The sequence below is a fragment of the Pseudarthrobacter sp. NIBRBAC000502771 genome, assembly GCF_006517215.1.
GTDB classification, from domain to species: domain Bacteria; phylum Actinomycetota; class Actinomycetes; order Actinomycetales; family Micrococcaceae; genus Arthrobacter; species Arthrobacter niigatensis.
Genome location: NZ_CP041187.1, coordinates 1,180,517 through 1,235,497, shown reverse-complemented (window position 1 = coordinate 1,235,497; position 54,981 = coordinate 1,180,517). Strand labels below are relative to the sequence as shown.

General features: G+C 67.5%; 58 protein-coding genes (1 of these 58 running past the window's edge). 22 read left to right on the top strand and 36 right to left on the bottom strand.

Translation table 11 applies throughout. The features are described 5' to 3' along the window. Positions 1 to 233, top strand: partial view of a TetR/AcrR family transcriptional regulator gene (locus NIBR502771_RS05880; protein WP_141158914.1) — the final stretch only. It extends 307 nt beyond the left edge of the window; 233 of the gene's 540 nt are visible here — the last part of the coding sequence; the start codon falls outside the window, past its left edge; its stop codon occupies positions 231 to 233. Between the two features lie 40 nt (positions 234 to 273). Here NIBR502771_RS05880 and NIBR502771_RS05875 read toward each other — a convergent pair whose 3' ends face one another. The 3 genes from NIBR502771_RS05875 to NIBR502771_RS05865 all read right to left on the bottom strand — a co-directional run bounded on the left by NIBR502771_RS05875 (position 274) and on the right by NIBR502771_RS05865 (position 3,482). Continuing rightward, positions 274 to 1,461 carry a 4-hydroxybenzoate 3-monooxygenase gene (locus tag NIBR502771_RS05875; RefSeq protein ID WP_141158913.1) on the bottom strand — a complete coding sequence of 396 codons (1,188 nt, stop codon included), beginning with the start codon at positions 1,459 to 1,461 and terminating at the stop codon, positions 274 to 276. 130 nt (positions 1,462 to 1,591) lie between these two features. Further along, entirely contained in the window at positions 1,592 to 2,335 is a 744-nt protein-coding gene (locus tag NIBR502771_RS05870) for an IclR family transcriptional regulator (RefSeq protein WP_141158912.1), read from the bottom strand. Between the two features lie 70 nt (positions 2,336 to 2,405). Next, positions 2,406 to 3,482 (bottom strand): FUSC family protein, encoded by a 1,077-nt coding sequence (locus NIBR502771_RS05865; RefSeq protein ID WP_141161430.1) that lies wholly within the window; start codon positions 3,480 to 3,482, stop codon positions 2,406 to 2,408. A 158-nt stretch (positions 3,483 to 3,640) separates the two neighbouring features. Here NIBR502771_RS05865 and NIBR502771_RS05860 point away from each other — a divergent pair, with 158 nt between their 5' ends. Continuing rightward, positions 3,641 to 4,480, top strand: coding sequence for an ACT domain-containing protein (locus NIBR502771_RS05860; RefSeq protein ID WP_141158911.1), 840 nt, complete (start codon positions 3,641 to 3,643; stop codon positions 4,478 to 4,480). 20 nt (positions 4,481 to 4,500) lie between these two features. Here the strand turns inward: NIBR502771_RS05860 and NIBR502771_RS05855 are convergent, their stop codons facing one another. From NIBR502771_RS05855 to NIBR502771_RS05835, 5 genes are all read right to left on the bottom strand, one after another. Then, entirely contained in the window at positions 4,501 to 5,421 is a 921-nt protein-coding gene (locus NIBR502771_RS05855; RefSeq protein WP_141158910.1) for a diacylglycerol kinase family protein, read from the bottom strand. A 72-nt stretch (positions 5,422 to 5,493) separates the two neighbouring features. Beyond that, a complete protein-coding gene (locus NIBR502771_RS05850) occupies positions 5,494 to 6,867 on the bottom strand; it encodes an NAD(P)(+) transhydrogenase (Re/Si-specific) subunit beta (RefSeq protein WP_141158909.1) in 1,374 nt (457 codons plus the stop codon). Then, positions 6,864 to 7,184 carry an NAD(P) transhydrogenase subunit alpha gene (locus tag NIBR502771_RS05845; protein WP_141158908.1) on the bottom strand — a complete coding sequence of 107 codons (321 nt, stop codon included), beginning with the start codon at positions 7,182 to 7,184 and terminating at the stop codon, positions 6,864 to 6,866. The genes NIBR502771_RS05850 and NIBR502771_RS05845 overlap by 4 nt, the downstream gene beginning before the upstream one ends. Then, positions 7,184 to 8,362 carry a Re/Si-specific NAD(P)(+) transhydrogenase subunit alpha gene (locus NIBR502771_RS05840; protein ID WP_141158907.1) on the bottom strand — a complete coding sequence of 393 codons (1,179 nt, stop codon included), beginning with the start codon at positions 8,360 to 8,362 and terminating at the stop codon, positions 7,184 to 7,186. The genes NIBR502771_RS05845 and NIBR502771_RS05840 overlap by 1 nt, the downstream gene beginning before the upstream one ends. Before the next feature lie 175 nt (positions 8,363 to 8,537). After that, entirely contained in the window at positions 8,538 to 9,194 is a 657-nt protein-coding gene (locus NIBR502771_RS05835) for a GntR family transcriptional regulator (RefSeq protein ID WP_141158906.1), read from the bottom strand. Positions 9,195 to 9,385: 191 nt separating this feature from the next. On the opposite strand from NIBR502771_RS05835, the gene NIBR502771_RS05830 reads away from it, so the two are divergent. Together NIBR502771_RS05830 and ligK are read left to right on the top strand one after the other, a co-directional pair. Next, the gene (locus NIBR502771_RS05830; protein ID WP_141158905.1) at positions 9,386 to 10,411 is read left to right on the top strand and encodes an amidohydrolase family protein; all 1,026 of its coding nucleotides are present in this window, start codon (positions 9,386 to 9,388) and stop codon (positions 10,409 to 10,411) included. A 22-nt stretch (positions 10,412 to 10,433) separates the two neighbouring features. After that, the gene (gene ligK / locus NIBR502771_RS05825) at positions 10,434 to 11,117 is read left to right on the top strand and encodes a 4-carboxy-4-hydroxy-2-oxoadipate aldolase/oxaloacetate decarboxylase (protein WP_141158904.1); all 684 of its coding nucleotides are present in this window, start codon (positions 10,434 to 10,436) and stop codon (positions 11,115 to 11,117) included. A 14-nt stretch (positions 11,118 to 11,131) separates the two neighbouring features. Here ligK and NIBR502771_RS05820 read toward each other — a convergent pair whose 3' ends face one another. The 12 genes from NIBR502771_RS05820 to NIBR502771_RS05765 all read right to left on the bottom strand — a co-directional run bounded on the left by NIBR502771_RS05820 (position 11,132) and on the right by NIBR502771_RS05765 (position 22,525). Further along, positions 11,132 to 11,944: an IclR family transcriptional regulator C-terminal domain-containing protein gene (locus NIBR502771_RS05820; protein WP_141158903.1), complete on the bottom strand. Its 813-nt coding sequence runs from the start codon at positions 11,942 to 11,944 to the stop codon at positions 11,132 to 11,134. Between the two features lie 11 nt (positions 11,945 to 11,955). Further along, positions 11,956 to 12,660: a 3-oxoacid CoA-transferase subunit B gene (locus NIBR502771_RS05815; protein ID WP_141158902.1), complete on the bottom strand. Its 705-nt coding sequence runs from the start codon at positions 12,658 to 12,660 to the stop codon at positions 11,956 to 11,958. A gap of 1 nt (position 12,661) precedes the next feature. Beyond that, positions 12,662 to 13,351: a 3-oxoacid CoA-transferase subunit A gene (locus NIBR502771_RS05810; RefSeq protein WP_141158901.1), complete on the bottom strand. Its 690-nt coding sequence runs from the start codon at positions 13,349 to 13,351 to the stop codon at positions 12,662 to 12,664. Then, positions 13,351 to 14,550 (bottom strand): thiolase family protein, encoded by a 1,200-nt coding sequence (locus NIBR502771_RS05805; protein WP_141158900.1) that lies wholly within the window; start codon positions 14,548 to 14,550, stop codon positions 13,351 to 13,353. Before NIBR502771_RS05805 ends, NIBR502771_RS05810 begins: the two co-directional genes overlap by 1 nt. Further along, positions 14,547 to 14,987, bottom strand: a complete 441-nt coding sequence (gene pcaC, locus NIBR502771_RS05800; RefSeq protein ID WP_141158899.1) for a 4-carboxymuconolactone decarboxylase — start codon at positions 14,985 to 14,987, stop codon at positions 14,547 to 14,549. Before pcaC ends, NIBR502771_RS05805 begins: the two co-directional genes overlap by 4 nt. Beyond that, positions 14,984 to 15,802 carry an alpha/beta fold hydrolase gene (locus NIBR502771_RS05795; RefSeq protein WP_141158898.1) on the bottom strand — a complete coding sequence of 273 codons (819 nt, stop codon included), beginning with the start codon at positions 15,800 to 15,802 and terminating at the stop codon, positions 14,984 to 14,986. Before NIBR502771_RS05795 ends, pcaC begins: the two co-directional genes overlap by 4 nt. Beyond that, positions 15,795 to 17,273, bottom strand: coding sequence for a lyase family protein (locus NIBR502771_RS05790; RefSeq protein WP_141158897.1), 1,479 nt, complete (start codon positions 17,271 to 17,273; stop codon positions 15,795 to 15,797). Before NIBR502771_RS05790 ends, NIBR502771_RS05795 begins: the two co-directional genes overlap by 8 nt. Further along, a complete protein-coding gene (pcaG, locus tag NIBR502771_RS05785; RefSeq protein ID WP_141158896.1) occupies positions 17,270 to 17,824 on the bottom strand; it encodes a protocatechuate 3,4-dioxygenase subunit alpha in 555 nt (184 codons plus the stop codon). Before pcaG ends, NIBR502771_RS05790 begins: the two co-directional genes overlap by 4 nt. Before the next feature lie 5 nt (positions 17,825 to 17,829). Further along, positions 17,830 to 18,702 (bottom strand): protocatechuate 3,4-dioxygenase subunit beta, encoded by an 873-nt coding sequence (pcaH, locus tag NIBR502771_RS05780; RefSeq protein ID WP_141158895.1) that lies wholly within the window; start codon positions 18,700 to 18,702, stop codon positions 17,830 to 17,832. Positions 18,703 to 18,760: 58 nt separating this feature from the next. Continuing rightward, the gene (locus NIBR502771_RS05775; RefSeq protein WP_141158894.1) at positions 18,761 to 20,632 is read right to left on the bottom strand and encodes a bifunctional sugar phosphate isomerase/epimerase/4-hydroxyphenylpyruvate dioxygenase family protein; all 1,872 of its coding nucleotides are present in this window, start codon (positions 20,630 to 20,632) and stop codon (positions 18,761 to 18,763) included. Further along, positions 20,632 to 21,513: a shikimate dehydrogenase gene (locus tag NIBR502771_RS05770; protein ID WP_141158893.1), complete on the bottom strand. Its 882-nt coding sequence runs from the start codon at positions 21,511 to 21,513 to the stop codon at positions 20,632 to 20,634. The genes NIBR502771_RS05775 and NIBR502771_RS05770 overlap by 1 nt, the downstream gene beginning before the upstream one ends. Before the next feature lie 154 nt (positions 21,514 to 21,667). Then, a complete protein-coding gene (locus NIBR502771_RS05765; protein WP_141158892.1) occupies positions 21,668 to 22,525 on the bottom strand; it encodes an IclR family transcriptional regulator in 858 nt (285 codons plus the stop codon). 230 nt (positions 22,526 to 22,755) lie between these two features. Between NIBR502771_RS05765 and NIBR502771_RS05760 the strand changes: the two genes are divergently transcribed. Then, positions 22,756 to 24,075, top strand: a complete 1,320-nt coding sequence (locus tag NIBR502771_RS05760; protein WP_141158891.1) for an MFS transporter — start codon at positions 22,756 to 22,758, stop codon at positions 24,073 to 24,075. Positions 24,076 to 24,175: 100 nt separating this feature from the next. Here NIBR502771_RS05760 and NIBR502771_RS05755 read toward each other — a convergent pair whose 3' ends face one another. Beyond that, entirely contained in the window at positions 24,176 to 25,261 is a 1,086-nt protein-coding gene (locus tag NIBR502771_RS05755) for an ATP-dependent DNA ligase (RefSeq protein WP_141158890.1), read from the bottom strand. A gap of 52 nt (positions 25,262 to 25,313) precedes the next feature. Continuing rightward, on the bottom strand, positions 25,314 to 26,237 hold the full coding sequence (locus NIBR502771_RS05750; RefSeq protein ID WP_141158889.1) for an AEC family transporter: 924 nt from the start codon (positions 26,235 to 26,237) through the stop codon (positions 25,314 to 25,316). A 153-nt stretch (positions 26,238 to 26,390) separates the two neighbouring features. Between NIBR502771_RS05750 and NIBR502771_RS05745 the strand changes: the two genes are divergently transcribed. Both NIBR502771_RS05745 and NIBR502771_RS05740 read left to right on the top strand, forming a co-directional pair. After that, on the top strand, positions 26,391 to 27,617 hold the full coding sequence (locus NIBR502771_RS05745; protein ID WP_141158888.1) for a pyridoxal phosphate-dependent aminotransferase: 1,227 nt from the start codon (positions 26,391 to 26,393) through the stop codon (positions 27,615 to 27,617). Between the two features lie 123 nt (positions 27,618 to 27,740). Further along, complete coding sequence (locus tag NIBR502771_RS05740) at positions 27,741 to 27,977, top strand: hypothetical protein (RefSeq protein WP_141158887.1); 237 nt, start codon at positions 27,741 to 27,743, stop codon at positions 27,975 to 27,977. A 29-nt stretch (positions 27,978 to 28,006) separates the two neighbouring features. Here NIBR502771_RS05740 and NIBR502771_RS05735 read toward each other — a convergent pair whose 3' ends face one another. From NIBR502771_RS05735 to NIBR502771_RS05725, 3 genes are read right to left on the bottom strand one after another with little or no spacing between them, the layout of a single operon-like run. Continuing rightward, positions 28,007 to 28,816, bottom strand: coding sequence for an NAD(P)-binding domain-containing protein (locus NIBR502771_RS05735; protein WP_141158886.1), 810 nt, complete (start codon positions 28,814 to 28,816; stop codon positions 28,007 to 28,009). 4 nt (positions 28,817 to 28,820) lie between these two features. After that, entirely contained in the window at positions 28,821 to 30,233 is a 1,413-nt protein-coding gene (locus NIBR502771_RS05730; protein ID WP_141158885.1) for an aminomethyl transferase family protein, read from the bottom strand. A gap of 18 nt (positions 30,234 to 30,251) precedes the next feature. Continuing rightward, positions 30,252 to 31,601, bottom strand: a complete 1,350-nt coding sequence (locus NIBR502771_RS05725) for an aminomethyltransferase family protein (RefSeq protein WP_141158884.1) — start codon at positions 31,599 to 31,601, stop codon at positions 30,252 to 30,254. 206 nt (positions 31,602 to 31,807) lie between these two features. Between NIBR502771_RS05725 and NIBR502771_RS05720 the strand changes: the two genes are divergently transcribed. The 7 genes from NIBR502771_RS05720 to NIBR502771_RS05690 all read left to right on the top strand — a co-directional run bounded on the left by NIBR502771_RS05720 (position 31,808) and on the right by NIBR502771_RS05690 (position 39,481). Next, positions 31,808 to 32,899 carry a 4-oxalomesaconate tautomerase gene (locus NIBR502771_RS05720; protein ID WP_141158883.1) on the top strand — a complete coding sequence of 364 codons (1,092 nt, stop codon included), beginning with the start codon at positions 31,808 to 31,810 and terminating at the stop codon, positions 32,897 to 32,899. Between the two features lie 37 nt (positions 32,900 to 32,936). Then, a complete protein-coding gene (locus NIBR502771_RS05715; RefSeq protein ID WP_141158882.1) occupies positions 32,937 to 33,902 on the top strand; it encodes a VOC family protein in 966 nt (321 codons plus the stop codon). Positions 33,903 to 33,948: 46 nt separating this feature from the next. After that, complete coding sequence (locus tag NIBR502771_RS05710; protein ID WP_141158881.1) at positions 33,949 to 35,439, top strand: aldehyde dehydrogenase family protein; 1,491 nt, start codon at positions 33,949 to 33,951, stop codon at positions 35,437 to 35,439. Between the two features lie 123 nt (positions 35,440 to 35,562). After that, positions 35,563 to 36,456 (top strand): methylenetetrahydrofolate reductase, encoded by an 894-nt coding sequence (locus tag NIBR502771_RS05705; RefSeq protein WP_246839824.1) that lies wholly within the window; start codon positions 35,563 to 35,565, stop codon positions 36,454 to 36,456. A gap of 11 nt (positions 36,457 to 36,467) precedes the next feature. Continuing rightward, entirely contained in the window at positions 36,468 to 37,340 is an 873-nt protein-coding gene (gene purU, locus NIBR502771_RS05700) for a formyltetrahydrofolate deformylase (protein WP_141158880.1), read from the top strand. Between the two features lie 38 nt (positions 37,341 to 37,378). Beyond that, a complete protein-coding gene (locus NIBR502771_RS05695) occupies positions 37,379 to 38,791 on the top strand; it encodes an aminomethyltransferase family protein (protein ID WP_141158879.1) in 1,413 nt (470 codons plus the stop codon). Positions 38,792 to 38,860: 69 nt separating this feature from the next. Beyond that, positions 38,861 to 39,481 (top strand): PadR family transcriptional regulator, encoded by a 621-nt coding sequence (locus tag NIBR502771_RS05690; protein WP_141158878.1) that lies wholly within the window; start codon positions 38,861 to 38,863, stop codon positions 39,479 to 39,481. Positions 39,482 to 39,496: 15 nt separating this feature from the next. On the opposite strand, the gene NIBR502771_RS05685 is transcribed toward NIBR502771_RS05690, so the two are convergent. The 8 genes from NIBR502771_RS05685 to NIBR502771_RS05650 form a co-directional block, all read right to left on the bottom strand. Continuing rightward, positions 39,497 to 40,756 carry an ABC transporter substrate-binding protein gene (locus NIBR502771_RS05685; RefSeq protein WP_246839823.1) on the bottom strand — a complete coding sequence of 420 codons (1,260 nt, stop codon included), beginning with the start codon at positions 40,754 to 40,756 and terminating at the stop codon, positions 39,497 to 39,499. After that, positions 40,753 to 41,853 (bottom strand): branched-chain amino acid ABC transporter permease, encoded by a 1,101-nt coding sequence (locus NIBR502771_RS05680; RefSeq protein ID WP_141158876.1) that lies wholly within the window; start codon positions 41,851 to 41,853, stop codon positions 40,753 to 40,755. Before NIBR502771_RS05680 ends, NIBR502771_RS05685 begins: the two co-directional genes overlap by 4 nt. Continuing rightward, positions 41,853 to 42,734, bottom strand: coding sequence for a branched-chain amino acid ABC transporter permease (locus NIBR502771_RS05675; RefSeq protein WP_141158875.1), 882 nt, complete (start codon positions 42,732 to 42,734; stop codon positions 41,853 to 41,855). The genes NIBR502771_RS05680 and NIBR502771_RS05675 overlap by 1 nt, the downstream gene beginning before the upstream one ends. Before the next feature lie 4 nt (positions 42,735 to 42,738). Continuing rightward, positions 42,739 to 43,449: an ABC transporter ATP-binding protein gene (locus NIBR502771_RS05670; protein WP_141158874.1), complete on the bottom strand. Its 711-nt coding sequence runs from the start codon at positions 43,447 to 43,449 to the stop codon at positions 42,739 to 42,741. Next, positions 43,436 to 44,218 carry an ABC transporter ATP-binding protein gene (locus tag NIBR502771_RS05665; protein WP_141158873.1) on the bottom strand — a complete coding sequence of 261 codons (783 nt, stop codon included), beginning with the start codon at positions 44,216 to 44,218 and terminating at the stop codon, positions 43,436 to 43,438. Before NIBR502771_RS05665 ends, NIBR502771_RS05670 begins: the two co-directional genes overlap by 14 nt. A 134-nt stretch (positions 44,219 to 44,352) precedes the next feature. Continuing rightward, positions 44,353 to 44,640, bottom strand: coding sequence for a MoaD/ThiS family protein (locus NIBR502771_RS05660; RefSeq protein WP_141158872.1), 288 nt, complete (start codon positions 44,638 to 44,640; stop codon positions 44,353 to 44,355). Next, positions 44,633 to 45,742, bottom strand: a complete 1,110-nt coding sequence (locus NIBR502771_RS05655; RefSeq protein ID WP_141158871.1) for an exo-alpha-sialidase — start codon at positions 45,740 to 45,742, stop codon at positions 44,633 to 44,635. Before NIBR502771_RS05655 ends, NIBR502771_RS05660 begins: the two co-directional genes overlap by 8 nt. Before the next feature lie 71 nt (positions 45,743 to 45,813). Continuing rightward, positions 45,814 to 46,014, bottom strand: a complete 201-nt coding sequence (locus NIBR502771_RS05650; RefSeq protein WP_141158870.1) for a hypothetical protein — start codon at positions 46,012 to 46,014, stop codon at positions 45,814 to 45,816. 280 nt (positions 46,015 to 46,294) lie between these two features. Here NIBR502771_RS05650 and NIBR502771_RS20680 point away from each other — a divergent pair, with 280 nt between their 5' ends. The 6 genes from NIBR502771_RS20680 (at position 46,295) to NIBR502771_RS05620 (ending at position 52,042) form a co-directional block, all read left to right on the top strand. Next, entirely contained in the window at positions 46,295 to 47,326 is a 1,032-nt protein-coding gene (locus NIBR502771_RS20680) for a hypothetical protein (protein ID WP_168225721.1), read from the top strand. Between the two features lie 104 nt (positions 47,327 to 47,430). Next, positions 47,431 to 48,204 carry a class F sortase gene (locus NIBR502771_RS05640; protein ID WP_141158869.1) on the top strand — a complete coding sequence of 258 codons (774 nt, stop codon included), beginning with the start codon at positions 47,431 to 47,433 and terminating at the stop codon, positions 48,202 to 48,204. 81 nt (positions 48,205 to 48,285) lie between these two features. After that, positions 48,286 to 48,798 carry a universal stress protein gene (locus NIBR502771_RS05635; RefSeq protein WP_141158868.1) on the top strand — a complete coding sequence of 171 codons (513 nt, stop codon included), beginning with the start codon at positions 48,286 to 48,288 and terminating at the stop codon, positions 48,796 to 48,798. A gap of 332 nt (positions 48,799 to 49,130) precedes the next feature. After that, positions 49,131 to 49,445, top strand: a complete 315-nt coding sequence (locus NIBR502771_RS05630; RefSeq protein WP_141183485.1) for a metal-sensitive transcriptional regulator — start codon at positions 49,131 to 49,133, stop codon at positions 49,443 to 49,445. A gap of 53 nt (positions 49,446 to 49,498) precedes the next feature. Then, complete coding sequence (locus tag NIBR502771_RS05625; RefSeq protein ID WP_141158866.1) at positions 49,499 to 49,738, top strand: heavy-metal-associated domain-containing protein; 240 nt, start codon at positions 49,499 to 49,501, stop codon at positions 49,736 to 49,738. A 27-nt stretch (positions 49,739 to 49,765) separates the two neighbouring features. Then, on the top strand, positions 49,766 to 52,042 hold the full coding sequence (locus tag NIBR502771_RS05620; protein ID WP_141158865.1) for a cation-translocating P-type ATPase: 2,277 nt from the start codon (positions 49,766 to 49,768) through the stop codon (positions 52,040 to 52,042). A 22-nt stretch (positions 52,043 to 52,064) separates the two neighbouring features. Here NIBR502771_RS05620 and NIBR502771_RS05615 read toward each other — a convergent pair whose 3' ends face one another. Next, positions 52,065 to 52,337, bottom strand: a complete 273-nt coding sequence (locus tag NIBR502771_RS05615) for a DUF2277 domain-containing protein (RefSeq protein WP_141158864.1) — start codon at positions 52,335 to 52,337, stop codon at positions 52,065 to 52,067. 212 nt (positions 52,338 to 52,549) lie between these two features. Between NIBR502771_RS05615 and NIBR502771_RS05610 the strand changes: the two genes are divergently transcribed. After that, positions 52,550 to 52,813, top strand: coding sequence for a WXG100 family type VII secretion target (locus tag NIBR502771_RS05610; protein WP_110545130.1), 264 nt, complete (start codon positions 52,550 to 52,552; stop codon positions 52,811 to 52,813). 85 nt (positions 52,814 to 52,898) lie between these two features. Here NIBR502771_RS05610 and NIBR502771_RS05605 read toward each other — a convergent pair whose 3' ends face one another. Then, a complete protein-coding gene (locus tag NIBR502771_RS05605) occupies positions 52,899 to 53,927 on the bottom strand; it encodes a DMT family transporter (RefSeq protein WP_141158863.1) in 1,029 nt (342 codons plus the stop codon). Positions 53,928 to 53,998: 71 nt separating this feature from the next. On the opposite strand from NIBR502771_RS05605, the gene NIBR502771_RS05600 reads away from it, so the two are divergent. Continuing rightward, on the top strand, positions 53,999 to 54,544 hold the full coding sequence (locus tag NIBR502771_RS05600) for a CGNR zinc finger domain-containing protein (RefSeq protein ID WP_141158862.1): 546 nt from the start codon (positions 53,999 to 54,001) through the stop codon (positions 54,542 to 54,544). 39 nt (positions 54,545 to 54,583) lie between these two features. Here NIBR502771_RS05600 and NIBR502771_RS05595 read toward each other — a convergent pair whose 3' ends face one another. Continuing rightward, entirely contained in the window at positions 54,584 to 54,940 is a 357-nt protein-coding gene (locus tag NIBR502771_RS05595; protein WP_141158861.1) for a hypothetical protein, read from the bottom strand. Positions 54,941 to 54,981: the final 41 nt, after the last annotated feature.

Below are 54,981 nucleotides of genomic sequence, written 5' to 3'. Positions count from 1 at the left end.
GGCTGGCACTTTCCCTGGACAAACCGGAGTCCGTAACGGCCGGCCACTTCCAGCTGGTGGGCGGCCTGGAACAGGCCCTTGCCGCGCTGGGTGTCCCGGATGCGCAGGCCCGGGCCCGGGACGTGGCCGACTACGGCGACGGGGTGCTGCTTCACCTGCTCACCGTCAGGCGCGACGAGCAGCCCGACGCTGCCGCCATCGCGGCCGCCGTCCGGCGGCTGGTGGGCAATTGAGCGCTGCCCGGCCGGCCGCCGTCGTACGTTCCCGGCATCTTTAGGCCGAAGCTGGCCAGCCCGTGTACGCCTCAGCCAGGTAGGCCTTGCCATGGCGGGAGGAGACCACGGAGTTCAGTTCGCCGAGCTGGCGGGCGCGGGAGAAGTCGTCCGCATCGGCCGGGGTGTGCAGCATGGTGGTCATCCAGTAGGAGAACTGCTGGGCCTTCCACACCCGGTCCAGGGCGCGGTCGCTGTAGGTCTCCAGGAGCCGGTCCGAACCGGAGTTGTAGTGGCTGTCCAGCCCCTCGAAAAGGAACTTGACGTCATTGATGGCCAGGTTCAGGCCCTTGGCACCGGTGGGCGGCACGGTGTGCGCAGCATCCCCGGCCAGGAAGAGGTTGCCGTGGCGCATGGGAGTGTGGACGAAGCTGCGGAAGGGCAGCACCATTTTTTCCAGGACAGGGCCTTCCTTGAGCTCGAAGCCGTTGCCGTTGACACGGCTCCGGAATTCGGCCCAGATCCTCTCGTCGTCCCAGTCGGCCACGTTCTCCTTGGGGTCGCATTGGAAATACATCCGCTGGACTGTCTCCGTACGCTGGCTGATCAGGGCGAAGCCGTTGGCCGAGTTGGCGTAGATCAGTTCGTCGGAGCTGCGCGGCGCCTCGGCCAGGATGCCGAACCACGCGAAGGGGTATTCGTGGAAGTACCACTTGCGGTTGGCCTCCGGGATCTGGAACCGGCAGTGGCTGCGCGAGCCGTCCGCGCCCACCAGGAAGTCGGCCTGGATCTCGAACTCGACGCCGTCGGCGTCGGTGAACCAGACCTTCGGCTTGCCCTCCAGGTCGTGGACGGTGGTGTCGGTGACGCTGTAGCGCACGTCGCCGCCGTCTTCCTGCCTGCGTGCGGCCAGGTCCAGGAAGACGTCGGTCTGCGGGTACAGCCACACGGACTCGCCTACGAGGTCCTTGAAGTCGATGCGGTGGCTCTCGTTGTTGAAGCGCAACTCTATGCCGTCGTGCCGGTCGCCGTCGCGCAGCACCCGGTCGGAGACACCGCTGTCCACCAGCAGGTTGACGGTTCCGTGCTCCAGGATGCCGGCACGGACAGTGTGGGAGATTTCCTCGTGGCTGCGGATCTCGACCACCGTGGACTCGATGCCGGCCTTGGCCAGCAAATGGGAGAGCATCAGGCCCGCCGGGCCGCCTCCCATGATGGCTACCTGGGTGGTAATGACTTTTCGTGCCATGGCTGCGTCTCGCTTCGTTGCGGGCCCGGGAGGGGCGGATGGATGCCTGGCTTTCAGTGTGCAGCAGGGCGGGTGACCGGCGTTACAGGAATTCCGTTCAACGGATTCTAGGCAGCTCCGGGGCCGTTGGTCAGGCCTCGGCCAGGCCCCTCGCGATCCCGCGGGCAGCCGTCTGCAGCGCAGGAACCAGCGCCTGCAGCCGCATTTCCCGCAGGGGAACCACGACGCCGAGGGATGCCACCGCGCGCTGGCGGCGGTTCAGGACGGGCACGGCGATGCCCCACGTGTCCGGATCAACCACGCCTTTGAGTTGGGCGAAGCCCTGCCGCGAGGTATCTGCGAGCAGCGTACGGACGTCGTCGGCAACCAGCTTGACGTAGGGATCCTGGAACTGGGCGAGGTATTCATGCTGGAGGGTCCTGTCCTGGTGGGCCATGAGCGCCAGTCCGGCGGACGATATGTGGATGGGCATCCTGCCGGCCACCTGGGCCCGGTTGGCCACCGACCCGCGGCGGGAGAGGCGTTCCACGAACAGCGCCTCCCAGCCGTCCAGTACAGCCAGGTTCACGTTCTGGTTCAGGACCTGCTGGATGTCCTCCATGAACGGCATGGCCGCCTGGCGCAGCGCCAGGGCAGGCGAGGCGCGGTTCACCAGTTCCCACAGCCGGAGGCCCGGGCGGACGATACCGCCGGGGGCGGTCTCCAGCAGCCCGTGGCCGGCCAGTTGGCCCACCAGCCGGTGCGCCGTCGTCAGTGGGAGGCCTGCACGCTCGGCGAGCTCCGACAACCGGAGATCGGCAACGTCCTGCGGGAAGGCGGAGATCAGACGCACAATCCGGTCCACTACCGAATCGCCCGAAGTTGAGTTCGCCACTGCCGCCGCCTTCCGTTGAACGGGAAGTCCAGCGTACCGCGGCCGGGCGGCGGACCGCAGCGGGAGCCGGTTAGGCCGGCGTCCCGGCCCTTTCCGCACCGGCCCGCAGCCGGCGCCACGCCCCGGGGGCCAGCACCACCACGATGCCGACGGCGGCGCCAATGACGGTCTCGACGATGCGGTCGCGCAACAGGATGGAGGCCGAGGCGGGGACCACCAGGAGCGTGGACACCAGCGCCAGGGGCGTGACGAACACCTGGGCCAAAAGGTACTGGCGGATAATGAACAGCTCGGCGCCGAACTGGCAGAGCGCCATGACCAGCACCGTCTGCCAGGGCTGCAGGCCCACCAGCAGGACGGCAGCCAGGACCAGCAGGCCCAGCACGGTCCCGATGATCCTTTGGATGCCGCGGCGCACCCGGTGCCTGGTGCTGTGGCCCACGAGGGGAACCACGGCGGCCACCATGGCCCAGTAGTTGTGGCCGAAGCCGAGCCGGCTTCCTGCCCACGTGGCCAACGACCCTGCCAGGCCGGCCGCCACCAGGTAGCCGAAGCCTTCAAGCCACGCCGTCCGCTTCTCAGCGGGGGTGCGACGGATGCGGGGAGGCCTGGTCCACGGGGTGCGGTGGCTGGGAAGGATCCTTGACGAGAAGCCGACGAGCAACGCGAACATGGTGGTGAGGACCGCAACCAGCATGCCTTCCCACAGCGGCGGCTGGTTGGGAATGGAGGCGATGGCGGCGAACGCGAAAATGTGGAAGAGGGAGCCTGCCGGGCGCAGCCGGAGCCAGGAAATCGCCACGGAGCAGGCGCCCGCCACCACGGTGGTGGCCAGGACCAGCAGCCATGTGTGCGCGGAGGTATCCAGGCCCAGGGCAGGACCCATCCGGGCCGCGAGGGCGGCCAGGAAGATGACCAGCAGCATCAGCAGCCCGGCCCGCAGCTGCAGCATGAAGCGGACGGCGTGCGGCTCGCCGCGGCCGTAGATTCCAGTGAAAGCTCCGAACGACGCGAAGATCGCCAGGTCCAGCCTGCCCAGCAGCACCAGGGTGATCAGGGGGACAAAGACGCCGACGGCGCACCTGATGGCCGGGTGGTGGTCCTTGTTGCCGGGGGCAATGCTGAACATCTCAGCAAGCATCTTCACGGGGGCAGCGCCTTCCTTGGGGGTGGATTCCGGGGTGGCGGCCGCGCTGACGTTCCTGGTAAATCCTACGCCGGAGGCCTCAGAAACCGGCCAACACGTTCCCATGAATGGAATCAGGAGGCAATGCGGCGGAAACAGCGCCCGCTGATGCTTGAGTCATGAACCGCCCTCCGCGCAATGCGCCTGCCGCTGAATTGACCTGCGAAGTCTGCGGCCGGATGCCGGAACCGCACAAGGCCCGGCTGACCTTGGCCAATGTCGCCGCGATGCTGCCCATCGAGCTTCTGGTCCACGCCCTCGTGGTGGAAGCCCACCTCCCTTACGTGGCCAAGGTGCTGGTGCTGACCCTCACCGCCACGGTCCTGGTGATCTGGGTGGCCGAGCCGTCCGCCGCCCGGGTCCTTCGCAGCTGGCTGCACGCCCCGGCACTGCGTCACCGCCGGCGGCTGGCAGCGGCACCGTCGCTGTGGCGGGCGCGGACGCTGCTCCGGGACCAGCCCGGGTCGCTGCAGCAGATCACGCGGGCTTTGGCCAGGCTGGATGCGAACATCCTTGGCATCCACGTCCACCCGGCACCGGGCGGGGTCCTGGATGAGTTCGTGCTCTCGGCCCCGGGCACCGTGGGTGAGCGTGAATTGCTTGCAGCGCTGTCCGACGGCGGCGGGAGCCACTCGCACGTCTGGCCCACCACCGCACTGGCCATGGCAGACGGACAGACCAGGGCGCTGAGCCTGGCGGCAAGGATCGCTGCCGCTCCGGACGAACTGCCCCTGGCGGTGGCCGAGCTGCTGCACGCGGGCATCGTGCCGCCGTCGGACGCCGGCACCAAAGGGTCCGACGACGGGACCCGGCTTAAGATCCCCACGGCATGGCACGGTCCCATCACCTTCACCCGGCCCGGCGAGCCGTTCACCCCGGCCGAATCGGCCCGGGCGCACCGCCTGGCGGAGCTTGCCGAGATCCTCTCGCACCGGCGCACGGAGGGACCTCGCGCATAACGGGCCTCGGACCGCAGTCCCTACATCCGCAGGGTCAGGGCTCCGGGCTCCATGGTCATCAGGACGTGCTTGCCCTCGCCTTCGTGGTCGCCGTCCAGCTGGTAGTCGTCGTTGTGCTCGAGGGTGATCTCCACGGTCTTGCCCTGGAAGTACTCCACGGCGGTGTCCCTGTTCTTGCCCCGGCCGATGATGCCGGCCAGCACGGACAGCCAGCCCAGCTTGCCGTGGTGGGGTGCCAGCACGGCAATGTCCAGCAGTCCGTCGTCCATCTTGGCATCGGGGAAGATTTCCAGGCCGCCCTGGACCTTGCCGCAGTTGCCCACCATCACGCTGCGGACCCCGCGGTGCACCACGTCCTTGCCGTCGATCACCACGGTCGCCTTGACCGGCTTGCCGGGCAGGTTACGGATGCCGGCGTCAACGTAGGCCAGCCAGCCCACCTTGTCCTTCAGGTCCTCATTGGTGTCCGCCATGATGGTGGCGTCATATCCCACGCCGGCCATGACCAGGAACACCTGCTCCTTGTCCGGGTCGCTGCGCCGGGCACGGACAACGTCGATCTTCCGTTCGGTACCAATCAGGGCCCCGGCCATGGCGGCGTCGTAATCGGTCACGTCCAGGCCGAGGTTCCGGGCCAACAGGTTGCCGGTGCCCAGCGGCAGCAGGCCCATGGGGGTGTCCCCGCCGGCCAGGACCTCAGCGACGCAGCGCACGGTACCGTCACCGCCGGCAGCGATAACGATGTCCGCACCCTGGGCCAGCGCTTCCTTCGCCTGCCCGAACCCGGGATCCTCCTTGGTGGTTTCCAGCCAAATGGCCTCGCCCCAGCCGTTTTCCACGCAGTGCTTGGCCACCAGCCCGCGCACGTCGATGTCCACCGGCTTGGCTGGATTGACGATGATGGCGGCACGTTTGGGCGAAGTGGAGCTGATGTCAGTCATGGCGTCCTCTGATGGCGGATGGAAAGCAAGCTTCTGAGAGAAGAGTAACCCGCCGCGGGGGCCGTTCCCCGCCTACAGTGCCTTGACCGCGCCCAGCACCTGGGCCAGGGAGTCCTTGGCGTCGCCGAACAGCAGGGATGTCTGTGGCTCGTACAGCAGGTCGTTTTCGATGCCGGCGAAGCCCGGGCGCATGGAGCGCTTAAGGAAGACCACCTGCCGCGCGTCGGCCACTTCCAGGATGGGCATGCCGTAAATCGGGGACCCGGAGGACGTCTTGGCGGCCGGGTTCACCACGTCGTTGGCACCCACCACCAAGGCCACATCGGTGGTCTTGAACTGCGGGTTGATCTCGCCCATTTCCTTGAGCGACTCGTACGGAACGTTGGCTTCGGCCAGGAGCACATTCATGTGTCCGGGCATCCGGCCGGCCACAGGATGGATGGCAAAGTCCACTTCGATCCCTCGGGCCTCCAGGGCCAGCGCCAACTCGGCGGCAGTATGCTGGCCCTGCGCCACCGCCAGCCCGTAGCCGGGGACGATGATCACGCGCTGGGCATACCCCAGCAGCACCGCCACGTCTTCAGCCGAGGACGACCGGACCGGACGTTCGCTCACGGCCGTGGACCCCGCCGTCGAACCTCCACGGAAAGCGCCGAACAGGATGCCCGCCACGCTCCGGCCCATGGCGGCCGCCATGGCCCGGGTGAGGATGGTGCCCGAGGCGCCCACCAGCGTGCCGGCCACCACCAGCAGGACGTTGCCGAGCACCACGCCGGACGCCGCGACGGCCAGGCCGGTGAAGGCGTTGAGCAGCGAGATGACGATGGGCACGTCCGCGCCGCCCACGGGCAGCACCAGCAGGACGCCCGCGGCAAGGCCCAGGACCAGCAGCAGGACCGCAAGGGGCAGCGACCCGGAAACGACGACGGCGACGCTGGAGCCCACTGCCGCCAGCAGCACCACCGACATCACCACGGGCAGCCCGGGGAACACCACGGGCCGGGTGGTCATCAGCTCCTGCAGCTTGGCGAACGTGATCCCGGAACCGGCGAAGGACACCGCACCCACCAAGAGCGTGAAAACGATGGCCACGCGGACCCACGGTTCCCCCGCATGGCCCAGCTCGAGGAGGGCCACCAGGGCGGCAGCGCCGCCGCCCACCCCGTTGAACAGGGCCACGAGCTGCGGCATCTGCGTCATTTTCACCCGCCGCGCCACGGGTGCCGCCACCGCGGAACCCACGGCGATGGCGGCCAGGATCCAGGGGACGTTCTCCAGCCGGGCGGACAGGAAGACGGTGATGACGGCGATCAGCGCCCCAAGTGCCCCCACCAGGTTTCCGCGGCGTGCCGTACGGGGGGAACTGAGTCCGCGCAGGGCCAGGATGAAGCAGACCGCGGCGGCGAGGTAGAGCAGTGAGGTCCAGACGGGGTCGAGGAGGCTCATTTACTGCCTGCCTGGGGCTGGGCGCCTGCCTTGACCGGATCCTTCTTGGCATGGAACATGTGCAGCATCCGGTCCGTCACCACGAACCCGCCCACCAAGTTGGCGGTGGCGAGGACGACGGCGACGAGCGCCACCGCGAGAACCCACGGGTCGGCCGCCTGGCCGGCGACGATGATGGCCCCTACCAGGATGATCCCGTGGATGGCGTTGGCGCCGGACATCAACGGCGTGTGCAGGGTGCTGGAGACCTTGGAGACCACCTCGAAGCCAACGAACACCGCCAGCACGGTGATGGTCAGCAGGGCGATTCCATCCATCAGCGTGTTCCTTCCTGCCCGGCCGCTGCCGTGGCCGTCCGGGCCGCGAGCAGGTCCGCGGTGGGCCGGTGCCGCACTTCCCCGGCGTGGGTGAGGCACGCACCGGCCACCACTTCGTCCCCGAAATCCAGCGTGAGGTGCCCGTCGTGGACCAGGAGTGCCAGCAGGTTGGCCACGTTCTTGGCGTACAGGCGGGAGGCGTCCGACGCCATCGCGGAGGCCGGATCCTTCAAGCCGACCAGGGTGATGTGCCCGGTTCCGTCGGCGGTGGGTATGGGGATGTCCCGGCCGGGCACGGAGCCTTCCACGTTGCCGCCGGACTCGGCGGCGAGGTCGACGACGACCGATCCCGGGCGCATGCCCTGCACCATCTCGCGGGTCACCAGGAGGGGCGCCGGGCGCCCGGGAACCGCCGCCGTCGTAATCAGGACGTCCGACTCCGCCACGTGGGGTGCCAGCAGCTGCCGCTGCCGGGTGCCGGCATCGGAACTCAGTTGCCGTGCGTAGCCGCCGGCCGCTTCAGCAGTCTCCAGGTCCAGCCGGATGAAGGTGCCGCCCATGGACGCGACCTCGTCGGCGGAGGCAGGGCGGATGTCGTTCGCGAAGACGCGCGCACCCAGCCGTTTGGCGGTGCCTATCGCCTGCAGCCCTGCCACGCCGGCGCCAAGCACCAGGACGCGGGCGGGCGGGATGGTCCCTGCCGCGGTCATGTAGAGCGGGAAGAACCGGGGCAGCCTGATGGCGGCCTCCAGGACGCACCGGTAGCCGGCCACCAGGGCCTGGGAGGTCAGGGCGTCCATGGACTGGGCGCGGGAGATGCGGGGCACCAGTTCCAGGGCGAACGAGGTCACCGCGTTATCAGCGAGCGCCTGGACCGCGGGCAGGTCGGACGACGGCGACGCGAGCCCCACCGTGACGGCTCCCTTGTGCAGGGACGCGGCGGTGTTCGGGTCAAGGGGCCGGACATGGGCCAGGACATCCAGGGCCGTTGTGTCCAGTACGGGGACGATGGTGGCACCGGCCTGCTGATAGCCCGCATCGGCATGCCCGGCGCCGTCCCCCGCCCCGGTTTCCACCAGGACGTCCAGTCCCATCGCCACCAGCTGCCTGACGGTATCAGGAGTTGCGGCGACGCGCCGCTCGCCCTCCCTGCGTTCCCGCGGAATCCCCAGTTTCACCCGCCGACTCCTCTTCCTGACGAGCTGTGCAGCGGCTCTGCTGCACGCAGTTGGCTTGAGTCTAGAGCGCGGCGGCCCGCGGCGGGAGTAGCCGGCGGGGAGGTTGTGGGTAACGATTCGCCTGTCAGGCCGCGCCTTCCATGCTGCGGCGGCCCCTGGCCAGACCGGCTGCGGGTTACTTGTTGCTGGCGCGGATGGCGTCCGCCACGCTTTCCAGGTGGACCCGCATGGCCTCGGCGGCGGCATCGGCATCATGCGCGCAGACGGCATCAATGACGGCAAGGTGCTGCGGGAGCGAGACGGCCGGGCGCCCCGGCTGGCGCGCCAGGCGGAACTGGAAGCGGACCGCCTGTCCGCGCAGGCGCTGGATGGTGGCCGCGGCGGTCTTCTGAGCACTCATGGCAATGATCTTTTCGTGCATCGCCTGGTTGCCTTCCGAGTAGGACTCACGGTCTCCGCGGTCCACGGCGCCCTGCATCCGGGCGGCCAGCTCCTGCAGCTCCGCAATGTCACTCTCGGTGGCCCGTTCCGCGGCTTTGCGGGCACACAACGCCTCCAGCGCAGCCCGCACCTCGGTGATTTCAACGGCCTCGTCCACTGAGACGGCCCGCACCCTGGCGCCGCGGTTCTGGACGCGTTCCACCAGGCCTTCCACGCTCAACTCGGAGAGGGCCACCCTGATGTTCCCCCGGCTTGCTCCGTACTCGGCAGCGAGGTCACCTTCCACCAGGCGCTGGTTGGGAACCAGCTCACCGCTGACGATGGCGGTGCGCAGCAGCTCCGCGAGCTCGGCAGCCGTGAGGGCCCGGCCCGTTCCATCCACGGTTTCCACTGCCCACCATCTCCCTGCTCGGCCGGTTGCCACATTTGCTGACGATTTTCCGGATTCAGCGTACTCCAGACTTGTCCGCCCGGGCCCCGGAAACCATTGATTGTTAGCTATATTGCTGACAACATTTGCATGTGCGGTTATCGAGTTAGAACGGCGCCGTTTGGCAGGCGCCCCTGCCAGGAGCATGCGCGATGATTATTGACATCCACGGCCACTACACCACGGCCCCGGCCGCCCTCGGGTTGTGGCGTGACCGGCAGGTGGCGGCCCTGGAGGATCCTTCACTGGCGCCGTCCCGCACCGACCTGTCCATTTCCGACGACGACCTGCGCGAAAGCATCGAGGCGAACCAGATGCGGCTCATGGACGAACGCGGCATCGACCTCACCGTCTTCTCACCGCGCGCGTCCTTCATGGCGCACCATGTCGGTTCCTTCGCAACCTCGGCGGAGTGGGCTGCCATCTGCAACGAACTCTGCCACCGGGTCAGCCGGCTCTACCCCGGGAGGTTTGTCCCGGCCGCCATGCTCCCCCAGTCCCCCGGCGTGGACCCCGCAACCTGCCTCCCCGAGCTCACCCGCTGCGTGGAGGAATACGGGGCGGTGGCGCTGAACCTGAACCCCGACCCGTCCGGCGGCCACTGGACTGCCCCGCCCCTGACCGACCGGTACTGGTATCCCGTCTACGAGAAGATGGTGGAGTACGGCGTCCCTGCCATGGTCCACGTCAGCACCAGCATCAACCCCGCCTTCCACACCACCGGCGCGCACTACCTCAATGCGGACACCACCGCTTTCATGCAGCTCATCCAGGGGGACCTGTTCAAGGACTTCCCCACCCTGAAGCTCATCATTCCCCATGGCGGCGGCGCAGTGCCCTACCACTGGGGGCGCTTCCGTGGGCTTGCCATGGCCCTGGGGAAGCCCACGCTGGAAGAGCACCTGCTGGGAAATGTCTTCTTCGACACCTGCGTGTACCACCAGCCCGGAATCGACCTCCTGCTGGAAGTCATCCCCACGCAGAACATCCTCTTTGCCTCCGAAATGATCGGCGCGGTCCGGGACATCGATCCGTGGACGGGCCACCATTTCGACGACACGGCACGCTACATCGACGCCGCCGGCCTCGACGAGGCCGAACTCGGCGCCATCCACGAACACAACGCACGTACCGTCTATCCGCGCCTTGACGCCCTGCTCAAGCGGCAGGGCCGGTGAGACGCCGTCGAAGGGAGCCACGATGCAGGAACTTGGGGTAGTCCATACCAACATCACCCGCGCACCGGAGGACGCCGTCAAGGCCCTCTCCGCCTTCGGCGTCAGCACGGTCCATGAAGCCATGGGCAGGCTGGGCCTCATGCGCCCCTACATCCGCCCCGCCTACCCCGCTGCCACCCTGTGCGGCACCGCCGTGACCGTCCTGCTCCAGCCCGGCGACAACTGGATGCTGCATGTTGCGGCCGAACAGGTCCGGCCCGGTGACGTGGTGGTTGCCGGCTGCACCACCGAGTGCGAGGACGGCTTCTTTGGCGAACTGCTGGCAACATCGCTCCGGGCCCGGGGCGCAGCCGGCCTGGTCATCGATGGCGGCTGCCGCGATGTGGCAGCCCTCCAGGCCATGGACTTTCCCGTGTTCAGCCGGGCCATCAACTCAAAGGGCACCGTCAAGGCCACCCTCGGCTCAGTGAACATCCCGGTGGTCTGCGCCAACGCACTGGTAAACCCCGGGGACGTGGTGATTGCCGACGTCGACGGCGTGGCAGTGGTCCCCGCCTCCCGCGCCGCCGACGTTGCGGAAGCCGCGCGGAAACGCGAAGACAACGAGAAAGCCAAGCGTGGGCGTTTTGCCAGCGGGGAACTGGGGCTCGACATCTACAGCATGCGCGGACCGCTGGCGGAAGCCGGACTGCGGTACGTGGACTGAAGCCCGGGCTCCCGTTATCCCCGGGCGGTAAGGTCGGCGGAAATCAGCTTGGCGGTGGCAACGATCTCCTGCGCCACCGATGCCAGGTACGCCTGCGGGTCCGGTTTGGCCTCCACGGACTGGGCCTGCAGCGACACGTTCACGGCCGCCACCACCTTGGCTCCGTCATACACCGGCGCGGCCACGGACATCAGGCCCAGCTCCAGTTCCTGGTTCAGCAGGCACCAGCCCTGGGCCCGGACTCTGTCCAGCACCGCCACCAACTGGTCCACGGAGCCCAGGGCGCGCGGAGTGAGCGGCCTGACCTCGGCGGACGCGAGGTAGGCCTTCAGGTCCGCGGGCGGAAGGTAGGCCAGCAGCACCCGCCCCATCGAGGTGGCATAGGCGGGGAACCTGGTACCCACGGTGATGCCAACCGTCATGATCCGGCGGCTGGTCACCCGCGCAATGTAGGCGATGTCCGTTCCGTCCAGCACCGCCGCGGAGGTGGATTCGCCCAGCTTGAGGGACAGTTCCTCCAGGTGCGGCTGTGCCAGCTGCGGCAGCGACAGCCCCGAAAGGTACGCGTACCCCAGCTGGAGGACCTTGGCGGTCAGCGCAAAGGTCTTGCCGTCGGTCCGCACGTAGCCGAGCTCCACCAGCGTGTGCAGGAAGCGGCGCGCCGTGGCCCGTGTCAGGCCGGTGCGGGAGGCGACCTCGGTGAGCGTCATGACCGGACGGTCGGCGTCGAAGGCACGGATTACCGCCAGCCCCCGGGCCAGGGACTGGACATACTGGTCGCCGGCCTGCGGGGCGGGCCTGGTGTCGGTACCTGCGGCGTCGGTCATGGTTACCAATCCTAGGATGCGCGCGGGTCCTGGCGTTCGGCGGGTGCGGCCTTGAGCGGGACCGGAACAAGTTCCTGGAGTTCCTCGAGGGTGCAGCCGAAGGTTTCCCGGACGCTGACGCCGTCCGGGCCGGTGAGGAACACTCCCTTGTCCGTGTAGACCCGGGTAACGCAGCCGACGCCGGTGACCGGGTAGGTGCAGGCGTCCACGATCTTTGAGGCGCCGTCGCGGGTCAGGAGGGTCATCATCACGAAGACGTCCTTGGCGCCGGTTGCCAGGTCCATGGCACCGCCGACGGCGGGAATCGCCCCGGGTGCCCCGGTGTGCCAGTTCGCCAGGTCCCCGGTGGCGGAGACCTGGAAAGCACCCAGGACGCAGATGTCCAGGTGGCCGCCGCGCATGATCGCGAACGAGTCCGCGTGGTGGAAGTAGGATGCGCCGGGCAGTTCGGTGACGGGGATCTTGCCGGCGTTGATCAGGTCCTCGTCGATCTCCCCGCCCTTGGCTTCCGGGCCCATGCCGAGCATCCCGTTTTCCGTGTGAAGGGTGATGTTCTGTTCCTCGGTGAGGTAGTTGGACACCAGGGTGGGCTGGCCGATGCCCAGGTTTACGAAGGACCCGGGCGCGATGTCCGTGGCCACCAGGCGGGCCAGGTCATCGCGGCCCAGGGGTGTGGCGGAGGTCTGGAGGGACTTTTCGTTGGACTGCACGCTCATGTCAGGCCGCCTTTTCTGCTGCGCTGCCGCTGCCGGCAACTTTGACGATGCTGTTGACGTAGATCCCCGGGGTGACCACGTTTTCCGGGTCCAGCCCGCCGGTGGGGACGATCTCGGACACCTGGACGATGGTGTGCTTCGCCGCAGCGGCCATGATGGGGCCGAAGTTCCGGGCCGTCTTGCGGTACACCAGGTTGCCCTTCCCGTCCGCCTTCAGGGCCTTGATGAGGGCCACATCGGCGTGGATGGGGGTTTCGAAGACCTGCCCGCGGCCGTCAATGATGCGGGTTTCCTTGCCCTCGGCCAGCATGGTGCCGTACCCGGTGGGGGTGAAGAACCCGCCGATGCCGGCGCCGGCGGCGCGGATGCGTTCGGCGAGGTTGCCCTGCGGGACGAGTTCGAGTTCGATTTCGCCGGCCTTGTACTTGGCGTCGAAGTGCCAGGAGTCGGACTGCCGCGGGAAGGAGCAGATCATCTTCTTCACCCGGCCCTCCTTGATCAGCAGGGCCAGGCCCTGGTCACCCTGGCCCGCGTTGTTGTTCACCACGGTCAGGTCCGTGGCGCCGCAGTCCAGCAGCGCGTCGATCAGTTCGAACGGCTGGCCGGCGTTGCCGAACCCGCCGATCATCACGGTGGAGCCGTCCTTGATGCCGGCCACGGCGTCCTGGACCGAATCTACGAAGTTCAGCATTACTGGTCCTTTCCAGCGGTGACGTTTTCGAGCACGACGGCCAGGCCCTGGCCGACGCCGATGCAGATGGCCGCGACGCCCCAGCGTTCGCCGGAGGCCTGCAGGGACCGGGCCAAGGTGCCCAGGATCCGGGTCCCGGAAGCACCCAGCGGGTGCCCCATGGCGATCGCGCCGCCGTGCCGGTTCACGATCGAGTGGTCAATCCCCCAGGCGTTGATGCACGCCAGGGACTGCGCGGCGAAGGCTTCGTTAAGTTCGACGGCGCCCACCTGCTCCCAGCCGATGCCCGCCTTCTCGAGGGCCTTGTTCGCAGCCTCGACGGGGGCGTAGCCGAAGTACTGCGGATCATTCGCGTGCGCCCCGCGCCCCGCGATGCGGGACAGCGGATCCAGCCCCAGCAGCCCGGCGGCCGCCTCGGACCCGATCCACGCCGCGGAGGCGCCGTCGGACAACGGCGACGCGTTGCCCGCGGTGACCGTGCCGTCCCCGGTCCGGAACACGGTTTTGAGCCCGGCGAGTTTCTCGGCGGACGAACCCGCCCGGATGCCCTCATCCCGCACCAGGTCCGTCCCGGGCACCGGGGCGACCAGGTTGTCGTAAAACCCTTCATCCCAGGCAGCGGCAGACAAGTTGTGCGAGGCAGCGGCGAACTCGTCCTGCGCCTCCCGGGTCACGCCGTACTTCTCGCGCAGCCGCTCGGTGGCCTCCCCCAGGGAGATGGTCCACTCCTTCGGCATCGCCTTGTTCACCAGCCGCCAGCCCAGCGTCGTGGAGGCCAGGGTCATGTCCCCGGCCGGGTACGGCTTCTCCGTCTTGGGCAGTACCCACGGGGCACGGGACATCGACTCGGCCCCGCCCACCAGCACCAGGTCGGCGTCGCCAGCGTTGACCTGCCGCGACGCGATGATCGCGGCATCCAGCGAAGAGCCGCAGAGCCGGTTCACCGTGGTGCCCGGGATGGACACCGGCAGCCCGGCCAGCAGCGTGCCCATCCGCGCGATGTTCCGGTTCTCCTCACCGGCGCCGTTCGCGTTGCCGAACACCACCTCATCGATCCGCTCCACATCGAGTCCCGGTGCACGCTGCACGGACTCCCTGATCACGTGCGCCGCAAGGTCATCCGGACGGACGGCCGCGAGGCCCGAGCCGAACTTGCCAAAGGGGGTACGCACGGCGTCGTACACAAAAGCCTGGTTCATACGGTGGTATCCATTTCTCGAAAGACCTGCTGGGCGGTCTTGAAGGCGGTGTTGGCGGAGGGGACTCCGCAGTAGATGGCGGTCTGCAGCAGGATTTCCTTGATCTCGTCCCTGCTGAGGCCATTCCGGAGGGCGGCGCGGATGTGCATGGCCAACTCCTCCCAGTGCCCGTGCGCCACCATGGCGGTGATGGTGACCGCGGAGCGCATCTGGCGGGTCAGGCCGGGCCGGGTCCAGATTCCGCCCCAGGCGATGCGGGTGATCATGTCCTGGAAGTCGTCGGTGAATTCATCTTTGTTGGCGTTGGCCCGGTCCACGTGCGCGTCGCCGAGCACTTCGCGCCGGACCACCATGCCGCCGTCGTAGATTTCCTGGCTGGTGGCACCGGGCTGGACCACTCCATGGCGCTCCGGGCCGCCCCCCTCAGCGCCGCTCACTTGGCAGCCTGCCGTGATTCGGCCCAGGTGGCCAGGCTGCGCATCAGGTCTGCGACGTGGGCCGGGGCCTCCGCGGGTGCCAGGTGCGAGATGCCCTCCACGGTCACCGCCGTCGCAGTGCCTCCCGCTGCGGTGATACCCCCTGCCACTTCCTCGGCCATGGCGGGGGTGGCGACGCCGTCCAGGGACCCGGCGATAACCTGGGTGGGGACGGTGATGCTGCCCAGCTCCTCCCGGACGTCGAAGGCGGCCAGCGCCTCGCAGCAGAAGGCGTAGCTGAAGCGGTCGGCGTCGCGCAGGGCGTGCAGGAGCCGGCTGCTGAACTCGGGTTCCCGGTCCATGAAGCCGGGCGCGAACCAGCGCTGGGCGGACCCCTGGATCATGACCGGCGTGCCCTGCGTGCGGACGGTTTCCGCGCGCTCCAGCCAGCCTTCGGGGGTGCCGATCTTGGCGCCGCTGTTCTGTACGGAGAGGCTCTTCAGCCGTTCACCGTGCTTGATGCCCAGCTGGAGGCCCACCGCGCCGCCCAGGGAAACCCCGGCATAGTGGAAGTTTTCGCCGGGGGCGATGGAGTCCACCAGGTCCACCACGGCGTCAGCGAGCGCGGCGACGTCGAATCCTTCGCTGGCAGCCGGCGAAACCCCGTGGCCGGGGAGGTCCCAGGCCACCACGTCGTAATCACCGCCGAGCAGGGACGCCACCCTGTTCCACAGGATCGTGGAGGTGCCCAGGGACGGCCCTGCCACGATCAGGGGGTGGTCGCCCAGGGGACGTTGGGGGGACAGCAGCGCTGCCTTCAAGGCCGGCTTAGCCACGGGAAGCTCCATTCGCGTCGGTGGTGGTGGAATCAAATTCGGGGTAGGCGGCAAGGATGCGGCGGGTAATCTCCGCCGATTGGCCCAGGTAGCTGGCGGGGTCCAGGAGTTCCTCCAGCCGGGCGTCAGGGACGACGGCGGCGGGAACGGCTTCGCGGAACAGCTTGCGGTAGGCGGCGGCCTGCTCCGAAGGAGGTGCTTCAAGGGTCCGGTCCACCACGTGCTGCAGCTGCTGCTTGCCGGTGCGCCCGTCCTGCTCCGCCAGCAGCGGAGCCACGGCGGCGGTGACGCCTTCGGCCAGCAGCAGCGGGCCGGACAGGTCGAGGTTGCGGCGCATGCCGTCCGGGAACACCCGGAGCCCTTCGGCGAGTTCCCGCAGATGGCCTGCGGCGCCGAGGGCCAGGGCCAGCAGCTGGCGGAGGGCCGGCCATTCGGTATGCCAGGCGCCGTCCGGGCGTTCGTCGTTGAAGTTGGCGGCGGCCACGTGCAGCTGGGCGGCCAGCTGTGGTGCCTGCAGCGCGGCGCTCCGGACCAGGACGGACAGCACCGGGTTCTGCTTCTGCGGCATGGCCGAGGACACGCCCCGCCCGGCCGCCCGCGGCTCGGCGACCTCAGCCACCTCGGGCCGGCTCAGGAACAGGACGTCGGCGGCGATCTTGCCAAAGGCGTCGAGTACGGATGCCAGCGCGTGCCCCAGGGATGTGATGGCCAAACGGTTGGTGTGCCAGGGAGCCGTGGCCGGGGCCAGGCCCAGCTGGTCCGCCAGGGCGTCGGCCAGGGTGAACGGCGTGGCCTGGGAGCCATCCGTCAGCACGGTTCCGGCGGCGAGTGTTCCCGCCGCCCCGCCGAACTGGACCGGGAACTCCAGGTTTTCCAGTTGCCGCCCCGCGGCGGCCACGCCCTGGAACCACTGCGCGGCCCGCAGCCCGAAGGTGTAGGGCAGCGAATGCTGCGTCAGGCTCCTGCCCACGCACAGCGTGTCCGCATGCTGCCCAGCAAGGTGCGCCAGCGCCGTCGTGGTGCCTTTCAGGTCCGCCAGCACCGCGTGGACGGTATTGCGGGCCAGTAGCATCAGGGCCGTGTCCAGGACGTCCTGGCTGGTCAGGGAGGTGTGCACGGCCTTCGTGGCACCGACTCCGGCGGCATCGAGCGCCGCCACGTTCTTCCGGAGGTCGGCCAGCAGCGGGATCACCGGGTTGCCGCCGCCCTGGGCGCGCAGCGCTATGCCTGCAAGGTCGTAGCGCCCCGCCTCGGCAGCGGAGGCCACGACGGCGGCCGAACCGGCGGGTGCCAGCCCGGCCCGTTCCAGCACGGCGGCCCAGCCGGCCTCGACGGCGAGGATGGCCGCCAGCACTGCCCGGTCCCCCGTCAGCGCCGCCACCAACGGCGACGCTGAGACGGGGGTGAGCAGGCCGGCGTCGGCCTCTTCCGCGAAGGCGCGCAAGTCTCCCAAAGCGGCGGCGTGGGTCACTGGAAGTCCAGGAAGACCGTCTCGCCCTCACCCTGGAGGCGGATGTCCCAGGTGAGGCCCCCATCGGGGTCGCGGCGTGCAATGAGCGTCTCGCGGCGCTCCGGCTCCAGGGAGCCCAGCAGCGGGTCGTTGGCCAGTGCCTCGGTGTCCTCCGGCAGGTAGATGCGGGTGAACAGCCGGTTGGTCAGGCCGCGGGCGAAGAGCGCCACGGAAATGAACGGGGCCGCACCCGGCTTGGTGGGGCCGGGGTTGACGGTGGTGAAGGTGAAGACGCCGGAGTTGCCCACGGCGCCGCGGCCCCAGCCGGTGAAGGTGTAGCCGTCGCGGACCAGGGAACCGGTGCGCTGGACAACCTTGCCGTCGGCGTCCGGCTGCCAGATCTCCAGGATGGCGTCCGGGATGGTGTGGCCGGCGCCGTCATAGACGGTGCCCTGCAGGCGGATGGAGCCCGGGAAGCCGGGGGGCAGGAGTTCGTTGTCCTTCTCGAACGGGAGCGCGTAGCCGTAGAACGGGCCCACGGTCTGGCCGGGGGTGGGTACCAGTTTGGTCATCTTTCCTACTCCTCGTCGCCTGCGGCGCCGAGCGCCTCGTTTTCGGTCCAGGTCCGCTTGGGACCGGTCAGGACGATGTCCCAGTTGTAGCCGAGGGCCCATTCGGGCTCGGTGATGCTGTGGTCATAGGTGGCCACCAGCCGGTCGCGGGCGTCCTGGTCCACGATGGTCTGGTAGATCGGGTCCAGCGGGAAGAGCTGGTCGCCGGGGAAGTACATCTGGGTGATGATGCGCTGGGTGAACTCGGTGCCGAACAGCGAGAAGTGGATGTGGGCCGGCCGCCACGCGTTCAGGTGGTTCTTCCACGGGTAAGCGCCGGGCTTGATGGTGGTGAACCGGTACGAACCGTCCGGGCCGGTGATGCAGCGGCCAATGCCGGTGAAGTTGGGGTCGATGGGTGCGGGGTGCTGGTCACGCTTGTGGATGTAGCGGCCGGAGGAGTTGGCCTGCCAGATCTCCACCAGCTGTCCTGCCACCGGGCGGCCGTCGCCGTCCAGGACCTTGCCGGAGACGATGATGCGCTCGCCCAGGGGTTCGCCGTTGTGCTGGATGGTCAGGTCCGATTCCAGGGCGTGCACGTCCTGGTGCCCGAAGGCCGGCGAGTAGAGCTCGATGGTTTCCGGGTCCGCGTGCTGCAGGCTCTTGGTGGGGTGGCGCAGGATGCTGCTGCGGTACGGCGGATAGTCCAGCCGGGGCTGGATCTCCGGCTGGCCGCCGTCCTTGAGCGCGCGGCGGTAGGCCTCGCCGATGGCGTTGATCTCTGCGCTGAGGTCCGCCTGCGACTCGATGGCCTTGTCCAGGGGCTGGTGGGCAGCCTTCGGTTCGGCCGGGGGCACGAGCTCTTCCGACTCCAGCTCGGCGTTGATGTCTTCCTTCACCGCTGGCTCCTTTCTGATCTGTTGGGTTTGTTGCGGCTGGGTACTTGGTGGTGCGGGTTTAGGTGGTGCGGTGCAGCGAGTCGTATTGGACCGCGTGCCGGACCGGGGCGTTCGGGGCGCCATAACCGTCATAGCCGCCGCGGCGTTCCACCATTTCGAAGAACACGCTGCCCACGGTGGCGGTGTAGAAGTGCAGGAACTCGCCGTCGGCATCCCGGTCGAAGAGCAGGTTGAGCTCCTGCAGGGTGGCCAGGAATCCGGGTTCCAGGTCGAACCGGGCGTCCAGGTCCTCGTAGTAGTTGGCCGGGATCTGCAGGAATTCAAGGCCGCGCTCCCGGGCGGCCCGGGCGGTGGCCACCAGGTCCTCCACGGCGAAGGCGATGTGTTCCTGGTAGGTCTTGCGGGCCTCGTTCCTGGTCTGCTGGATCGGGGCGAGGTTCAGGACCAGCCGCACCGCGCCGTCGGAAGTCTGCATTACCTGCGAGCGCACCAGGCCGCTGGGGCTGGGAACCTCCGCGAAGGGCTGCGGCTCCAGGGCCAGGGCGCTGGTGTAGAAGAGGACAGCTTCATCGAAGTGCTGCCACGGCTGGGCCAGGTTGACGTGGTCAATCACGGCCCGGGCTCCCGGTGAGGGGTGTTCGAGCCCTTCGCCGAATTCGTGGGTCCAGGCCGCGGTGCCGTCCGGGCTGCCCTGGCAGAGGAAGATTTCGGTGGAGTCCGGGGCGGCAATGCCCTGGAACACTTCCTCGTCCGCCTGGACCTTGCGGGCCACCACAGGGGCCTTGAGCTGCTGGGCGCGGGCGGAGGCAATCACGGGTGAATCGACGTCGAATCCCAGCGCGGCGATGGCGGGCTCCGCGTGCTGCGCTGCCTGTTCGTTGATGATCACGCGTGCCTGGCCCATGGTCCACAGCTGCACGTCCTTGGTCCGGTGGCGGCCTTCGAACTGGAAACCGAGCTGGCCCAGGAGCTTCTCCAGCTGGGCGGTGTCGTCCGCCTTGACCTCGGCGAAGTTGAAGCCGGCGGGTTCGTTCACCTTGGGCAGCGTGGCCAGTTCCATGGGATAACGACGGCGGAGCGCGGCTGGGTTGCCGGGCGTGGCTTCATTGCCGGCGAGCCATTTGGCGCTTTGCTCCTCCAGCCAGATCAGTGAACGCATCGCATCCACCGCGGTGCGTTCCACGTCCGACTGGCGGAAGACGTCGTTGAAGACCTCGAGCGAAACCGGCCCGGTGTAGCCCGCGCGGACCACGTGGCCCATGAACTTGGCCAGCTCGAACTGTCCTTCCCCCGGGAACACCCGGTAGTGGCGGCTCCAGGACAGCACGTCCATGGAGAGCTTGGGGGCGTCCGCCACCTGGACAAAGAAGATCTTGTCCGCGTTGATGTCCTCGATGGGGGCGGTGTCCCAGTCGCGGGAGAGGATGTGGAAGGAATCCAGGCAGGTGCCCAGGTTGGGATGGTCCACCATCTCCACCAGGCGGTAGGCGTGCTCGTAGTCGTTGACGTACTTGCCCCACGCCAGGGCCTCGTAGGCCACCTTGACGCCGTGGTCCCCGGCCAGGTTGGCGAGCTGTGCCAGTTGTTCGGCGCGGACGGCATCGTCGTCGATGGTGGCGGTGGCAACGTTCGAGCACACCAGGATGGTGTCCATGCCCAGGCGTGCCATGAGTTTGAACTTGGCCTCGGCGCGCCGGAGGTTGGCTTTGAGCAGGTCCGGGGTGACGCCGTCGAAATCCCGGAAAGGCTGGTAAAGGTCCAGGCCAAGCCCCAGGTCTGCAGCCATTTTCCGGACGTCTTCCGGGCTGAGCGGCGAAGTGACAAGGTCCTGTTCGAAGATCTCGATGCCGTCGAAGCCCGCGATGGCGCAGGCCTGCATCTTTTCCTTCAAGGTGCCGGAAAGGCAGACGGTGGCGATACCGGTGCGCATCAGGCGGCCACCTCCTCGGCGGCTACAAGGTCCAGGAAGTGCGAGCGCATGCGCTCCGGGTCAGCGTCCAGCCCGGTGAAGATCCGGAACGCGTCGGCGGCCTGGCCCACCGCCATGCGGCCGCCGTCCAGGACCTCGCAGCCCTTGGCGCGGGCGCCGCGGACCAGTTCCGTGTCGATGGGGCGGTAGACAATGTCGGCCACCCAGTGCCGGGGCTCGAGCAGGTCCAGGTCCAGCGGGACGCCGGGGTGGGCTGCCATGCCAACGGGTGTGCAGTGCACCAGGCCGTCGGCCAGCGGCATCAGCTGCGGCAGCTCCGTCGTCGTGCGTGCCGCCACGGTGCTGTCCGGGAAGAATCCTGCCAGTTCGGCGGCGCGCGCTGCGGCGCGCTGGGGATCCATGTCCACCAGGTCCAGGGTTTTAACGCCTGCGCTGAGCAGGGCGTACGCGACGGCGGAGCCGGCACCTCCTGCGCCGAGCTGCACCACGCGGTCCAGCCGCGCGCCGGGCAGGCCGGATGCCAGGGCGGCGGCGAAGCCGGAAAAGTCCGTGTTGTGGCCGATGAAGCGGCCGTCCCGGATGACCACGGTGTTCACGGCGCCGAGCCGGCGGGCGTCCGGGCTGACCTCGTCCAGGTGCTGGAGTACCAGCTGCTTGCAGGGGTGGGTGATGTTCAGTCCGTTGAAACCCAGGGTGCGGGCGCTCTGCAGGATGGCTCCCACCGCTTCCCCGGTCAACCCCAGTTCGAGCAGGTCGATGGGCCGGTACAGGTAGCGCAGGCCCTGCACGTCACCTTCCCGTTCGTGCATGGGTGGCGTGAGCGATGGCGTGACGCCGTCACCAACCAGTCCCACCAGGTAGGACTCAGTTCGAATGCTCATGCGTGCAGCTCCTTTGATACGGCACCGGGCAGGCGCGGACCTCGGGCCGCGCTGCGGGGTGATAGGGATTACAGTACAACAGATGTTCACTTATCGCACTTATGTTCTTTATACGAACAAATAGGGGCGAAAAGTTGTTGGGGCGCTGGGCCCGCTATCGCTGCGGAAGCCGGGCCGCAAGCTCGGCGGCGGCCTCCTGCAGCAGGGGAACATGGGCGATCAGGTCCTCAAGGTCCAGCCGGAAGACGGGAACAGCCGTTGCCAGTGACGCGAAGGCGTGGCCTTGGCTGTTGAGCAGCGGGACGGCAACCGCCCGCATGCCGGCCTCATTCTCTTCATCCATGACGGCGTAGCCCTGCCGGCGGACCTGGGCAATCTCGGCCCTGAACGCCTCCCGGTCCGTGATGGACTTCCCGGTCAGCGGCTCAAGCGGCAACTCCGCGAGGAGCTTTTCGCGCTCCCCGTCCTCGGCGAATGCCACCAGGGCCTTCCCGACGGCGGTGGTGGACAAAGATCCCAGGTGGCCGGGGTCGCTGGTCACCCGGAAGATCTGCGGGCCGTCCACTTTGCTGACGGTGAGGTGGTGGAGGCCGTCCCGGACGCTGAGGATGGTTGCTTCGCCGGTTTCGGCAGTCACCCTGCGCAATACCGGCATGGCCGTGCCGGCGAAACCGTGGTGGTTGGAAACACGCTGGCCCAGCTGGAAGATCCGGAGGCCGAGGTGGTAGCGGCGGCCATCCGGCTCGTAGTCCACGAATCCGTCGCGCGCCAGTGATCCGAGCAGGCGGTAGGTAGTGCTGAACGGCAGTTCCGCCCGGCGGGATATGTCGGCGGCACTTGCGCCACGGGGCTCCTCCCCCAGCAGCACCAGCAGTCCCAGGGCTTTGCCCACCATGTCCGTCCGGTCCGCCGCCTTCTTCGGCCCCACCTTGGTCCCACCCCCGGGCTCTTCGGCCAGCGCGGCAGGGTCCGGCTGAACGTCGTCGTTCATTGTGGCTTGGTTCACACTCATGCTTCGATATTGCCACAATGTGAGAGCTATTTCTAGATGGTGATTATTTTCTTGACAGGTGACCATCCTCACAGTCATAGTTTCTGTATCGCACAAGTAGCTCCCACCATGTGGCTACCCTTGCCGGGTCTTTCCACCGGACTCCAGCCGCATCGCCGCCCGCACCAAGGCAACGGCGGCTGCGACCCCCAGATCCATCCGCGACAATGTCGTCACACCAAAGGAACACCATGAGCCAGACACTTCCGTCCGCCGGGGCGGGTGCCCTCACCTCCGGCGGGACGCCCAAGAAGGCAGCCCTCGCCAGCTTCCTCGGCAGCGCCGTCGAGTATTACGACTTCTTCATCTTCGGCTCCGCAGCCGCACTGATCTTCCCCAAGGTCTTCTTCCCCGACGCCGACACCAATGCGGCCATCATGTCCTTTGCCACGTTCGGCTTCGCCTACGTGGCCCGGCCGGTGGGCGCCATCATCCTGGGCCACTTCGGCGACCGCGTGGGCCGCCGCAAGGTGCTGATGTTTACGCTGTTGCTGATGGGTGCCTCCACCTTCGTGATCGGCTGCCTGCCGGACTTCAAGACCGTCGGCTGGTGGGCTCCCGTCCTGCTGGTGCTCGCCCGCCTCTGCCAGGGCCTCTCGGCCGCAGGCGAGCAAGCCGGCGCCTCCTCCATGACCCTCGAGCACGCGCCGGACAACCGCCGTTCCTTCTTCACCTCCTGGACCCTCACCGGCACCCAGGGCGGCCAGATCCTCGCAGCCCTGGTGTTCATCCCCGTCCTGGCCCTGCCGGATGAGATCAAGTTCGGCATCGGCTGGCGCATCCCGTTCTGGCTCAGCGCCGTGGTGGTGGTGGTGGCGTTCCTGATCCGCCGCACCCTGCACGAACCGCCCGCCTTCGAAGAAGCACGCAAGACCGCCCAGATCGCCAAGTTGCCCGTCGCCGACCTGCTCAAGGGCCACTGGCGCGACGTCCTCCGCGTCATCTGCTGCGCGTTCATCGCCGCCGTCTCCACCGTGTTCGGCACCCTGGCCATCAGCTACGCCAAGACCGTGGCCGGCGTGGACGGCACCACCACCCTGTGGCTCGTCGTGGGTGCAAACCTGGTGGCCCTGGGCACGCAGCCGCTCTTCGGGATGCTGGCGGACAAGATCGGCCGCAAGCCCGTCTTCATCTACGGCGCCGTGGCCAGTGCAATCCTCACCCCGGTGTTCCTGCTCAGCCTGGAGTCCGGCAGCATCCCCCTGATGTTCCTGGCCGCCATTGGCTACTTCTCCGGAGGCTACGCGGCAGCCAACGCCGTCTGGCCCTCCTTCTACGCCGAGATGTTCAGCACCAAGGTCCGCTTCTCCGGCCTGGCCATCGGCACGCAGCTCGGCTTCCTGATGGCAGGGTTCGCCCCGGCAATCGTTGCGGCCATGGGTGGCATCAAGCCCGGCGGCTGGGTGCAGATCAGCATCTTCACCGCCATCATCTGCGCCGTTGCAGCAGTGTCCGCCCTGACGGCCCGGGAGTCCTTCCGGACGCCCACCAGGCTGCTCGGCCTGAAGTAGGCCGTCCGCCGCTTACAGACTGGCCCGGTTTCCAGGCCGGAGAGCCCGCCATTCCCCCAAATGGCGGGCTCTCCCCCATGAAAACTGGGCCGGCCTGGGGCTATCGGCCGGTCGCCAGCACCGAGGCGAGGTCGAAGTTCACCGGCTCCTCCAGCTGCGCGTAGGTGCAGGATTCCGGGTCCCGGTCCGGCCGCCAGCGGTTGAACTGGGCCGTGTGCCGGAACCTCTCGCCTTCCATGTGGTCGTAGCGGACCTCCACCACCAGCTCGGGCTTCAGGGGCACGAAGGACAGGTCCTTCCCGGCGCTCCAGCGGCTGCCCTCCGCGTTCCGCGGGGTCCGTTCGCCTTCCTCCTGCCTGGCCCAGGCCCAGGGGTGGTTATCGAAGTCCGTCACCAGCGGCTGCAGCTCCTGGAACAACTCCTGCCGCCGCTTCATAGGGAAGGCGCCGATCACACCCACGCTGGCCAGGCCGCCGTCGTCCTTGTACAAGCCCAGCAGCAGCGAGCCGATGGCGTCCGGCCCGCTCTTGTGCAGGCGGTAGCCGGCCACCACGCAGTCCGCGGTGCGCTCGTGCTTGACCTTGAACATCACCCTCTTGTCCGGCTCGTACCGGCCGTCCAGCCGCTTGGCCACGATGCCGTCCAGCCCGGCACCCTCGAACTGCTCGAACCACTGCCCGGCGGTGTCCTTGTCAGTGGTGGCTGCGGTGAGGTGGACGGGCGCCTTGCTGCCGGCGAGCGCCTTCTCCAGGGCGGCCCGCCGCTCCGCAAAGGGCCGGCCGGTGTAGTCGTCCCCACCCAGGGCCAGGAGGTCGAAGGCCACAAAGCTTGCGGGGGTCTGTTCCGCCAGCAGCTTCACGCGGCTGGCGGCAGGGTGGATGCGCTGCTGCAGCGTGTCGAAATCCAGCCGGTCCCCGGACGCCCCCACCAGGATGATCTCGCCGTCCACCACGCAGCGCGGGGGCAGGTTTTCCTTGAGCGCAGCCACCAGTTCCGGAAAGTAGCGGGTCATGGGTTTCTCGTTGCGGCTGCCGATCTCCAGGTCATCCCCGTCGCGGAAAATGATGGACCGGAAGCCGTCCCACTTGGGTTCGTAACTGAGGCCTCCGCTGCCGGGGATGCCATCGATGCCGCTGACGGCCTTGGCGAGCATGGGCGGGACGGGCGGCATCACGGGAAGTTCCATGTGCCCATTCTTGCCCGGCCGGCGGCCCGGGCGGTAGGGCGGCGCGCCCGCTTCAGGCCGCCAGCAGCCACACGACCAGCACCAGCACCGGTGCAGCGGCGGCCGTGGAGAGCAGGATGGTCTCCCGCGCCACCGCCACCCCGCGACCGTACTTGCTGGCGAACAGGAACACGTTCTGGGCCGAGGGCAGCGCGGCCATGAGCACCACACCCAGGAGCATGTGGTGGTCCAGGTTGAACAGGAAGCGTCCGACGACGAATGCCACGGCAGGCATCACAGCGGACTTCAGCGCCGTGGCAGTGAGGATCTCGGCCGTGTGCCCGCCGCTCCGGAGCATCCTGGTGCCGCGCAGCGACATGCCGAAGGCCAGCAGCACCACCGGGACAGCCGCACCGCCCAGCAGGGTCAGCGGCGCCATCACCGGGGCGGGCAACTCCACGTGGAACGCTGCCAGGACCACGCCGAGGAGCGAGGCGATGATCATGGGGTTGCGGAAGGGCTGCGTGAGCATCAGCCGCGGCGAGAACCGGCCGGCTTCCGAGAGGTCCAGCAGGGTCAGGACCAGGGGGGCGAACAGGAGGAGCTGGACCAGCAGGACCGGGGCCACCGGGGTGGCGTCCCCCACGGCATAGAGCGTGATGGGGATGCCGATGTTGTTGGCGTTGACGTAGGAGCCGGCCATGGCACCCACCGCAGTCTCGGCAAGTGGCCGCCGGAACCAGATCCGGCTGGCGGCCACGTAGAGGAGCGCAGTTGCCGCCGCCGTGATCATGGCCAGCGGAACATAGGCGGAAAAGACCACGGACAGGTCTGACTTGAGCACCACGGTGAACAGCAGGACCGGGTTGGTGATGAAGAAGGCGGTGCGGGTCAGTGCGTTGATGGTGGGTTCATCGCCCAGGCCACAGCGCGCAGCAAGATATCCGACGGCAATGACGACGCCGATCACCGCCAGTCCGACCAGCACACCGCCCACGTGGGGTACTTCCTTCCCGTTCCGCCGTGCACCACCGCAGGAAGGCAGTACTACAAGTTCACAACTTATCGAATAGGGAGCGCTGTGCCAGCAGGCGTCCACGGACTGGCCTTCCCCGCCGCCCGCCGCCCGTGCTGTGTGAAAAGATCAACCATGCGCGCCATGCAACACTCCAGCAAACTCCGGAATGTCCGCTATGAACTTCGCGGCCCCATCCATGAGGCGGCGAAGAACATGGAGGCCGAGGGGCACCGGATCCTCAAGATGAACCTCGGTGACACTGCGCCTTTCGGGCTGGAAGCGCCGGAGTCCGTGGTGGTGGACATGATCCACCACCTGCGCGGCGCCCAGGGGTACAGCGATTCGAAGGGCATCTTCACGGCGCGGACAGCCATTTCGCAGTACTACCAGACCCGGGGCCTCATGAACATCGGGGTCGAGGACATCGTCATCGGCAACGGCGTCAGCGAATTGATCTCCATGTGCCTCCAGGCGTTCATGGAGAACGGCGACGAAATCCTGGTCCCCGCGCCGGACTACCCCCTGTGGACCGCCGCCGTGACCCTGACCGGCGGCAAGGCCGTGCACTACATCTGCGACGAGGCCGAGAACTGGTGGCCGGACCTGGCCGACGTGGAAGCAAAGATCACCAGCCGCACCAAGGGCATTGTGATCATCAATCCGAACAACCCCACCGGCGCCGTCTACCCCCGGCACATCCTCGAACAGTTCGCCGGCCTGGCCCGGAAGCACAACCTGGTCCTGTTCTCCGACGAGATCTACGAGAAAGTGCTCTACGGCGATGCCACGCACATCCACACCGCGGCCGTGGCCGAGGACGTCTGCTGCCTGACCTTCAGTGGCCTGTCCAAGGCCTACAGGATGCCTGGCTACCGTGCCGGCTGGGTGGCCATCACCGGTCCACTGGCCGCCACCGCCGCCTACCGTGAAGCCCTGGAACTGCTGGCGTCGCTGCGCCTGTGCGCCAACGTTCCCGCGCAGCACGCCATCCAGACCTGCCTGGGCGGGTACCAGAGCATCGACGCGCTGGTGAAGCCCGGCGGCCGGCTGCGCGAACAGCGGGACCTGGCCCACAAGCTCCTCACTGCCATTCCCGGCGTGACGTGCGTCCCGGCGTCGGGCGCCATGTACCTGTTCCCGCGCCTGGACCCGGACCTGTACCCGATCGAGAGCGACGAGAAGTTTGTCCTGGACCTGCTCCGGGACCAAAAGATCCTGGTCTCCCACGGGTCGGCCTTCAACTGGCCGGCGCCGGACCACTTCCGCTTCGTCATCCTCCCCTCGGTGTTGGACATCGAGGAAGCCGTCCGGAGGATTTCCACGTTCCTGGCGGCCTACCGCGGCGGGGCGGCAGCCTGAAACCGGGGCGGCGCGAAGAACTAACCGCGCCCTAACCGCTGGGAAACCGGCACGCAACATTCGCGGCCCACACTTGGTATTGCAGGCAAGAGCCCGCACCAGCTCCAGCCAGGAGGCCCCGCGATGTTGAAGAAGGCGACCACGCATGTAACACGAGTCCGCGCCCTGGACCAGCTCCACCGCGGCGACGAAATCGAAGCCCGCCTTTCGGTGGGGCCCTCCTACGACGACGTGGTGATCCGCCGCGGCAGCGTGCAGGAGACAGCTCCCGGCATCGGCGTGGTCTGGATCCTGGACCGCATCAGCGGGGTGCGGAAGGCTATCAATACGGACGAGTGCAGCGTTTGGCGGGTGGCCTAGCCGGTCCGGGAAGACGGCTGCGGGCGTAGTCAGGAAGGACTGTCCGCAACCTGTTCCTGCTGCCGGAGCGCGAGCGAATGCAGCCACTCGATGCTGGCGTCCGTTACCGGATGGGCGGTCCCGAGCGACTCCAGGAACTCCCGCACCCCAACCATCTCCGCCTCCCTCCGGACGGCATGCAGCCGCGTCCCCTCAAGCATCCGCGCCACCAGCGCGTCGCCTGACGGGCCAAGTTCCGCTGCGATCTGGCTGATGATCCAGTCTTTTGCCCCTGCCGCCTCGGCGGCCGTGACCGCCTCCAGGACGGATGCGGCCAGTCCCTTCATGAACACGCTGCGGAGCAGCTTCCGGCCGGCGGCAGCACCGGCTTCGCCGCCTGCGCCGGCCGCCGGGATACCCCATCCGGTGAAGAGTGACAGCAGGGCATCAGCCCCCGTGCCGCTAATCAGCAGGGGCGAATTGATCCGCCCGCGGGGAACGGGCGCCAGGATGGCGACGTCGGCGAAAAGGACTCCGCTCCTGGCGGCCCGTTCCGCCAGTTGCCGCTTTTGGCCCGGTGCCGCGGTGTTCAGGTCCGCGAAGACGGCTTCCGGGTCCATGGCGGCCAGCGCCTCCGCAAGGACGGTTTCCGCCGCGCCGGCACCCACCAGGCTGATCACCAGGCCGGCGCCGGCCACCGCTTCGCTGATTCCAGGGGCCTGCAGCACCCCCGGCGGAACTGCCTGGACCACCGGATCCGTCCCCGTCACCCGCAATCCACGGCCGGCCAGGTCCTCGGCGTAGATGCTCCCGGCTTCTCCCAGGCCCAGGACGGCGACAGCGGGGCCGGCCGTTCCCACCGGCCTATCGGGCACCGGCGGCAGCGGTCCGCCAGCCGCCGTGGTATTCAGTGCGGGCTGTCACCGCGTAGGGGGCGGGGCTGACGACGGCCCGGACACTGATTTGTTCATGCGGTTCCACGGTGGTCTTCCGGGACCCTCCGTCGGGTTCGCCCCAGACAACCCGCACCTCGGTACCGATCTCCACGTTGGGGTCTACCGTGGCCAGCGAGAGGCCGCGGCGTTCGTTGGCCGTCACGCCGGTGAAGAGCGACAGGCCCACCCCCGTCCCGTCGGCGTCGATGACGGAGTCGTAGTTGGAGGACCCGTAGTTGGCGTTGGGGACGTCGAAGAACTGGTAGCCGGGCTTATCCCGGTCCAGGAACGACGCCCAGATGGCAGCCAGGTCCTCGTCGTTCCAGGCGAGGGTGACTTTTTTCCGCTGGGCAGCAGGATCGACCCCCTGGAGGGCGTCGCGGCCAATGAAGTCGTGGTCGAATTTCACGAAGGAGCCGTAGCCCAGTTCCCAGGGCGTGAGGTAGTAGTCCTCGATGTTGCCGGAGACAAACGAGCCGGCGAGCGCGTTGACCGCTTCGTAGCTGGTTGCCGGCAGCCATTCGCGGTAGGCGCGCTCGGCGTCGCTGCTGTAGATTGCCGGCAGCGGCGAGGGGATCCAGCCCGATTCCAGTGTGTTCGAGGAGTAGGCCCGCGACCCGCACGGTTCCAGCCCGAACTCAGCCCCGGCCTCGAGCACGGCATCGCGGATTTTTCCGTGCTGTTCGTAGGGTCCCCAGATTTCAAGCCCCGGCGCTCCCGCCATGCCGTGGCGCAGAGTCCGCACCTGTTCCCCGGCGATGCCCAGGTGGCCCATGTGGAAGAACTTCACCTGCTCCAGGGTTCCGCCGTTGAGTTTCTCGATGATCTGCCAGGCGCTGGGGCCCTGGATCTGGAAGCGGTAGTACTTACGGCTGACCGGCTGTCCGTACGGGCGCGACGGCGACCTGTCGTCGTAGGTGCATTCGACGTCGTACCCGCCGGTTTCGGCGTGGAACTGGAGCCAGTTCGCAGCCGGCGCGCGGCCCACGTAGACAAACTCCTGCTCTTCCAGGTGGAACAGGATGCCGTCGCCGATCACCCCGCCGTTGGAGGCCGTGGGGACGAACTGTTTGGCGGTGTTGACCGGGAAGTTGGCGAAGCTGTTGATGCCGGTGTCCGAGAAGAGCTTCAGGGCATCGGGGCCCTTTACGAAGAAGTTGACCATGTGGTGGGACTGGTCGTAGAGCACCGCGGTTTCGCGCCACGCGCGCTGCTCGCGCCGCCAGTTGGTGAATTCTGCCGGGACCACGGGGTAGATGTAGGTGCCGAGTTGGGAATTGCGCAGCAGTTCGACGGTATTGCCCGCCGCATCGAGCACGTCCTGCAGGGATTTCGGGGCCATGGGCTGTTCTCCTTCGGTTCAGTGGGTGGCGCGGTAGCTCTCGCGTGCGTATTGCACGAAGGGAGCGGGGGCGACGGTGGCTCGGATGGGGACCTGCCGGTGGGGTTCCACCTGCAGTTTGGCGGAGTTGGGCTCTTCGCCCCAGAGCACGGTGACCTCGGCGCCGTCTTCCAGTCCCTCCACCGCCGCCAGGGAAACAAAAGAGTGCTCGTTGGCGATGTAGCCGCAGTCAAAGGACTGGCCCACCGTGACGCCGTGCTGGAGCACCCGGTCCACCTGGAAGAGGGCATAGCGGGCCTTAGGGAGTTCGATGTATTTGGCGGGGAGGCCGGGACGCAGGATGGAACCCATCACGTCCTGGACGTCGTCGGGGTTCCAGACGAGTGTCACCTTGCGGCGGGAGGAGGTGCGGGAGAGCGCTTCCAGCGCCTCCCGCCCCACGAAGTCGTGGTCGAACGCGATGGAGCGGCCGTACCCGAGCTCGTACGGGGTCAGGAAGTAGTCCTCGATGTCCGCTGAATCGAAACTCCCGCCCAGTGAACCGGCCGCTGAAGCCGGAAGCCATTCGCGGTAGCCGCGCAACCGTTCGTCCGTGAAGACCGCCGGCACTGGCGAGGGCACCCAGCCGGACTCAAGGTTCGCCGTCGAATAGCCTTTTGCCCCCACCTGGGTCAGGCCGAACTCCCCGCCGGCCTGAAGCAGCGCGTCCCTGACGCGTCCGCCCTCTGCCCAGGGGCCGAACAGCTCAAAGCCGGGCTGTCCGGCCATGCCGTGCCGGATGGCCCGGACCTGCAGTCCGGCGATGGGGAGGTGCCCCATGTGGAAGAACCCGAGTTGCGGCACCGGGGCGCCGGTGAGTTTTTCGACGATGGCCATGGCGGTGGGCCCCTGGAGCTCGTAGCGGAACAGGCGGGGGTCACCGGGGCGGACGATCGAGTTTCCGTCCCGGGAAACTTCAACGTCGTGGCCTCCGGTTTCGGCGTGGTAGTGCACCCAGTCGATGGCCATCGGGTGGCCCACCAGGTTGAAGGACCGTTCGTCAAGATGTGCCAAAATGGCGTCGCCGATGAGCTGCCCTGAATGGTTCACCGCGATGAACTGCTTGGCACGGTCCACGGGAAAGTTCGCGAAAGAGTTCACCGCGAGCCCGCGCAGCAGCCCCTCCGCGTCCGGCCCGGAGAGGAAGAGATCGGTCATGTGGTGGGACTGGTCCAGGAGGGCGCAGGCCGTACGCCAGGAATTCTGCTCGGAGCGCCAGTTGCTGAACTCCGCCCGCACGGGAAAAACATGGGGGCTGGCCGGGGAATCACGTAGAAGCTGGACCGGTGAAGCGGCCCGGTCCAGCGCTTCCTGCAAAGTCCCTGTCACTGTGAAATGCCTGTCACTGCGAACTCCATCGTTCGGTCCACGGCGGAGGGCAGCCCGGGACGTCCAGTACCAACACGATTGCTAACAAAATTGTATCGGATGTCTTGACCAAAGTTCCAGAGCGTGGTTTTCTGGCACTGTCCGCCGGAAAGGACTGACCATGGGCCGTCCAGGCACCATGCCCGCCGTGGAACGCGAGGGTGCACATGCCGGGTACAGAGGGGATCCCCTGCCTCCTGATGCGGGGCGGGACCTCCAAGGGTGCGTTGTTTTTGGCCTCGGACCTGCCTGCCGACCCCGCAGAACGCGACGACCTGCTGTTGCGGATCATGGGCTCGCCTGATCCCCGCCAGGTGGACGGACTGGGTGGGGCGCACCCCTTGACCAGCAAGGTTGCCGTCATCTCGCCGTCTCCGGACGCCGGCGCGGACGTGGACTACCTGTTCCTCCAGGTCGCCGTGGACACCGCACTGGTCAGCAGCCGGCAGAACTGCGGGAACATCCTTGCGGCCGTCGGGCCCTTCGCCGTGGAGCGGGGCCTGGTGCAGCCGGCCGACGGCCAGACCGAGGTGCGCATCCGGATGCTGAACACGGGCAGCATGGCCACGGCGCGGTTTCCCACCCCCGGCGGGGTGGTGGATTACGACGGCGGCCCGGCGGCAGGCGGGGCGGTGGCCATCGACGGGGTTCCAGGTACGGCGGCAGCCATCCGGCTCAATTTCGAAGGCACCGCGGGATCTTCGACCGGTGCCCTGTTTCCCACAGGCCACCTCATGGACCGCGCGGACCGGGTGGACCTCACATGCGTTGACAACGGAATGCCCACCGTCCTGATGCGCGCCGCCGACCTGGGCGTCGCCGGGGACGAGGCCCCCGCAGACCTTGAGGCCAATGCAGGCCTGGCACAACGGCTGGCCGGGCTCCGCCTCGCCGCGGCGGACCTGATGGGCATGGGCGATGTCAGCGCTGCCACCGTGCCCAAGCTGGTGCTGCTGGCGCCGCCGCGGGAGGGGGGTGCCATCGCCACCCGCAGCTTCCTTCCCGTCCGGGTCCACACCTCCATCGGCGTGCTGGGAGCACTCACCGTGGCGGCCGGAGTACTGGCCGAAGGATCGGTGGGCCACGACCTGGGCGTCCTTCCTTCACCGGGACAACCCTTCCGGGTGGAACACCCCAGCGGGCACTTCGACGTCGAGGTTTCCATCGAGGCCACCCCGGACGGCTACACCGTGACCCGCTCAACCGCCCTCAGGACGGCACGGAAGATTTTCGAAGGACGCGTCTTCCCGCGCCCCTGACGCCTGCACGACGACCCCCTTTAGAGAGGACAGCTTCATGACCGGGTATACCTCGTTCGACGTCGCCCACCTGGGAAACGTGGAACTGCTGACCCCCGTCTTCGAGGAAAGCCTGTGGTTCTTCCGCGACCTGCTCGCCATGCGCGTCGTGGCGGAGACCAGCAGCGCCGGCACGAAGTCCGCCTACCTTCGCACCTGGGACGAATACCAGCTCTACACCGTCAAACTCACCGCCTCGGCCGATGCCGGCGTCGGGCGAACCACCTTCCGGGCCACCAGCCGGGAGGCACTGGAGCGCCGGGTCGCCGCCATCGAAGCCACCGGCCTGGGCATCGGCTGGGAAGACGGTGAAGTGGGAACCGGGCCCACCTATTCCTTCCGGGACCCCGACGGGCACCTCTTGGGCATCTATTACGAAACCGAACGTTACGTGGCCACGGACGACAAACCCGCCCTGAAGAACCAGGCCTCGGCCTTCCCCGGCCGGGGAGTCAACGCCCGGCGGCTGGACCACATCAATTTCCTGGCCAAGGACGTGGTGGCCAACGGGGAGTTCGTAGCCCAGGCGCTGTGCGGGCGGGAGAGTGAGCGCATCCGGCTCGACGACGGCGGATACGCCGCCTGGTGGTTCCACTTCAACAACAAGTCCTACGACATCGTGTATTCCGACGACTGGCTCAAGCACGGCAACCGGCTCCACCACGTGGCGTTCGCCCCCGATACCCGCGAGGACATTCTGAAGGCCGCGGACATCTTCCTTGAAAACGGCATCCACATCGAGTCCGGACCGCACAAGCACGCCATCAACCAGACGTTCTTCCTGTATGTCTGGGAGCCCGGCGGCAACCGGATCGAACTGGCCAACGCCGGCGCCCGCCTGCTGCTGGACCCGGACTCGCCCGTGGTCGAGTGGAGCCAGGAGGAACGCCGCAAAGGGCAGGCCTGGGGCATGAAAACCATCGAGACGTTCCATACGCACGGAACGCCGAACGTCAGCCAGTGAGAAAATTAAAGGATCCCGGCAGTACCGCACAGAGAGGTGCATCATCATGACCAACACAGTGGACACGTCCGCCCCGGTGACCACCGGCCTCTTCATCGGAGGCACCGAGCGCCAGGCCGCCGCCACCATGGAGATTGCCGATCCCGGCAAGCCCGGCACAGTGGTGGGCCACGCCGCGGCCGCCGGGCCGTCCGACGTCCAGGATGCCATCGCCGCGGCAAAGGCGGCCTACCCCGGATGGGCTGCCCTGGGGGCTCAGGAGCGAGCGGACCGGATGCGGCAGGCGCTGGAAGGCATTGCGGACTTCCGCGATGAGGATGCCGCCATCCTTTCGCAGGAAAACGGCAAGATCCGGATGGAAGCCTGGGTGGACTCGCTGGTGTTCGAGATCAGGTGGAACCTCGCGCTGGAACTGGCTCCCGACGTCGACACCGCCAAGACGCTGCCGCCCGCGCCCGGCATTCCCGTCTCCACGTCTGTCACCTTCCAGCCCCTGGGCGTGGTGACGGTCATCGTGCCCTTCAACTGGCCCATTGCCATCCTCGCGGCCTCGCTGCCGCACGCACTGCTGGCAGGGAACACGGCAATCGTTAAGCCGCCGCCCACCGCGCCGCTGGCAACCACGCGCGTGGTCCAGCGGATTGCCGAAAAGCTTCCGCCAGGGGTGCTGAACGTGGTGACCGGCAAGGACGCGGACATGGCCGAACTCATCACCAGCCCGGACATTGCCAAGGTCTGCTTCACGGGAAGCGTGGGCGGCGGCAAGCGCATCATGGAAATGGCCGCGAAGTCCCTCACCCGCGTGACGCTTGAACTCGGCGGGAACGACGCCGCCGTCATCCTCCAGGACGCGGTCCTTGACGACACCCACCTGGACCGGCTCTATGCGGCCATCTTCGACACCACCGGCCAGATCTGCATGAACGCAAAGCGGGTCTACGTGCACCGTTCGCGCCTGGACGAGGTGGTGGACGGGCTCTCGCAGCGGCTTGGAAAGGCGGTCATCGGCTACGGGCTCGACGACGGGACCACCATGGGTCCGCTGCACTCCCCCGTGCAGAAAGCCTTCGTGGCCGAACTCATCGAGGAGGCCAAGGAAGCGGGCGCCGATGTCAGGGAGTTCGGCACCCTTCCCTCGGACCCTGAACTGCACGGCGGGAACTTCCTGCGCCCGGCACTGGTCATCGATCCGGACCCCTCGCTGCGGGTTGTCACCCAGGAACAGTTCGGGCCCGTGATCCCCCTGATCCCGTTCGACACGGAGGACGAGGCGGTGGAGGCGGCGAACGCCACCTGGGCGGGCCTGTGCGGTTCGGTGTGGACCGCCGACCCGGCAGCGGCCGACCGCGTGGGCGGCAGGCTGGTCTGCGGCTACGTCTGGGTGAACGACCACGGCGCAACCCGCCTGGACCTGCGCGCCCCTTTCGGCGGCATGAAGCAGTCCGGCATGGGCCGGGAACAGGGCATCGAAGGGGTCCGGGCCTTCCAGGACACCCGCGCCATCGCCCATCTCGAACCGGGCGCAGCCGAAGGGTAGGGCCTGCGGACGGCCGGCAGGCAAGAAGGGATCAGCAATCCCGGAATAGCTATCGACATTACCTATGCTCATAGGTAATCTTGGAGGCGGGTGCACCGCTGCACCCGCCGAAAGGATGACCTGATGGCGACTCGAACCATGCCCGCCCCCAACCGGGCAGCATCCCTGGAACTCATCAAGAACTTCTCGCTGGAGATGACCGGCAAGGACATTCCTGCCCTCATCGAGGCAAAGGACGGCATTCCGCCGGGCACCCGCATCAATGTCACCTTCCTCGGCAACGAGGACCTGGAGATGCGGGTGGCCGCTGCCAAGGCCGCCCGGGACCTGGGGTTCATCCCGGTGCCGCACGTTTCGGCGCGCCGGCTGAATTCGAAGGGCGACTTTGAGGAGTTCCTTGGGCGGCTCCAGGAGGTGGGCGCCGCCGAGCATCTTTTCGTGGTGGGCGGCGACCCCGCAGAACCGGAGGGTCCGTACGGGGACTCCCTGGCACTGGTCAACACCGGGCTCCTGCAGCAGTACGGGGTCCGGGAGGTGGGAATCGGCGGGTATCCGGAAGGCCATCCGGACATCCGCAAGGAAGATCTCTGGCGTTCCCTGGAGGACAAGTCCGCAGCCCTCGCCGCGCAGGGGCTTAAGGCCTCCATCATCACGCAGTTCGCCTTCGACACGGCGCCGGTTGCCGCGTGGATCGACGAGGTCCGGGCCAGGGGCATCCAGGCTCCCATCCGCGTAGGCACGCCAGGCCCGGCCGGAGTCAAGCGGCTCCTCGGTTTCGCTCGGCGCTTCGGCGTGGGAGCCAACGCCATGATCGTGAAGAAATACGGCTTCTCGCTGACCAACCTGATGGGGGACGCCGGCCCGGACCGGTTCGTCAACGATCTGGCCGCCGTACTGGCCGACCACGCACCGCGGCAGGACCACCACCTTCCGGCGCAGGTAGGGCTTCACTTCTACACTTTTGGCGGCCTGCTGGCCACGGCCAACTGGGTCCGGCACTTCACCGAAGAGGGCTAGGGCGGCAAGCCATGGTCCTGCACACCGAATCCCGCAAGGACCAGTCCTGCCTGATCGTCCACGGGCCGGACCAGCCGGGCATCGTGGCTGCCGTAGCCGCCTTGGTGACCCGCAACAGGGGAAACATCGTGTCCCTGGACCAATACTCCAGTGATCCTTCGTCGGGTGATTTCTTCCAGCGGGTGGTCTTCAACCGGCCGGACCTGTCCGCCGCCATGCCCGGGATCGAGGCCGACCTCGCCCGGACGCTCACGCCCCTGGGGCTGACCTGGACGCTGACCGACCGCTCCATCCCCAAACGCATGGCCATCCTGGTCTCCACCTCAGACCACTGCCTGCTCGAACTCCTGTGGCGGCACCGGAGGGGCGAACTGCCGGTGACCATCCCCATGGTGATCTCAAACCACACCAACACGGCGGAGGACGTGCGGTCCTTTGGTGTCGCGTTCTTCCACGTCCCTTCCGCCGGTCCGGACAAGGGCGCGGCCGAAGCCCAGATCCTGAAGCTGCTGGAAGGGAACGTGGACTTCGTGGTGCTGGCCCGGTACATGCAGATCCTGTCCCCCGGATTCCTGGACGCGGTTGCCGTACCGCTGATCAACATCCACCATTCCTTCCTGCCCGCGTTCGTGGGCGCCGCCCCCTACCGCAAGGCGAAGGACCGGGGCGTCAAGCTGATTGGCGCCACCTCGCACTACGTGACCAAGGACCTGGACGAGGGGCCCATCATCGAACAGGATGTGGCCCGCGTGACGCACGCCCACTCGGCGCAGGACCTGCAGGCGCGGGGCGCCTACGTGGAACGCGCGGTGCTCTCCCGCGCCGTCCAGTGGCATGCCGAAGACCGGGTCATCCGGCACGGCAACCAGACCATCGTCTTCTGAGACCCACCAACAATCCGATACAGAACAAGAGGTTCAACGTGGCACCGAAAAACCTGCAGGAAGTCCTCGACGCGTCGAAAGGGGCCGTGGATCTCCTCCGCAACTCCCAGATCGGCTCCTACATCTACCCGGTGGTGCCGGCCGACTTCCAGAACTGGATCAAGGAGCAGACCGCGTGGCGTCAGACGGCTGTGCTGTACGACCAGTCCCACCACATGGACAACCTGTTCCTGAAGGGGCCGGACGCCATCAAGCTGATCACGGCGACCGCCATCAACTCCACCGCCACCTTCCCGGTGAACAAAGCCAAGCAGTACGTGCCCACCACAGAGTCCGGGCACGTGATAGGCGACGGCATCCTCTTCCACGAGGCGGACGATGAGTACGTGTACGTGGGCCGCTCCCCGGCGGCCAACTGGCTGCTCTACCACGGCGAAACGGGCGGTTACCGGGACCTGGACATCACCGTGGACCGGCGCTCCCCGTCGCGGCCGTACGGCCACCCGGTGACCCGCCAGTACTACCGCTTCCAGATCCAGGGACCCAACGCCTGGCAGGTGATCGAAAAACTCAACGGCGGAGCCCTGGAGCAGCTCAAGTTCTTCAACATGTCCACCATGACCATTGCCGGCACCACGGTCCGCACGCTGCGCCACGGCATGGCCGGCGCGCCGGGACTGGAGGTGTGGGGACCGTACGAGGACCACGACCGCATCCGCGACGCGATCGTGGACGCCGGAGCCGAGTTCGGACTGGTCCCCGTCGGTTCCCGGGCGTACCCGTCCAACACCCTCGAATCGGGCTGGATCCCCTCTCCCCTTCCCGCCATCTACACCGGCGAAGCAGAGCGCGGCTACCGTGAATGGCTGCCGGCAGATGGCTACGAAGCAACCGGGACCCTGGCAGGATCCTTTGTGTCCGGGAACATCGAGGACTACTACCTGACCCCGTGGGAGCTGGGCTACGGCTCGTTCGTGAAGTTCGACCACGACTTCATCGGCCGGGACGCGCTCCAGAAAATCGACCCCGCCACCCAGCGCAGGAAAGTCACCCTGGCCTGGGACGCCGAAGATGTCACCTCCATCTTCGCGTCGCTGTTCGATGTGGACGGACCCAGCTACAAGTTCTTCGACCTGCCCCTGGCAAACTACGGCTCTGCCAACTATGACTCCGTGGTGGACGCCGACGGAACCGTGGTGGGCTACTCGATGTTCACCGGCTACAGCGCCAACGAACGCCGCGCCCTCTCGCTTGCAACGATTGATCCCAACGTTCCCGAAGGCACGGAACTGAAGGTGGTATGGGGTGAGCCCAACGGCGGCACTGCCAAGGCCGCCGTCGAACCCCATGTGCAGACCGAGGTGCGTGCGGTGGTCAGCCCCGTGCCCTACTCCACCGTGGCCCGCGCCACTTACCACGGCGGGTGGCGGACGAACTACCAGTCGGCCTAGGCTGGGGACCCCGGAGTGCGGGGGCGCGTGCGCCCCCGCACCTTCCTTGAGCCCTTGGAGGAGTACCGCATGAGCCTTCGGTACGCGCTGCTTGCGCTGCTGCGCGTGGGCCCGCTGTCAGGCTATGAACTGCAAAAGCAGTTCTCCATGTCGGTAGGCCACGTGTGGCACGCCCCCGACTCGCAGATCTACCCTGAGCTGCGCAAGATGGAGGCGGAAAACCTCATCGAAGGTGAGGAGCAGCCCCGGGGCCAGCGCGCCACGCGGCGGCTGTACCACGTGACTGATACCGGAAACCAGGCCTTCCTTGACTGGATGCAGACGCCCCTGGAGTACGCCCGGGTCCGCGACCCCGCCCACCTGCGGGCCGCCTACCTGGAAGCAGCGTCACCGGAGGCCGCGCGGGCGTTCTTCCGCCGGCATATGGACCAGTGGGAGTCCGAACTCGCCCAGTGGGAGGGTGAACTCCAGCGCATCGACCAGGTGGACAACCCAATGCTGGTGCGCCGCCTGGCCGTGACGGATCCGGCCGACCGTGAGCGGACCATCGCCTTTAAGCGGTTTACCTACGAGGGCCTGGTGGACCGGGCCCATGTGGAGATCGCGTGGGCCCGGCGCGGGCTGGAACTGGTGGACACCCTTGAGTCCGGGGACGGCGCCCGGCCGGAGCCGAGCGCCGCCCGCGCCTAGCGGATACCGCCCTGGTCAGCCAAAGTTCTCGGCCGTTGCGTAGCCCTTGCCGTTGTACTTCTGCACCACCACCGAGGACACAGCCGGCTGGCCGTCCACCGTGGTGTTGACCGACGTACCTTCCAGCATCAGTGGCGCCTTCAGGTCCTTGATGTCCCGCAGCGCCGTCATGAAGCTGTCCCGCGTCGGCTCCTTCATGTTCTGGAACGCCTTCTCAAGGGTGGCGCCCACCATGTAGCTCCACATGCAGTGCGGGAAAGCCGGCATATCCGGGTAGTTCCCGTACTTCTTGAGTTCGTCAAGGAATTTCACGACGTCGGGGTCCTTGGCGAACGCGGGGCTCTGCGGTGCCTTGGCAAAGGACACCGAGTAGATGCCGGGGTAGGCGGCAGCGCCGCCGGGCTCAAGGATCGCAGTGGGGCTGGACGTATTGGAGGGCAGGAACCAGCTGGGCTTCCAGCCGATCTGCTGCGCCTTCTGCAGCGCGGCGATGGTCAGCGGCGTGATGGACATGGCGTTGAAGAAGACGTCCGCTCCGGAGGAGGCCAGCTGGGTGAGCTGGGCATCAACGGATGTGTCGGTGGCCTCGTAAGTCTGCTCCCCCACCACCGAGATGTTGGATGCTCCCTGAATGGCTTCCTTGAAGCCGGCAACGTAGCCCTTGCCGTAGTCATCGTTCTGCGACAGGATGGCCACCTTGTGCTGCGCGCCCGACTTCGCCAGGAGCTTGCCGAAGGCGCCCCCCTCATTCTGGTAGATGGGCACGAAGCCCAATTGCCACGGGCTCTGCTTCCGGTCGCTGAAGAGCGGGTCACCGGTCATAACCAGCACCTGCGGGACTTTCTGGCTGATCGCGGCGTCGCGGAAAGCACGGTTGGTGGGGGTGCCCAGGCCGGCCGTGGCGGCAAAGACGTTGTCCGACACCATCTGCTGGAAGTTGGCCAGCGACTTTTGCGGATCGTAGGCGTCGTCGTAGGACTTGATGTTAACGGTTCGCGTCTTGCCGTCGCCAAACTTCACGCCGCCGGCGGCGTTCGCGGCACCAAAGTAGGCCGAGACGCCGGCCACGGTGCACTTGCCCGGCCCTGCGGTGGCGCCGCTAAGGGGGGTGGTGATGCCAAGCGTGATCGCCGAGTCCGTTATCCCGGGAGAGGACGCAGAACCGCCGCCGCCCTGGCCGCCGCTATCGCCCCTGCAGCCGGACAGGGAGAGCGCGAGGGCGGCTGTCACGGCAACGATGCCAAGTACCCCGCCGGGCTTCTTTCTCATGTTCATGGTCCATCTTGCCTCTCTGTTTGTTCATGTCCCTCCAGCGCATCGTCCGGAACCGGGCGGTGCGCTGGAGCGGTCTGCTGGGAAGTCTCCCGAACCGGGCCGGCGGAGGACCGGCGGCCCGTGGAGCGGCCGGCACCGGTCCGGCGGGTCAGCCGCCGCACCGCCCGGGGCACGCTCACCAGGCCGCCGGGCAGCAGGAACAGCACCGCGAGAAGGATAGCGCCCTGGCTGACGGTGGTGAGGTTGGGATCGATGGCGTTGGTCAGCTGTGGGACGAAGACGTAGTAGGCGCCGCCAAGGAGGGACCCGGCGATGCTGCCCGCGCCGCCGATGACCATGGCGGCCAGGAGGCTGATGGAGTGGCCGAAACTGAGCGTCTCAGGCGAGGTGTACTGCACGGCGGCGAGGTACAGGAAGCCGCTGGCCCCGCCGAAGATGGAGGCGATGGTAAAGGCGAGCACCTTGGTCCGGTAGGGGGAAATGCCCATGGAGGCCGCAACAGCCTCGTTCTCCCGGACCGCCGCGAACGCCCGCCCGTACTTGCCCCGGACCAGGCTCCGCGCCAGCAGGAAGGCCGCGGCTGCCACCACCAGGACGATGTAGAACTGCCATTGGTCGTTGTCCAGCCCGGACCAGTCGGGGGCGTCCGTGAACCGTGCGGAGATCCCCTGCGAGCCGCCGGTGAATTCGGAGAGGCGCTTGGCCAGGGGTACCCCGACGATGGGGAGGGCGATGGTGACCATCGCGATCGCCAGGCCGCCCAGGCGTGCGGCCGCGAGGGCCACCAGCAGCCCCACCACACCGGCCACGGCGCAGGCCGCGACGAACACCAGCAGGATGTTCCAGCCGTGGTTGACGCCGTAGGCGGTGACATAGGCTCCCAGCCCCACGAAGAAGATCTGCCCGAGGTTGACCTGGCCGGTGTAGCCCATGACGATGTTCAGCCCGAGCACCGCCACCGCATAGACACCGATGCGGACCAGCGTCTGGTTCGCAAAGGCCGGCAGGGCCAATGGGGCCACGATCAGCACAATGGCCGCGAGGGCGGCGAGGAGTATCCGGACCCATGGCCTGCGTGTGGCGGCAGCGGCATTCATCAGACCCTCACCACGACCTTCCTGCCGAACAGGCCTTGGGGACGGACGATGAGGATGACGAAGATCAGCGCGAAGGGCACGGCGATTTTGAGGTCGTGGCCGATGAGGGGAACGTAGACGGCCACCAGGTTTTCCAGGACACCGATTGCCGATGCCGCAACCACGCAGCCAATGGGACTGGTCAGGCCGCCGAGGATCACGGCGGCGAGCGCGTAGACGAGGGCGGTGTCCAGCATGCCGGGCGTCAACGTCAGCTGCGGAGCAACGAGGACGCCGGCAATCGCCCCCAGGGTGGCAGCGAGTCCCCAGCCCACCATGAGCAGGCGGCCCACCGGCAGGCCGGAAAAAGCGGCCGACGCCGGGTTGTCGGCAACGGCGCGGAGGGCCAGTCCCAGCTTGGTGCGCAGGAAGAGCAGTTGCAGGACCACCATGATCACAACGATGGTCACGGCGGTGGCCAGGGACCTGACGCTGACGACGGCCCCGAGGATTTCAACGCTGGTCAGCGGGAAGAGCGACGGGAACCCCAGGTTGTTGTAGCCCCACAGGACCGCGCAGATACCCGTGACCAGGGTGAGCAGGCCGATGGTCACCACCACTGCGGTGTCCGGATCTCCCCGTTCAAACCGCCGGATCAGGAAACGTTCCACCAGTGCGCCGAAGAGGAAGGACAGGACAATGGCAATGATGATGGCCAGGATGAGAGGCAGGCCGAGCTGCACGAACGCGTAGGCGAGGTAGGCGGACAGCACCGCCATGCCGCCCTGCGCGAAGTTGATCAGGCCGGTGGCCTGGTTCACCAGCACGATTGCCAGGGCCAGGGCCGCGTAGATGGAGCCGGTGGCCAGGCCGTCGACGACGAGTTGGATGAAGGTTCCCATTCGGTCAGCCCCCCAGGTAGGCGCGGCGGATTTCGTCCATGCCCTTGAGTTCGGCCGAGGTTCCGGTGAGGACGTTCCGCCCCGTTTCCAGGACGGTGGCGGTGTCCACGAGGGAGAATGCGAGGTTTGCATTCTGTTCCACCACCAGCATCGCGATCCCGGATTCGAGCCGTAGCCGCCGGATGGCCTGGTACACCGTTTTGGCGGTGCTCGGTGCCAGCCCCAGCGAGGCTTCGTCCAGGAGCAACAGTTTGGGTTTGGCCATGAAGGCGCGGCCAACCGCGAGCATCTGTTGTTCGCCGCCCGAAAGCGCTGCTGCCCGCGAGCCAACCCTGTCCTGCAGTTGCGGAAACAGGTCCAGGCAGTAGTCGATGTCACCGGCGATGGCCTTCCGGTCCTTGCGCAGGTAGGAGCCCACCATCAGGTTCTCCCGCACGCTCAGCTGGCCCAGGGTGCCCCGCCCCTCAGGTACGTGTGCTATGCCCAGTGCTGCCACCTGGTCCGGCCGGAGGCCCCTGATGTCCCGGCCATCGAACCGGAGGCTGCCGCCGGTCCGGACGCTGCCGCTGATGGCCCGGAGCGTGGTGGTTTTGCCCGCCCCATTCGCACCCAGGATACCCACGGATCCGCCCTCCGGGACGCTGAGGGAGACCCCCTCCAGGACCTGCACGGGGCCGTAGGACGCTGTGACGCCGGTCAGTTCAAGCAGCGTCATCCGCGGCGTCCTTTCCGATGTAGGCCTCAATGACGCGGGGATCGGACTGGGCTTCCGCCGCGGTTCCCGACATCAGCTTCCGCCCGTGGTCCAGGACCACCACTTGGTCCGTCAGAGCGGAAATAAGTCCCATGTGGTGCTCCACGATGATGATGGTGAGGCCCTGCTCGGCGCGGAGGCGCTTCACGGTGGCGATGAGCTGTTCAACCTCCCCATGCGACAGGCCGGCTGCCGGTTCGTCGAGAAGGAGCAACGTGGGCCTGGAAAGCAGCGCCCGCCACAGCTCGATGCCCTTGTGGAGCCCGTGGGACAGTTCGTCGGCAGGCACGTCCGCCGCCCATCCCAGCCCGGCGTTGGCCAGGAGGTCGAGTGCCTCGGCGCGGACGGCCCGCTCGGCACGGACGGTGTACGGCATCCGCAGCGCCCACGAGACCGGGCCGCCGGGCAGCCGCGTGTGGCCCCCGAGGAGCACGTTCTGCAGGACTGTGGCGTTCAGCTGGAGCGCCGGGTGCTGGAAGGTGCGGGCAAGTCCAAGGCGTGCCATCCGGGACGGGGCACTGCCGGACACCTCGGTCCCGTCGATGGAAATCGAACCGGAGCTTGGCTTGTAGTGGCCACTGATGCAATTGAACAGGGACGTCTTGCCGGCACCGTTCGGGCCCACCAGGCCGAAGATCACGCCGGGCTCGACGTCGAAACTGACGTCCTGCAGCACCTTGACCCCGCCGAAGTGCAGGCTGACGTCCTTGAGGCTCAGGCTCGCGGCCACCCTGTACCTTCCTGTTGCATCATCGCTAGGAATGGATGCAGTTGATCACCACTGCACGAAACCGACGCTACGGATCGCGGACGAAATTGTCAACGATTTTGCACTCGGTTTACGCCAACGGCTCCAGCCGCCGCTCAGCCGCCCGCAACAGACTGGATTACCAGCACTTCCTGGCCCGGCACTACCTCGGTTTCCAGGCCCTGAAGCCGCCGCACCTCGTCACCGCCGACGTAGATGTTGACGAATCTGCGCAGCGCCCCGGTCTCGTCCCGGAGCCGGCGCCCCAGCACGGCATAGTCGGCGGCGACGGCATCGAGCAGGTGCCCCACCGTTACCGGCCCGTCGGCCGGAGTGGTGAGCACGGGTTGTCCGCCGGCCAGGGGTTGCAGGACACTGGGCAACAGCAGCGAAATCTCAGGCACCGGCTACCACTGCCGCCCGGACGCAGAGGACGTCCGGCAGGTGGGACGCTACCTCCGTGAACGTCTCCCCTTCATCAGCACTCGCGTAGACCGTCCCGCCCCGCGTGCCGAAGTAGACCCCGGCCGGTTCCGCCGTGTCCACCGAGGCAGCGTCCCTGAGCACACTGTTGTATTCATGCTCGGGGAGGCCGGCGCTGAGCCCCGTCCAGGTGTTCCCGGCGTCGTCCGTGCGATGGACGGCGAGCTTTCCGTCCGGAGGGATGCGTTCGCCGTCGGCCTTCAGCGGTATCACCCAGGCGGTGCCGTCCCGGCGCGGATGCGTCAGCATGACGAAGCCGAAGTCGGCCGACAGGCCCTCCGCGATGGAGTTCCAGCTGTCGGCATTGTCGTCGGTCCGGTAGACCCCGTGGTGGTTCTGTGCGTAGAGGCGTCCTTCGACGGCGGCATCCGCGGCGATCTTGTGCACGCACTGGCCGAACTCCGGGTTGGGGTCCGGCATGAAGTAGGCCGAGATGCCCTTGTTGCGCGCTTCCCAGGACGACCCGCCGTCCAGCGAGCGGTACACACCTCCGGTGCTCATGGCGACGTGCACGGTTTCGCCCGCCGGGTCCACCACGATCGAATGTGCCGCCGCACCGCCGTAGCCTGCTCCCCACTCACTGCGGTGCGGGTGGTCCCACAGGCCCCGGTTCAACTCGAAGTGCTCGCCGCCGTCGGTCGATTTCCATACGGAGATGGGCTCCGCCCCCGCCCACACCACCCCGGGCCGGGACTCGGCGTCCGGGTAGATCTGCCATACGCGCTCCACGGCGGCGCCGGTGTCGCCCGGAAAGGTGATGGCGCCGTGTTCCGGCTCGGACCAGGTGGCGCCAAGGTCATCGGAGTGTGCAACGGTGGGTCCCCAGTGCGGGCTGCGGACTCCCACCAGGATCCTGGTCCGGCCCTCCCGGGTATCGATTCCGATGCTGGGGATTTCGGCCATGAGGAAGTGGGGGCCGCTGAAGGACCATTCCCGCCGGTCCCGGCTGGTGGCGAGCCACAGCCCTTTCTTGGTGCCGATTGCCAGGATGAAGGATTCTGCCGCCGTTGCCATGCGGACCATGCAACCACCGTCAGGGGCAACGCGCAACGATTTTGAGCCCGCCACCGGTGGGAAAGCGGGCGGACAAGGGGTTAGTCCACGAATTCCGACTGCGTTTCGATGAAGTCCCAGTCAGCGGCGGTCAGCACGGCGGCGGGATTGCCCGGATGCGGGCCGCCGGCTTCCGCAATCCCCTGGAGTACCGGAAGCGGCAGCTCCAGTGCGCGGAGGTTCTGCCGCAGCCACTCTTTGCTGGCCAGGTCCAGGTCCAGCCACCACATGTAGATTTCCACGATTCCCCCTCCCTGCTTCAGTTAAAACGGTAGGCGCGGCCCGCACTGCGGACAAGGTCCCGCCGCGGAAGCAGGTGGCGCTGGCCGGCTTTAGGGTACTGGCAGGTAACTTGGGCCGCCGGCCCCGCAGAAAGACGAGTACCCCCTACTGGCGACTGCCCCAGGCGGCGCCCCTAGCCTGAAATCTCAAAGCAAGCTGACCGTGCTGCTGGGGCATACGGCGCAACCGCTGGCCGTCCCCCGCCATGGTCCGTTTGACGCACACATATGGGGAGAAGACATGAAACGCACCTTAGCCACACTGGGGGTGGTTGGGCTCGGCCTGATCAGCCTCACAGCGCCTGCCATCGCAGCTTCCGACCCAGTGGTGATCACCCACTCCGGCGGAAGCGCGCTGATACCGCTGGTCAATGTCAACGGCAACGGCGGAACCAACAACGGCGGCGCCAACAATACTGGCGGGAACGGCAACGGCGGAACCAACAACGGCGGCGCCAACAATACTGGCGGGAACGGCAACGGCGGAACCAACAACGGCGGCGCCAACAATACTGGCGGTAGCGGCAACAACGCTGGCGGCAACGGCGGAGGCGGCACCGACAACGGCGGCTCCAACGCTGGCGGCAACGGCGGCGGCTCCAACGCTGGCGGCAACGGCGGCGGCTCCAACGCTGGCGGCAACGGCGGCTCCAACAACGGCGGCGGCAACGGCAACGGCGGCTCCAACAACGGCGGCGGCAACGGCAACAACAACGGCGGCTCCAACAACGGCGGCGGCAACGGCAACGGCGGCTCCAACAACGGCGGCGGCAACGGCGGCGGCTCCAACGCTGGCGGCAACGGCGGCTCCAACAACGGCGGCGGCAACGGCAACAACAACGGCGGCGGCAACGGCGGCGGCAACGGCGGAGGCGGCTCCAACGCTGGCGGCAACGGCGGCGGCACCGGCAACGGCGGCTCCAACGACGGCGGCGGCAACGGCAACGGCGGCTCCAACGACGGCGGCGGCACCGGCGGAGGCGGCACCGACAACACCGGCGGCGGCACCGGCGGAGGCGGCACCGACAACACCGGCGGCGGCAACACCAACGTCTCGGCGGCTTTGACCACGGCCGCTGCCCCCAAGGCAGCCCCGCAGGCCGCTCCCGCCGCAGCCCCGGTCAGCGTGGGAACCAACCAGGGCTACAACGCCCAGACGGCCGTTGGCGCTGACAGCACACCCGGCTGGCTTGCTGGCCTGGGAGCACTGGCTGCCGCAGGAGCGATGGTGGGTGTACGCCGTCGGCCACGTCCACTGCACACCACCCGCTAGCCCACAATCCGCCACCCCGGTGGCTTAGAGACAAGGAAGGCGCCCTGCCAGTGCCCGGCAGGGCGCCTTCCTTCCTTTCCCCGGACCACCCGTGAGGAGATGCCATGCCACAGGACCGACGCCGGCACGCAGCACCCGGGCGACGCATCACGAGGTGGCAGCCCCGGCAACGGTGGACCAGGGGCGACCTGGCCATCCTTGGCTGCGGCGTCCTCACCTTCCTGTCCTTCACGGCTGGCGCACCCCTCTTCCACGAGGCCCCCCTGCTGACGGTCCCCGGCATCCACGCGTCGGCTCCCGGCGTACGCGCCGCCGCTGCGCCTGCGGGGGCGGCAGCCCCGATGGCGGAGACCGGCATTCCGCAGGCCACCGGAACAGCGGCCGCCCAGCCCCAGCCCGTGGTGAATCCAGCGCCGGAAGCCGCCGTCCTGCCGCCGGCTGCCCAGCCGATCCACATCCGGTACCCGGCCGCCGCCTTCGATGTGCCCCTCCATCCGCTGGACCTGGACGGCAAAGCACAATCCAGCCGCACCATTGAGCCCCCCGCTACGAAGGACGGCTACTGGCTTTCGGCTTTCGGCACGCCGGGAAAAGGATCCGGCAACACCACGTACGTCATAGGCCACAGCTGGGAGGGTGCGGACGCTCCCTTCAACCATTTGAGCTCGGCGGCCGCCGTTGGTGACCGGTTTGATCTGGAAACTGCCGCCGGGTCCATCAGCTACCAGGTGGACAGCGTTACCACCTACCTGAAGTCCGGCCTCAAGGACAGCGCCGTCTGGGACATGGTGCCCAACCGCCTGGTCCTCATCAGCTGCTTTACCGAGGACCCGTGGGGCAAGAACGTTGTGGTCACCGCTTCCCCAGCTGCCCCGTAGCATCCGCCCGGCAACGCCTGAAACGTGCCCGGGCCTAACGTACCTGTTCACAAGGTCTTTGACTGGCGCACAATGGGCAGCATGACGTGGGAAAACTTCGATGGAGCTCCCCTGCTGGTGGGCATCATGCCGAAACAGCACCCGGAGGTCATCCAGACTGCGGCCGCCCTCGCTGCCCGGCTGGCGGCACCCCTGGTCTGTGCGTATGTAGACGAAGCCAGCTACCTGGTCGAGTGGGATCCGGCCCGTTCCGCCCACCGCCTGTCCCGGTACCCGGGAGTGGATGACGACATGCTGGCACTGACAACCGAGCTGAAAGCGCTGGTCCAGTCCACCCTGGACCAGCTGCCGGCGGGCGGTGGACCACCGGAGTGGTCCTTCCGCACCCTCACCGGCGACCCGGCCCGGGCACTCGGGCAGCTGGCCGCCGAAATGGACGCACCCTTGATCATTGTGGGTACCCCGGAACGGGGATTTACCCATCGCCTCTCGGAAGCCCTCAGCGGCGCCGTGGGCACATGGCTCAGCCACCACCAGAGCCGGCCCGTGCTGGTGGTTCCCTACCGGATGCCAGCCCACGAGGACCGGCCGTGATGGGTGCTCCCGGGGGCAAAACCCCTTCTTCGGGGCCCCGCTAAAGTAAAGCGAAAGTAGTTATTCGGGGTGCTGGCGCGGTGCCGTACCAGCCAGTAAGCTGATTCAAGCAAGGCCGATCCACCTACCGTGGAAGCAGGAATTGCCCAAGAGCTGCTCCGGAGTGCGTATCCCCCAATAACGCACTCCGGAGCTTTTTTTGTGCCCCGAGGGGGTGCCATCGGCACCTTTAAGTTACCCCCCGGGGGTACTTGTGCATATACCCCCAAGGGGTATATGTTGACTGCATGAACGCTACCGGGGAAGCCATTGCGGCCGCCGAACATCCGGCTATGGAGGAAGGCGCTGCCCCTCAGCACGGGTACACGGGAAACAAGGACGCCTACCTCCGCCGCCTGAAGCGCATCGAAGGCCAGGTGCGGGGCATAGCCCGGATGGTGGACGAGGACAAATACTGCATCGACATCCTGACCCAGGTTGCCGCCGTCACCAAGGCCCTGCACGCCGTCAGCCTGGGGCTGGTCGAGGAACACATCGGCCACTGTGTGGTGGGGGCCGCCTCCGAACCAGACCCCGACGTACGGGCAGAAGCCATCGATGCCAAGGTCAAGGAAGCTGCCGACGCAATCGGCCGCCTGCTTCGCTGACGCCACCACCATCCCAACCCGGCCACCGCCGGCACCACAAGAAGGAGCAAGCCATGAGCACCACCGCCCCCACCACCACGACCATCAGCGTCTCCGGCATGACCTGCGGACACTGCGTATCGGCCGTCAGCGAAGAACTCGAAGCCCTTGAAGGCGTTGAAGCAGTGAACGTGGACCTGAACGCCGGCGGCATCTCCACCGTGACCATCACCTCCGGCAAGGAACTGTCCCCCGCGGAAATCGGCGAAGCCGTGGCCGAGGCCGGCTACCTGGTGGTTGCCAACGAAGCCTGATCACCCTCCCACTACCGGAAAGCTGCCATGAGCCACCAGGAACTGCTGCACCCACCGGGCACCCGCGTCGTCGAACTCGACATCGAAGGGATGACCTGTGCGTCCTGCGTCAACCGGGTGGAAAAGAAGCTCGGCAAACTCGACGGCGTGGCTGCAACGGTCAACCTCCCCCTGGAGTCCGCGTACGTCACGGTCCCGGCAGGCATCACCGACGAGCAACTGGTGGAGACCGTCAACGCGGCCGGCTACCAGGCGAAGGTGCGCCGGCAGCAGCCGACGGGCGGCGAAAATACAGCTGCTGAACCTGCCGCAATGCCCGCCGCCGAGCTCCGTCCGCGGCTCATCCTGGCAGCCATCCTGACGGTTCCGGTATTCCTGGTCAGCATGGTCCCGGCGTTCCAGTTCCCCAACTGGGGGTGGGTTGCGGCGGCTCTGGCCCTTCCAGTGGTCACGTGGGCGGCGTGGCCCTTCCACCGCGCGGCGGCCGTCAATGCACGGCACCTGGCATCCACCATGGACACCCTGGTATCGCTTGGGGTGGCAGCGGCCTACCTGTTTTCGGCCTGGCAGCTGCTGGCAGATCCGCGCATGACCGAGCACCCCGGCATGGAGGGCATGAGCGGCGGCCTGTATTTCGAGGTGGCGGCCGTCGTCACCACTTTCCTGCTCCTGGGCCGGTACCTGGAGGCCAATGCCAAGCAGAAGGCCGGCGATGCCCTCAGGGCCCTGCTGAATTTGGGTGCCAAGGATGCCACGGTCCTGCGCGACGGCACAGAGCAGAAGATTTCCGCCGACCTGCTGCAGGTGGGCGACCTGCTGGTAGTCCGGCCAGGAGAGAAAATCGCCACAGACGGCGTGGTGGTGGACGGCGCCTCGGCCGTTGACGCGTCCCTGGTCACGGGTGAATCGGTCCCCGTCGAGGTAGGCCCGGACAGCCGCGTGACAGGTGCCACCATCAACACGTCCGGCCGCCTTCTGGTCAGGGCTACCCGGGTGGGCGCCGAAACCACCCTTGCCCAGATGGCGCGGCTGGTGTCACAAGCCCAGACCGGGAAGGCGCCCATCGCCCGGCTCGCGGACCGGATCAGCAGTGTCTTCGTGCCGGTGGTCCTGGCGCTGGCGGTGCTGACATTCGTACTCTGGCTGCTCTTCGCCGGGCCGGCCGCGGACGGGGACCACCTGCGGCAGGCGTTCACCGCCGCCGTCGCCGTCCTGGTCATTGCCTGCCCCTGCGCACTGGGCCTGGCCACGCCCGTCGGCCTGCTCACCGGTACCGGCCGCGGCGCGCAGCTGGGCATCCTGATCAAGGGCCCGCAGGTCCTTGAGGACACCCGCACCGTGGACACCATCCTCCTGGACAAGACCGGTACGGTCACCACTGGCGTCCTGGCCGTGGATGCCGCGGCAGCATTTCCAGGCTTCCAGGACCGGGACGTCCTTCGGCTTGCAGGCGCCGTCGAGGCCGCCTCGGAGCACCCGGTGGCCCGCGCCATCGCAGCAGCAGCCACGTCAGTGTCCGCAGGCAAAGCGGGCGACGCCGGCACATTGCCGGCCGTGCAGGGGTTCAGTTCCGCCCCGGGCGGCGGAGTGTCGGGCACCGTTGAGGGCAGGGCCGTGATGGCAGGGCGGAGCGGTTGGCTGGAGCAGAACGGGATCGTCCTGGACGCCCGCCGGCAGGCCATGCTCGCATCCGCTGAGCAGGGCGGAGCGACCGCCATCTGCGTCGCCGTGGACGGGAAGGCTGCTGGATTCATCAGCCTCCGGGACACTGTCAAGGAAGGTTCCGCCGCCGCCGTCGAACGGTTGAAGGCATTGGGCCTGCGGCCCGTCCTGCTGACCGGCGACAACGCCGCGGTCGCCGCCCGGGTGGCTGCCGTCGTCGGGATTGCTCCGGACGATGTCTACGCCGGCGTCCTGCCCGAAGGAAAAGTCGAGGCAGTCCGCAAGCTCCAGGCCGGCGGCGCCACGGTGGCCATGGCCGGGGACGGCGTCAACGACGCCGCTGCTTTGGCGCAGGCCGACCTGGGAATTGCGATGGGTTCGGGCACGGATGTGGCCATCGAGGCCGCGGACCTGACGGTGATGGGCAACGACCTGGCCCAGGTGGCGCAGGCCATTGAGCTGTCCAGGAAGACGCTGGGCACCATCAAGACGAACCTGTTCTGGGCGTTCTTCTACAACGCAGTGGGAATCCCGGTGGCCGCCCTGGGGCTGCTCAATCCGATGATCGCCGGCGCGGCCATGGCCGCCAGCTCGGTACTGGTGGTGGCCAACTCGCTGCGGCTGCGAAGTTTCGGCAAGTAGCCCCGGCGGCTGGCCCCCGCGGTCAGGCCGCGCCGAAACGCACTGCGGAACGCGCCTTGGCCTTGGCCGCTTCCGCGTCCCGGTCCTTGGGCGGCGCCTGCGTTACCAGCGAATCCAGCAGGTGCTGTGTGATGTGGGCGATCTCATGGACGGCGTCGTCAAAGGCCTCCTGGTTGGCCTTTGACGGCTTGGTGCTGCCGCTGATCTTGCGGACGTACTGCAGCGCAGCCGCATGCACCTCCTCGGATGAGGCATGCGGCTCGAAGTTATGGAGGGTTCGGATATTCCGGCACATAACGCCATGCTAGGCTCTTCCAACGCCTGGGATCGACCCTTTTTTCATGGTCTTCACCCGGCGTCCATGGGGAGCCCGGCATGGGCAGGGCTGCCCATCGACACTGTTTGGGGGCCGGGATAGGTTCTAGGCAATGGATCTTCCGGATGAGCCGGGGGGCCGCTGGGGATGCCGATCTTGTTCGGATCCACACACCTAACAAGGAGAAACTGATGGCTATTTGGGGTGCAGACGTTGAGCAGCTTCGCCAGCTCGGCAGCAAGCTTCAGGCAGGTGCGTCCGAGATCGAGACGCAGAAGTCCACTCTCACGAAGGTTCTGAGCAGCACCAACTGGGAAGGTCCGGACGCCACCAAGTTCCGCAACGAGTGGTCCGGTACCCACACCGCCATGCTGACCAAGGTTGCCGAGGCACTGAAGGAAGCCGGCTCACAGGCCAAGCGCAACGCCGAAGAGCAGAGCCAGGCCTCCCACTAGGCTTTACCGCCGCCCGGCGGGGGCAGGGACACCATGCGGTGTCCCTGCCTTTTCTTTTTTGCGGCCGACGACGGCGCGCACGTGCTTAGGGGACGGGCTCGACGTCGTTCGCGTGCTCCAGCGGCGACGCCTGGACTTTCATACCCGCGGCGCGTGCGGAGGCGCGAAGCTCGTCAAGCCGGACCAGGACCACACCGCCAACGATCAGGACTCCCCCGAGGAGCTGGATGGCACCGGGAAGTTCCCCAAGCAGCAGCCACGCCCACAGCACGGCAAACAGGACCTCGGTGAGCGACACGAAGGATGCAACCTTGGAGCCGAGCGCCCTGGCGGCCATGATGCCCGAGGTGTAGGCGAGTACCGTGGCCAGCACCACCAGCCCGGCAAGGGACACCCACCACGGGGTGGTCCAGGACCCAAGGGTGGTGTCCGCGGTGCTGAAGGCCATGGGCAGCAGGCCGGTGGCGGCTGCAAGCCACATCACGGCAGCGCCCGTCATGAGTCCCCCTGATGCCAGCACGATGGGAGGCAAGGTGTCGTTTTCCTTGGCGGTGATGAAGAAGTAGATGGCCAGGCAAACGGCGGCCGCCATACCCCAAAGAACCCCAACCAGATCCACTTTGACGGCGCCCGTGAGGTCCAGGACCAGCACCAGGCCGGCCAGGGAGAGGAGTGTCCCGCTGGAGGTCAGCAGCCGGGGGCGCCGGCGGCTCGCGGCCCAGAGCCACAGGACGATGATCACCGGGGCCAGGTACTCCAGCAGGAGTGCCACGCCCACGGACAAACGTGCCACAGCGTTGAAGTAGAACAACTGGCAGGCCGCCACGCCAATAAGCCCGAACAGCACGATGGTGAGCCAATTGTCCCTCAGCTGGTGCCAGCGGCCCTTGAGCGCGAAGGCGGCCGGCAGCGCAAGGATCAGGGCCGCACCCGTCAAGCGGGCGGTGACGGCAGCTCCCGGCGACCAGCCGGTCTCCAGCAGTGACTTGGCAAAGGATCCGGACAGCCCGAAGACAGCGGAGGAGAACAGCGCAATCCCGAGCCCGGGTGCCAGGAAGCCTCGGCGTCCGGCGGGCAGCTCCGTGGTGGGGATGTGGTCTTTGGCGGCAGGCACCGTCGCCTCCTGTCAGGAGTAAAATGGGGTAATGCCCATGACATTACGCCCGGGCACTGTAAGGAGTCAACATGGTTTTCGCCCCTGACACGGAAGTGGCGCTGCGTACGGTGGTGAACCTCATCAACACGGCGGCGAATGGCAGGGAGGGACTGGCCACCCTCGAGGACCTCGATGCCTTCCTGGCCGCTGAGGGGTTTTCGGGCGGCCGGCGCCGGGATAACGCGGAACTGGAAAGCGTGCTGGAGCTGCGCCGTGAACTGGCGGCAGTCTGGACGGCGGATGAGGACGCGGCGGTCGACACCGTCAACCGGCTGCTGCGGGATGCGAATGCGCTTCCCCGGCTCATGAAGCACGACGGTTGGGACTGGCACCTGCACGCCACGGCACCGGATGCTCCCTTGGCGGACCGGATGAGCACCGAGGCAGCCATGGCCCTCGCGGACGTGATCCGCGGCAAGGAAATGGACAGGATGCGCACGTGCGAATCAGAAGACTGCGATGCCGCCGTGCTGGACCTGAGCCGCAACCGGTCCAAGAGGTATTGCGACACCGGAAACTGCGCCAACCGGGCACATGTGGCCGCGTATCGGGCCAGGCAGGCGGCAGCGAATTAGCAGGCTGAGGCTGCCTGGGGCTTTGGCGCAGGTGTGCCGCTAGCGCTGGGGCGTGCTGTCGGTGCCGTCGCCGGATGCCGGCGGGTTCTGGCGGCCGGGACCTCCATGGGGGGATGGCTTGGGCGCCGAACTCAGATTGACGCCCGATCCCTTGCCCAGGTGTTCGGCGTTCTCCTTGTAGCTCATGGACAGCATTGCGGCGATGACCAGGGTCACGATGAACGCGATGCCGGCGGCGGTGAAGGCGAGGTCGAAGCGGGGCGCGCGGGCGCTTCCCCCGGAGGCGAAAATCAGCACCGCAACGAAGGCGACGACGGCCCAGAACGCCGAAAACATCAGCGGCCCCTTCACCGAGGTCCGCAGCTTGCGCGGTTTTCCTTGATGCTGGTCAGCCACGGTGGTTCCTCCCTGCAGGCGGCGTACGGCCACCTGGTTTA

Coding starts and splice junctions, on each gene's coding strand:
- NIBR502771_RS05875 (WP_141158913.1), bottom strand. CDS start 1,461: ATGGCACGAAAAGTCATTACCACCCAGGTAGCCATCATGGGAGGCGGC.
- NIBR502771_RS05860 (WP_141158911.1), top strand. CDS start 3,641: ATGAACCGCCCTCCGCGCAATGCGCCTGCCGCTGAATTGACCTGCGAA.
- NIBR502771_RS05855 (WP_141158910.1), bottom strand. CDS start 5,421: ATGACTGACATCAGCTCCACTTCGCCCAAACGTGCCGCCATCATCGTC.
- NIBR502771_RS05850 (WP_141158909.1), bottom strand. CDS start 6,867: ATGAGCCTCCTCGACCCCGTCTGGACCTCACTGCTCTACCTCGCCGCC.
- NIBR502771_RS05845 (WP_141158908.1), bottom strand. CDS start 7,184: ATGGATGGAATCGCCCTGCTGACCATCACCGTGCTGGCGGTGTTCGTT.
- NIBR502771_RS05830 (WP_141158905.1), top strand. CDS start 9,386: ATGATTATTGACATCCACGGCCACTACACCACGGCCCCGGCCGCCCTC.
- ligK (WP_141158904.1), top strand. CDS start 10,434: ATGCAGGAACTTGGGGTAGTCCATACCAACATCACCCGCGCACCGGAG.
- NIBR502771_RS05820 (WP_141158903.1), bottom strand. CDS start 11,944: ATGACCGACGCCGCAGGTACCGACACCAGGCCCGCCCCGCAGGCCGGC.
- NIBR502771_RS05815 (WP_141158902.1), bottom strand. CDS start 12,660: ATGAGCGTGCAGTCCAACGAAAAGTCCCTCCAGACCTCCGCCACACCC.
- NIBR502771_RS05810 (WP_141158901.1), bottom strand. CDS start 13,351: ATGCTGAACTTCGTAGATTCGGTCCAGGACGCCGTGGCCGGCATCAAG.
- NIBR502771_RS05805 (WP_141158900.1), bottom strand. CDS start 14,550: ATGAACCAGGCTTTTGTGTACGACGCCGTGCGTACCCCCTTTGGCAAG.
- pcaG (WP_141158896.1), bottom strand. CDS start 17,824: ATGACCAAACTGGTACCCACCCCCGGCCAGACCGTGGGCCCGTTCTAC.
- NIBR502771_RS05775 (WP_141158894.1), bottom strand. CDS start 20,632: ATGCGCACCGGTATCGCCACCGTCTGCCTTTCCGGCACCTTGAAGGAA.
- NIBR502771_RS05770 (WP_141158893.1), bottom strand. CDS start 21,513: ATGAGCATTCGAACTGAGTCCTACCTGGTGGGACTGGTTGGTGACGGC.
- NIBR502771_RS05765 (WP_141158892.1), bottom strand. CDS start 22,525: ATGAGTGTGAACCAAGCCACAATGAACGACGACGTTCAGCCGGACCCT.
- NIBR502771_RS05760 (WP_141158891.1), top strand. CDS start 22,756: ATGAGCCAGACACTTCCGTCCGCCGGGGCGGGTGCCCTCACCTCCGGC.
- NIBR502771_RS05755 (WP_141158890.1), bottom strand. CDS start 25,261: ATGGAACTTCCCGTGATGCCGCCCGTCCCGCCCATGCTCGCCAAGGCC.
- NIBR502771_RS05745 (WP_141158888.1), top strand. CDS start 26,391: ATGCGCGCCATGCAACACTCCAGCAAACTCCGGAATGTCCGCTATGAA.
- NIBR502771_RS05740 (WP_141158887.1), top strand. CDS start 27,741: ATGTTGAAGAAGGCGACCACGCATGTAACACGAGTCCGCGCCCTGGAC.
- NIBR502771_RS05730 (WP_141158885.1), bottom strand. CDS start 30,233: ATGGCCCCGAAATCCCTGCAGGACGTGCTCGATGCGGCGGGCAATACC.
- NIBR502771_RS05720 (WP_141158883.1), top strand. CDS start 31,808: ATGCCGGGTACAGAGGGGATCCCCTGCCTCCTGATGCGGGGCGGGACC.
- NIBR502771_RS05715 (WP_141158882.1), top strand. CDS start 32,937: ATGACCGGGTATACCTCGTTCGACGTCGCCCACCTGGGAAACGTGGAA.
- NIBR502771_RS05710 (WP_141158881.1), top strand. CDS start 33,949: ATGACCAACACAGTGGACACGTCCGCCCCGGTGACCACCGGCCTCTTC.
- NIBR502771_RS05705 (WP_246839824.1), top strand. CDS start 35,563: ATGGCGACTCGAACCATGCCCGCCCCCAACCGGGCAGCATCCCTGGAA.
- purU (WP_141158880.1), top strand. CDS start 36,468: ATGGTCCTGCACACCGAATCCCGCAAGGACCAGTCCTGCCTGATCGTC.
- NIBR502771_RS05690 (WP_141158878.1), top strand. CDS start 38,861: ATGAGCCTTCGGTACGCGCTGCTTGCGCTGCTGCGCGTGGGCCCGCTG.
- NIBR502771_RS05685 (WP_246839823.1), bottom strand. CDS start 40,756: ATGAACATGAGAAAGAAGCCCGGCGGGGTACTTGGCATCGTTGCCGTG.
- NIBR502771_RS05680 (WP_141158876.1), bottom strand. CDS start 41,853: ATGAATGCCGCTGCCGCCACACGCAGGCCATGGGTCCGGATACTCCTC.
- NIBR502771_RS05675 (WP_141158875.1), bottom strand. CDS start 42,734: ATGGGAACCTTCATCCAACTCGTCGTCGACGGCCTGGCCACCGGCTCC.
- NIBR502771_RS05670 (WP_141158874.1), bottom strand. CDS start 43,449: ATGACGCTGCTTGAACTGACCGGCGTCACAGCGTCCTACGGCCCCGTG.
- NIBR502771_RS05655 (WP_141158871.1), bottom strand. CDS start 45,742: ATGGTCCGCATGGCAACGGCGGCAGAATCCTTCATCCTGGCAATCGGC.
- NIBR502771_RS20680 (WP_168225721.1), top strand. CDS start 46,295: ATGAAACGCACCTTAGCCACACTGGGGGTGGTTGGGCTCGGCCTGATC.
- NIBR502771_RS05640 (WP_141158869.1), top strand. CDS start 47,431: ATGCCACAGGACCGACGCCGGCACGCAGCACCCGGGCGACGCATCACG.
- NIBR502771_RS05635 (WP_141158868.1), top strand. CDS start 48,286: ATGACGTGGGAAAACTTCGATGGAGCTCCCCTGCTGGTGGGCATCATG.
- NIBR502771_RS05630 (WP_141183485.1), top strand. CDS start 49,131: ATGGAGGAAGGCGCTGCCCCTCAGCACGGGTACACGGGAAACAAGGAC.
- NIBR502771_RS05625 (WP_141158866.1), top strand. CDS start 49,499: ATGAGCACCACCGCCCCCACCACCACGACCATCAGCGTCTCCGGCATG.
- NIBR502771_RS05620 (WP_141158865.1), top strand. CDS start 49,766: ATGAGCCACCAGGAACTGCTGCACCCACCGGGCACCCGCGTCGTCGAA.
- NIBR502771_RS05615 (WP_141158864.1), bottom strand. CDS start 52,337: ATGTGCCGGAATATCCGAACCCTCCATAACTTCGAGCCGCATGCCTCA.
- NIBR502771_RS05610 (WP_110545130.1), top strand. CDS start 52,550: ATGGCTATTTGGGGTGCAGACGTTGAGCAGCTTCGCCAGCTCGGCAGC.
- NIBR502771_RS05600 (WP_141158862.1), top strand. CDS start 53,999: ATGGTTTTCGCCCCTGACACGGAAGTGGCGCTGCGTACGGTGGTGAAC.